The following is a 55,109-nucleotide window of genomic DNA, read 5'->3' on the forward strand; positions in this document are numbered from 1 at the left end:
GGCGACGCCAAGACCGCCCCTGCCAAGCACCCCGCTTGCGGCGCCTGTTCCGCCTTTTGCCTGGGCGCGCTGATGCCGCCCCCCTGCGCCCTGCCTGCCGCCGCCGCCAATGGCGCGGCACATGCCGCCGCCTCCGCTGCCGCCTTGCTGCCGGGATTCATTCCCGACGGCGTGCGCCGGCCGCCGCGACCGCTTTCCGCCTAAGCGCCGGCAGCAACGCCGGCACGTTTGCGCGCGCGCAAACCCAGAGCGGGCCACGCGGGTGGCCACGATTATCTTATTTATTTGAAAACAACACCATGATCAAACATTTCTTATTGCGCGGCGCCTTCGCCGGCATGCTGGGCCTGCCCACGTTCGCCATGGCGGCCTTGCCCGTCATTGAAGTCTACAAGAGCGCCTCGTGCGGCTGCTGTGCCGACTGGATCAAGCACCTGGAAGCGAACGGCTTCACGGTGCGCGCGAAAAATGTCGAGATGCCGGCGCAATACCGCAAGCTGTCCGGCATTCCCGACCAGCTCGGTTCATGCCACACGGGCCTCGTCAACGGCTACGCCATCGAGGGCCATGTGCCCGCCAGCGAGATCAAGCAGCTGCTGCGCGAAAAACCGAAGGCCAAGGGCCTGGCCGTGCCCGCCATGCCGATGGGCTCGCCAGGCATGGAAGGTCCGCGCAAGGATCCGTACGACGTCTTCCTCGTCAATAACAATGGCAGCACCACGGTCTACAAGCATTACAAATAAGGCTGAACGGCCATAAAAAAACGCCGCCGGGATCGCTCCCCGCGGCGTTTTTTGTCAGGCAGTAAAGAACTTACCGCCTGTCAAGATTGCATCAGATGCTGGCCAAGGCCGCGTTCAGCGTGGCGCTCGGACGCATGACGGCGTCCGTTTTCACCGGATCGGGCAAGTAGTAGCCGCCGATATCCATTTCCTTGCCTTGCACTTCTTTCAGCTCGGCAACGATCTTCTCTTCATTGGCGGCCAGGGTTTGCGCCAGCGGCGCGAAGTGTGCCGCCAGTTCCGCGTCATCCTTCTGCGCGGCCAGGGCTTGCGCCCAGTACAGGGCCAGGTAGAAATGGCTGCCGCGGTTGTCGAGTTCACCGGTGCGTGGCGATGGCGACTTGTTGTTGTCCAGCAACTTGCCGGTGGCTTCGTCCAGGGTTTTGGCGAGGATTTTGGCCTTCGCATTGCCCGTCTTGATGCCCATGTCTTCCAGCGACACGGCCAGGGCCAGGAATTCGCCCAGCGAATCCCAGCGCAGGTGGTTTTCTTCCACCAGCTGCTTGACATGTTTCGGCGCCGAACCGCCGGCGCCCGTTTCGTACATGCCGCCGCCGGCCATCAATGGCACGATGGACAGCATCTTGGCGGACGTGCCCAGTTCCAGGATCGGGAACAGGTCGGTCAGGTAGTCGCGCAGGATGTTGCCGGTCACGGAAATGGTGTCCAGGCCGCGGAAGGCGCGTTCCAGCGTGTAGCGCATGGCGCGCGTCTGCGACATGATCTGGATGTCCAGGCCCTTGGTGTCGTGTTCCTTCAGGTAAACCTGTACCTTCTTGATCACTTCGTTCTCGTGCGGACGGTAGGAATCGAGCCAGAACACGGCAGGCATGCCCGAGTTGCGCGCGCGCGTGACGGCCAGCTTGACCCAGTCGCGGATCGGCGCGTCCTTGACCTGGCACATGCGCCAGATATCGCCCTCTTCCACCGTCTGCGTCAGCAGCACTTCGCCCGTTTCCAGGTCGGTGATGTTGGCGGTGCCGCCTTCCGGCACTTCAAACGTCTTGTCGTGCGAACCGTATTCTTCCGCCTGCTGCGCCATCAGGCCCACGTTCGGCACGGTGCCCATGGTCTTCGGATCGAAGTTGCCATGCCATTTGCAGAAGCCGATCATTTCCTGATAGATGCGCGCGAAAGTCGATTCCGGCATGACTGCCTTGACATCCTTCGGACGGCCGTCGGCGCCCCACATCTTGCCGCCGATGCGGATCATGGCGGGCATCGACGCGTCGACGATGATGTCGTTCGGCGAATGGAAGTTGGTGATGCCCTTGGCCGAGTCGACCATGGCCAGTTCCGGACGGTTCGCGTGGCAGGCGTGCAGGTCCTTGAGGATTTCATCCTTTTGCGACGCTGGCAGGGTCTCGATCTTGTCGTACAGGTTGCTCATGCCGTTGTTGACATTGACGCCCAGCTTGTCGAACAGTTCGGCGTGCTTGGCGAACGCGTCCTTGTAGAAAATGCGCACGCAGTGACCGAAAACGATCGGGTGCGACACTTTCATCATGGTGGCCTTGACGTGCAGCGAGAACATCACGCCCGTCTTGAAGGCGTCGTCGATTTCCTTCTCGTAGAATTCCAGCAGCGCTTTCTTGCTCATGAACATGCTGTCGATGATTTCGCCCGCTTGCAGGGAAACCTTCGGTTTCAGCACGATGGTCTTGCCCGAGGCGGTGACCAGTTCCATCTTGACGTCGCGCGCCTTTTCCAGGGTCAGCGACTTTTCGCCATGGTAGAAGTCGCCATGGTGCATGTGCGACACGTGGGTCTGCGACGCCTGGCTCCACTCGCCCATCGAATGCGGGTGCTTGCGGGCGTACTCTTTGACAGCCTTCGGTGCGCGGCGGTCGGAGTTGCCTTCGCGCAGAACCGGATTGACCGAGCTGCCGATGCACTTGCCGTAGCGGGCCTTCAGGGCTTTTTCTTCTTCCGTCTTCGCCTCTTCCGGGTAGTCCGGCAGCTTGTAGCCGCGGGCTTGCAGTTCGCGCACGCAGGTGATCAGCTGGCCCTGGGAAGCACTGATGTTCGGCAATTTGATGATGTTGGTGTCCGGATTCTGGGTCAGCTTGCCCAGTTCAGCCAGGGTATTCGGGACTTTTTGCTCGTCCGTCAGGAATTCGGGGAATTCGGCCAGTACACGCGACGCCACCGAAATATCGCTGGAAACCACGTCCACGCCGGCCGGCGCGGTGAATTTTTTAATAATCGGCAACAGGGAATACGTCGCCAGCAGCGGCGCCTCGTCAGTCAGCGTGTAGATGATTTTGGATTTTTGTGTTGCCATGTTCATTCCCTTGTATGCGGTGATGCCTGGTGGTTAACTTTCTTCATTCCAAACACAGGACGGTTAGCCTTGCTTTGGACGGCTAGTGTGCCGGCGGTGACGCCGTGCTTGCCCACCACGTATTTTAGACTGTCCTGCCGCTGTTTGTGTATCAGATGCCGAGGAATCTTATATAAGACAGCAAATATCTGGCGGCGGCAGGCCGGAATGGCCATTTTCCGTCTTGAAATGCCGGCAGCACAGACGATGCGGCATGTATGCGACAATGGAAACAAATTAAATAAAAGCAATATCCAAACGAAAGCGGCATCGGTGCCGCCTCCTTGTCGACGATGCGGCGCAGTTTCTTCATGGCATGGCAAGCGCCCGCAGCACGACGCAATTGCGCCCCGCATCCTTGGCGCTGTACAGCGCGGCATCGGCCAGGCGCATCAGCGCATCCGGATCGGCGGCGCCCGGCACCGGCTGGATCGCGACGCCGACGCTGATCGTCACCTGTCCCGCATCCGCCCCCGCGTGGGCGATGCCCAGGTCTGCGATGGCGCGCCGCAGCGCTTCGCCGATCAGGCGCGCCTCGTCCGCGCCCGTATTTGGCAGCACGATCGAAAACTCTTCGCCGCCGTAGCGCGCCGTCAGGTCGCCTGCGCGGCGCATGCTGGCCAGCAGGGCGTGCGCGACGCGGATCAGGCACGCGTCGCCGGGCTGGTGGCCGTAATGGTCGTTGTACCGCTTGAAGTAATCGACGTCGAGCATGATGACGGCAAGCGGCTGGCCGACGCGGGTGGCGCGCGCGCATTCGGCGCGCAGCACGTCGTCGAAATGACGGCGGTTTGCCAGGCCCGTCAAGCCGTCGGTGATGGACAGCGTGGCCAGCTTGCGGTTGGCGTCTTCCAGCTGCTCGGTACGCTCCGCAACGCGCCGTTCCAGGCTGTCATGCAGCCTGGCGCTGGAGATCGAGATCATCGCCTGCGCGCCCAGCATGCGCAGGAAGGCCACGCGCTCCTCCGTGAACGAGGCGTCGGCAAGCCGGTTTTCGAAGTACAGGACGCCGTCGATCTGGCCGCCATGCCGGATCGGCAGGCACATGACGGCACGCGGCCGCTGCAAGCGCACGTAGGGGTCGCCGGCAAAGCGCGACACGTCGGCGATGCTGTCCTCGATGACCGCGGCGCCCGTGCGGATGACGTAGCGCAGCAGCGACAGCGGAAACTGCGGGTCGCTGGCGGCGTCGAGGTCGAGCCGGCGCGCCTGCAGCACGGTGACGGCGTCGCCATCGATGTCGGCCTCCAGCTGGTAGGCGCCATCGGACAGCAGCAGCAGGCGCGCCACCTGCCCGCCGGCGTTTTCGCACACGATGGAGATAAGGCGCGTCAACACGTTGCGCAGGCCGACTTCGTTCGACAGGATCTGGGCCGCTTTCAGCAGCGACACCAGGTCGAGCGCGGAACTGCCGTGCGTGAGGGAGGCAAAATGCGGCTGCAGGGCGCGTCCCGCCCCTGCGGGCAGCAGCGCAGCATGGCGCGCCCGCAGCTGCGCCACCTTGCCTTCCGCGCCCCACTGGCCGTAATGGGCGATGGCGTCCCGCAGGAACACGGCGGCCACGCGCGCTTGCCCCTGGTCCGACCAGCATTCGCCGCACAGCTCATTGCCCAGCGCCTGCACGTTGACGTAGCCGGCCAGGCCGGCGGCGTCGACGGCCTGCTGGTACAGGCGCGTGGCCAGCGGCAGGTCCTGCCGGTAGCGCGCCATCTCGGCCGTCACCAGCAGATGCTTGGCGGCGCTATTGTCCGAGCCTTGCCTGGCCCAGCCGGCCAGACTGGCTTGCAGCGTGCCGATCACGGCCAGCACGTCGGCGGCGTCCGGACGCGCGGGATCGCGCCGCAAGGCGCGCAGCAGGATCAGCGCGGCGTAGAAGCTGGACTCGGCAACCTTGGCCTGGCCGCGCATGATCTGGGTGACCATGCCCAGCTGGCCAGCCAGTATCTCGGCGTCGGCGCCGTCGAACAGGTAGGCGTTGCGTATCTTGCCTTGCAAGAAATAGGCGCGGTACAGCTGCGAATGGCCATATTGCTCAAGAAAGCGCGCTTCGCTGAACGTCGCATCGTCGTAGCTGTCGTGACGGGGAAGCAGGCCCATCAGGCACTTGATCGGCTGGATCGCGGCCGCCACGCAGCAGTCGGCCATCGCCTGCTGGCCGTTGGCGCGCATCAGCGCCAGGTCTTGCCCGATGTCGTGCATCAGGTGCGGCAGGTAATCGCCGAGGATGATGCGCTCCGTCGCGCGCACGGCCGCCACCACGCCGACCTGGACGAAATCGGCGATTTCCAGCGCCCAGCCGAACGCTTCCTCGTACAGGGCGTCGGAGCTGCGTAGCGGCCGCGTCCAGTGGTTGCTGAGTGCGCCGAACATCAGCGCCGTGAGGGTGCGCGTCTGCAGGTTGGCGCGGCGCCTGGCCAGCGCCATCGCCATGGCGCCGAAGTCGTAGCCGCGCGCGACGTCGCCGCCGTACAGCGCCAGCATCAGCGCGTAGCCGACATAGGCGACAGCGCTGAAGTCGCTATTCCCCTGCTGCATGGACAGGCGCGTCATCGACACCACCATCAGCGCACTGAGATCCTGCTGGCCCGCGTAATAGCTGGCCATCCACAAGCCCTGCATCATCTGCATCGCGGCCACGGCGCCCGGATCGTTCATTTCCCCGGCCGCCAGCAAGGCGTCGGGGGCGTGCGCGCCGGGCAGCCGCCCGATGTCGGCGAGAATATCGGCGAAGCGCGCCTTCATGTGCGCCACGTCGTGGGGAATGTCGATATCCAGCTGCGCCAGGCCGTCGCGCTGCACGGCGATGGCTTCGAGCAGGCGCCCCTGCAATTGGTACTGGTGCGCCTGGATGGCGATGCAGCGCAGCTGCTGCAGCGGACTCAAGGCGCGGGCGCGCAGCAGCGGATAGATGGCCTCGGCGGCGTCGAACTGGCCGCACAGATAGGCCGCTTCGGCCGCGCCCAGCTGCAGGTCGAGCCAGAGGTCCGCATGGCCGCGCCAGGCCTGCGCCGGCAGCAGCTCCAGGCCGGTGCGCATGTGCTCCAAGGTAGCCTGGAACGCGGCGGCGCGGCGCGCCTTGCCGCCGGCCTGCAGATTGAGCGCGGCCAGCCGCGCGCGTTCGCCCGCATCGCGCATCAGCGCGCGGCCGGCGTTGAGCTGCTCGACGATTTCAAACAGCGCGCCATCGAGGCACTGCTGCGTCGTATGCCGCAGCAGCAGGCGGCCGATGAGCAGATGGTTGGCCGCGCGCGCGCCGTCATCGGCGGCCAGGTAGGCCGCCTGCTGGACCCGGTCGTGCAGGAATCGGTAACTGACGCCGCTCTCGCCACGCCCGGTGCCGCCATTGACATATTTATAGCGTTCGTCGAGCGGCTGGATCAGCCCTGCCTTGAGCGCCGGCCACAGTTCCTGCTGCGTGCGCCAGGGTGCCCGGTCCACGGCCAGGGCGAGCGTATCGAGCGTGAAGCGGTTGCCGCTCGATGCCGCCAGTTGCAGCAGATGCTGCGTGACGCCGGGCAGGCGGCGGATTTTCTCAAGCAGCACCTCGACCACGTTGTCAGTGTATCTGGCCTGTTCGATCGCCGGCAAGTCCCACTCCCAGCAATCGCCGTCGGCCTGGTAGCGCAGGTGGCCCGCATCATTGAGCGCCGCGAGGAACTGATTGAGGAAGAAGGGATTGCCGGCCGTCTTCCGGTAGCAGATGCGGCTCAGCGGCGCGCAGTCGGGGACTGCCACGCGCACGGTGGCCGCCACCATTTGCGCAATCTGCGGCTCGGTCAGTGCGGCCAGCAACAGCGTGGACAGGCGCGCGCCGCGCGCCAGCAGCTTGTCGCGCAAGCCCGTGAGCGGATGCGCGGCGTCCACTTCGTTGTCGCGGTACGCGCCGATGAACAGCATGCAGCACGTGTCGCAGGAAACCATGAGCCGCTCAAGCATCCGCAGCGTGGCCATGTCGGCCCATTGCAGGTCGTCGAGGAACAGCACCAGCGGATGCCCGGCGGCGGCGAACACTTCGACGAAGCGGGGAAACAGGCGGTCCAGGCGCAGCTGGGCCTGTTCCGGCGCCGGCTCGGGCACGGCGTCGGTGGGACCGACGATCAGCGCCAGCTCGGGTATCAGTTCGACGATCACGCCCAGGCCGCTGCCCAGGGCGGCATGCAGTTTTCCGGACCACTGCCGCAGCGTTTCTTCTGGCTGGCCCAGCAACTGGCGCACCAGCCCCTGGAAGGCCTGGACCAGCGAGGCATAGGGCACGTCGCGCTGGAGCTGGTCAAACTTGCCAGACAAGAAGCAGCCGCGCCGGGCAACGATCGGTTTTTGCACTTCGTTCACCACCGCCGACTTGCCGATGCCGGAATGGCCGGCCACCAGCAGCAGCTCGCAGCGGCCTGCGGCACTGCGTTCAAACGCGGCCAGCAGCACGGCGATGGCGTCCTCGCGCCCGTGCAGCGTTTGTGGAATCAGGAAGCGGCCGTTGTGGCCGGACAAGGTGAGTGGCTGCGCCGGCTTTGCCGCACGGCATGCCTCAAGGTCGCTGCGCAAGCCTTGCAAGCTCTGGTAGCGTTGATCGGCATTCTTTTCCAGCAGCCGCTGAAGGATGGGCAGCAGCTGGCCAGGCAAGCCCGTGAGCGCCGGGTGCGACCAGTCCGGACTGCGCGCGATGTGACAATGCACGAGCTCCATCTCATCGCCTGCCTCGAATGGCGCCTGGCCGACCAGCAATTCGTACAAGGTGGCGCCGAGCGCATAGAAATCGGCGCGGTAGTCGACGCGCCGGTTCATGCGCCCCGTCTGCTCCGGCGCCATATAGCGCAGCGTGCCTTCCAGAACATGGAGATTGACGATGCCATGGCTTTCAAATGGCAGTTCGCAGGCGATGCCGAAATCGATCAGCTGCAACCGGCGCCGCTCGCCATTCCACGCCAGGTTCGATGGATTGATATCCTTGTGGATCACGCCCTGCCGGTGTACCTCGTCCAGCGCCGCGCACAGTTGCAGGGCGATGTCGAAAAAATCGTCCAGCGCCAGCGCGGGCTGCGATGGCGACGAGCGCGCCGCCGCCTGCGCGCGCACAAGCTGGTCGAGCGCCTGACCGCCGGCATCTTCCAGGAGCATCGTCCAGCGCCCCGCGTGCAGCTGCAGCGCAAGCGGATGCGCCACGCCCGGATGGCGGCAGCGGCGCGCGATCGCAAATTCACGCTTGAATTGTGCCACTTGCTGAAAGGAAGGAAACGGCTGGTTCGGCATCTTGACGATCAGCGCGGTGCCATCGGCGGCCCTGGCGCGGTAAACCCGCGAGCGGGCACCGCTGTGCAGCTGTTTGATGATCTCGTGGTCGAAAAGTGAGCTCATGGGCGAGTCTTGCGGTACACAGACGGTTGCGGAAGCCTCGGGGCGCAGATTTCGTGGCGTTAACTGATTGTAAGTATTATATCAGTTGAGATTCGTGGAGTGTATGCTCAGCGGCAATAGGCCCACTTGCACACATTGCCGCAGAGCTAGAGAGATTGTCTGCCGTGATGCAATTTTACAACGCAGATACCGTAGCGGCACCGGGATGCGGCCCGGACGGCGCCAGGAAAGTTCAGCGCCCCTGCCTGCCGATGCGCAGCCCGCCCCCCCCCCCCGGCGCCTGTCGAAGAATTTGACAGTCGAGCCCGCAAATCTCACTCTTCAAAAAATTTTACATATGAATCAGTAGCTTGCACCGCTGGCCCTGTTCTTGCTCTCGTCTCTGCCGCAGGCATGGCCTGCCCGCGTGCCAGCCATGTCCCTGGCCGCAGTACCCGAGGAGACGACATCATGACTGCTTTCCCTATAAACATCGCGGCAAGCGCCGCCCGCTGGTGCCGGCGCAGCTTCGCCATGGCCGCCTGCGCCGGCTTGCTGCTGGCGCCAGCGGCCATGGCGGCCAGCCAGCGCAGCGACCTGTTAAGCGGCGCGGGCCGTACCGACGGCAGCGGCTGGCAAGCGAGTCCCAACGGCGTCGACGGCTGGATTCCCGCCTACGGCCCCTACCCGAACCCGGTCACCATGCCCAATCCCCATATCAACCCGGAGGGCGTGCATGCCAACCTGATGTGGTACTGGCCCGGCCCCGGGCTGCCCGCACCAGGCAGCCCGCCGACCAGCGCCTACTTCCGCTACCAGCTCAACCTGGAACCGGGTCTGCTGCCGCAGATTGTCGCGCTGGTGGCGGCCGACGACCAGATGACGCTCACCGTCAATGGCGTCACGATCGGCAGCTACGAGCTGGCCGAGCACATGCCCGATGGCCAGCCTGAAGCGGTCGTCATGGATCTGACGCCGGGGCTGCAGCCTGGCGCGAACCTGATCGAGATCCGCGCCACCGATAACGGTAGCTATCACTGGGTATTTTTCGATAGCTACAACATTATGGCGTCGCCACAGCGCGTGCTGGTGAAGCTGGCGCCGGTCTTGACCAGCCTGATCGGCGACGTCGACAACTTCCACGGCGGCGATCCGGCCGACACCGCGCCCAGGTCGCAGCACGTGCTCGACATGCAGGACCATCTGGTGGCGGCACCCGCCATCAACCTGGACCAGCCCGCGGCGAAGCAGTCGGTCGGCCTGAGCCACGACGCCACGCTACCGGACGGTGCGCTGATCACCTCGGCGACCGTCAAGCTGCACGTCAGGATGACGGGCGATATCCCCGATAACGACGTCATTTTATTTAACGAAAGCAATGTTCCTGAGCAAGGACAGGCCAGCCGGGTGATTGCGCTGCATGACCTGCTGGGCTTTCCCCCGCAGTCAGGCGCCACATATGACCTCACCTGGAACCTGGCCAAGACGCCGCTGCGCAACTTCACCGCCGATGCGGTGACCGGCCAGCCGGACCAGGTGGTCAACCTGTTGCCCATGCTGAAGAACGCACAACATCTGGACGTGCTGCTGGCCGACGACACCATGCTGGATTTTTCGCAACTGAGCATCACCTACACCACTGTCGACGCCGCTTCTGGCGACCTGAACAATGACGGCGCCGTCGATCGCGACGACCTGAACATCCTGCTGCTGGGACTGAACACCGTGGCATCGGCGTCGAACGACCCACGCGACCTCGACCATGATGGACGCATCACCGTGCTCGACGTGCGCAAGCTGGTCGCCAGTTGCACCCGTGCGCTGTGCGGCAAGTAAGCCGATGCCGGTACGCCAATCTTTCACGCCGGCCGTGTGCGGCCGGCTTGCTCATATTGCGGGAGAGGTGATCATGAATAAGCTATTTCTTGCGGCACTGCTCTGGCTCGCCTGCCTGGGCTGTTCGCCGCTGGCGCAGGCGCTGCAGATGACCCTGGTGCCGCGCGGCGGCTACCAGATCGCCCCGGGCGGCACGGTGCTGGTGGACCTGAACATTGCCGGCCTGCAATCCGCAGGACTGAGCACGGAACTGGGCGCTTTCCATTTGGACCTGTACTACGACCCAGACCTGCTGTTCTATCTGCCCGGCGCGCCATCGGGCTGGGGCACGGCGCTGGGCCAGACGGCCGGCGGCGCCCAGGCGCTGGCGTTCGCCGACCACGGCACGCCCGGCCTGCTGCATCTGGACGAGGTGTCGCTGCTCGACGCACTGACGCTGGGCCAGCTGCAAGGCGATGGCTTCCGCCTCGCCACGCTGGCGTTCCAGGCGCGGATGCCCGGCGGCCCGGTGCCGGCCAATACCTTTCTGTTCGCCGACGATATCCTGCTGGGCGATGCGGCCGGCAACCGCATTCCCGTCGCGCTGGACGAGATTCCCGTGCTGATACTGCAGGTGGACGAGCCCGCAACCATCGCGCTCTTCGGCATGGGCGTCGCGGCGCTGGCCTGGCAGCGGCGCCGCGTCATCATGCGGCCGCGCCGTCGGCAGGCGGCCCATAGCGCTTGAGCAGCTCGCACCATGCCAGCGCCAGCAAGGGTACCAGGCAGCAGAGCGCCAGCGCCGCCATGCCCGGCACGGCAAAGGCGAACAGCTGCCTCGGCGGCAGTCGATCCGCTTCCCTGCGAAGGCGCCCGTGACATGACTATCGCTTGGCAGCAAGATTGACGGCATGTAGTTTTCACAATGCCAATATTGATGGCCGCATCCATCAGCGCCGCAGCAAGCAGCACGGCTCCAGAGGAGGCAGGTCACGTCGTGTTTCGATGCGGCTCGCATGCTGTGGCGCACCGCTGCAAGGCCTGGCGCACCTGTTCCACCAGCAACGCCAGCGCCTCGGCGCCGAAATCGGCGCCATTGGCGATCTCAATGACGTCAGCCGTTTCGCCGGGACGCAAGCCTTGCCCGGCGCAGCGCTCCATCTGGCCAGCGAGAACGGCCATGTCCGCATCGGAAGGGTCGGTGCCGGCGCGCGCCCGCGCAGCCAGGCGCGCCGCCAGCACGGGCAGCGGCGCATCGACGTGCAGCAGCAGGAACGGCACCTGGCTGCGGCGCGCCAGCGCGCGAAAGGCCAGGCGCCGGCGGCGCTCCAGGAAGGTGGCATCGACCACCATCACGAAACCGGCCGCCAGCCCTTGCCGGGCGAGCCGCGCCAGGCGCCGGTACGTCGCGCCATTGGCGGCCCGGTCATACATTCCCTGCGCTGGCAAGGCAGCGGCGCCGCTGGCGGCAGGGGCGCAAAACAGGCGCTTGCGCTCGACATCCGAGCGCAGCCGCACCGCCTCCAGCGGCTCGACCAGCGCGTTGCACAGCCATGACTTGCCGCTGCCAGCCAGTCCGAAGGCGATCAGCAGCGCCGGCGCGGCGGGGGCGATGCACGCATGGGCGAAGGCCAGATAGCGCTGCGCATGCAGCAATGCCGAAGAGCGTCCGCGGCTGCCTCCCAGGGAGCGCAGCAGGAACACCTTGCAACGCACCAGCGCCCGCTGTACCCGGTAATAAGGCAGCAGCGCCAGGCTGCCATAATCGCCGCAACGCTCCAGATAATCGTTCAGCAAGCGGGCGGCCAGGCCGCGCCGCCCCTGGCATTGCAGGTCCATCCAGGCAAAGGCCAGGTCCTGCGCCACGTCGATCCAGCGCAATGCGGCGTTGAATTCAATGCCGTCGAATACGCGCACCTGTCCGGCCACGGTCAGGATGTTGCCACAATGCAAATCGCCATGGCATTCGCGCACCCAGCCATCAGCCTTGCGCTTTGTCAATACCGGCGCCAGGGCTTGCTCCTGCCGTGTCAGCCAGGCCGCAATCTCGTCGAGCATGGCACGCTGGCGCGCGTCGTCGAGCACGGCGCCGATGCCGGCCACGTCCTCGTGGGTGCGGGCGACGATCAATGCGGCATTGCCCCAGGGCGACTGGGGTGCCGCCCGCGCGGCGCCGGCATGAAAATCCGCCAGCAACAGCGCCAGGGCGCTGACCTCATCCGCGCCAAGCAGGCCGGCATTCAAGCGCGCCTGCCACAGGGCGGACTGGTCAAAGCGGCGCATGCGCACGGCATACTCGAGTACCGGCCCGTCGCCGTCGATGGACGGACATGCCCGCGTGCCGGTGATGCTCGCCAGGCCCAGGTACAACTCGGGCGCCAGGCGTCGATTCAGGCGCAGTTCCTCCTCGCACGCATACCGCCGTGCCGACAGGGTGCTGTAATCGAGCACGTCGCGCTGCAGGGCCGTCTTGAACTTGTAGGCCAGGTCGCCCACCAGCAGGATGCGCGAAATATCGGTGACGATGAGCCGCACCCGCGCATCGGCGCTGTCGAGGCGATTTGCCAGGCGGTGCAATAGCCTGGTCTGCCGCCCGACCTCGTGCTTCCCGCTGCCTTGCTCGGCGGCAGGCCACCGGTGCCCGCCTTGCGGCGCAGGCATCGGCCCCTGGTCAAGCAGCGGCGACGCCCCCGGCTGCGCGGCCCCGTTCTGCCCGAGCGCCTGGACGCCGCCAAGGGCATGGGGAGGCAGCCGCCTTTTCCAGCGCATTTCACCGGCAGGGCCTGCCGGCGCCAGGGCAATGCGGTTCTCGACGCCGCGCACCCCGCGCAAGCCATACACCGCCTCCTCGGCCCGCTTGCGCTGATAGTTCCAGCCCAGCATCCCTTCCAGCCGCAGCACGCCGTCTTGCGCCGCCACCGTAACGGCATCGGCGGAGCTGGGCAATTGCGCCTTGACGATCGCCAGCGCCGCGCGCGCAAGGTCCGCATCCGAGCGCTCCTGTCCCCCGGGCACCACTTCGATCTTGTTGAGCACGCCAGCCACCCCGGCCACTTCCCCGGCGCATCGCCCGGCCTGTATCTTGCCGACGAAATCGGGCGCCAGCCCCGACAAGGTGACGACGCCATGACGCACGGACACCACGATGGCAGGTGGCCCTAGCCGGGCAACACAGCTCAGTTCATGCTCCACATTCCGCCTTACTTCGGCATCGTTCAACATGCTTTCCTCCGCAGGCCGGATGCCGCGCGCACAGCATCTTCTTGCCGTGCATCGCCGGCCCGGCAGTGATCCTAGCATGGCCACAGCGCCAGAAAATATGATCTGGATCAATGCTTGCCCTGCGCCAGTTCCCTGAGCTGAGAATTGCAGGCCGGCTTGACCTGGATCAGCTGGCCCTCCTTACAGGCGCGCCGGAAACAGGTATCGTGAATTTTTAACGGAGTCCAACATGTACAAGACCATCCTGATGTATGCCGACCAGTTTTCCGGCTTCGAACGGCGCCTGCAAGTGGCAGCGGCGCTCGCCAGCGAAGCTGATTCCCATCTGATAGGAACCGTCGCCAGCGGCGGGCCGCAACTCGATTACCTGGTCTACGGGGCGGTCACGCTGGCGCCGCCCCCGCCGATCGACTACGAACCCTTGCGGGAAGCGGCGCGGGAGCAGCTGGCGCGCTTCGACGAGCGTTGCCGCCAGCTGGGCGTCGCCTCGTATGAAACCCGCTTTCAGGACAGCAGCGCGGCCGATGCGCTGATACTGCAGTCGCTGTACTGCGATCTGGTCATCACGGGCCAGAGCGACCTGAGCGACCGGTCGCTGATCTGGTCGACCCGCCTGCCCGCCTATCTCGCCCTGCACAGCGCCCGCCCCTTGCTCGTCATCCCCGATGGCGATGGCCCCGTGACCATCCCCGGCCGCTCCGTCGTCATCGGCTGGAACGCCACTGCCGAGGCCAGCCGCGCGGTAGCTGGCGCGCTGCCGCTGCTGGTGCGGGCGCAGCGCGTGCAGATCATCGTGCTGAACCCGCGCCAGCATTACGGGCAGCATGGACAGGAGCCGGGCGCGGACCTGGCCACCTACCTGGCGCGCCATGGCGTGCGCGCGGAAGTGAGCCGCAGCGAAACGAGCGAAGAATGCGGTACGGCGCTGTGCCGCCTGGCCCAGGACAGCGGCGCGGACCTGATCGTGGCAGGGGCATTCGGCCGCAGCCGCTTCCAGGAATGGGTGCTCGGCGGCACCACGCACAGCCTGCTGAGCCAGTCGCGCCTGCCAGTATTGCTGGGCCACTGAGGGGCGCCGCCGACGCCGCGGCGCAGGCTGCAGGCGCTTTCTTGTCCGACTGGGAGCACGTTCATGATCACCGACAACGACATCAAGACGCAAGTCGAACAGGAATTGCTGTGGGATGTGAGCATCGATCCCAGCCATATTGGCGTCTCGGTCAACGACCGCGTCGTCGCGCTATCGGGCTTCGTGCACGCCTACAGCCACAAGCTGCACGCGGAGCGCGACGCGCAACGCCTCGCCGGCGTGCTGGGCGTGGCCAATGACATCGAGGTGCGCCCCCACTCGCGGCTGGACGCGGAAATTGCCCACGACGCCATTGCCGCCATCGCGCTGCAGCTGCCCGTATCGTCGAAAACGATCAAGGTCATCGTCGAGCACGGCCATGTCAGGCTGGAAGGCACGGTCGACTGGAACTACCAGCGCGAGCACGCCCAACTGGCACTGCGTCACATGCATGGCATACGCGGCATCGAGAACGCCATCGCGATCAGCCACAAGGCCATCCCGGCCGATATCAAGGCGCGCATCCAGGCGGCGCTGAAGCGCAGCGCCCTGATCGAGGCCAGCGGCATCAAGGTCGAGGCAGATGGCGACGCGGTCATCCTCAGTGGCAAGGTGCGTTCCTGGAGCGAACGCGACGAGGTCGAGCGCGCGGCCTGGATGGCGCCGGGCATTACCGCCGTCACGAACCAGCTTCAGGTGGGCAGCTGAATCGTCCGCGCGCATGGACGGGACGCAAACTGCGCCTCATCCCGCTGCCGTACCTCGACGAAGTCAGGGCAGCATGGCGGCGCTGCCTCCCGCCCACTGCCGCGCCGCCAGATAACCTTATCTGCCGGGCAATATCCATGCCCGCGCCACGACAGCGCCGGCATCCGCGACCTAGCTGCAGCAGCAACATCGCCTGCACATGATCTGGCGCATTGCCAGGCACGGCGCAATTTCCTACTATCGAAGTCCGGGCGCAGCGCGCCCACCGTGCATTGCGTCAAGGAGCCACCATGATGCCGCTGGACTCATCCCGCCGCCAGTTCATTTTCGACGTACTCGCTGCCACGCAGGACATGGCCCTGGCCACCGTGCGTCCGGATGGCTATCCGCAGACGACGGTGGTCAGTTACGTGCACGACGGCCTGACGCTGTATTCCTGCATCGGGCTGAACAGCCAGAAAGCGCACAATATCCGCCAGCACGACAAGGTCTCGCTGGCCATTACGCCCGCGTACCAGGACTGGCAGCATATCCGCGGCCTGTCCATGGCGGGCACGGCTGCCCTGGTCGACAACGCCGACGAAACCGAGCAGGTGGCCGACCTGATGCTGTTTCGCTTTCCCCAGATGCGCGACATCATGGGGGCCGGCACGGCCGCGCCGTGGCCGGGCCTCGTCTTCCTGCGCATCCGCCCAAGCGTCATTTCCTTGCTGAACTATGAACTGGGTTTCGGCCACACCGAATTGTTTGAAGTCAGCTGAAACAGGGTAAGTCACCATGCCTTGCCGATTATTGCTGCGCTTGATACATATCAATTCCCCGGCTTCCGCCGCGGATGCCGGCCGCTACACTGACCTGGTGGCTGCGTTTCCTGCAGCAGAACCTGCGTGCCGCGCCACGCCAACACCGGAGAGCCAACATGCCCGACATTCACCTCAAATTTGCCAACCTGCTCACTTCCGGCAGCAGTACCTTGCTCGACCGCTACAATGCGGTGGCCCGGCATGCGCTCGACAGTAGCGCCGATGCTGCGCGCCTGACCCTGCATTACCTGCAGGACCTGTCGCAGGCAAACATGAACGCGCTGCTGCAGCGGGTACAAGACAAGGGCGGTGCCAATCTGTATGAATTCGATCCGGGCAGCTTGAAAGCGCTATGCACCTTGAACGATGATTACCGCTCCAATCTCTTCGCCATCCTGCTGGACATGCAAAAATCCATGGTGGAAAGTAGCTACTCATCCGTCTACGACGGCTACAGGCAGTGGCAGAGAAGCGCTCCCTCCCAGTAAGGCGGCGCTCCTGGCGCACCTGGGGAGCGGGGATCGCACCCTGCCGGCGCAGCCCCTGCCATCCCGCTGCTCAGGAATAAGGCGATGGCGCGGCGGCCGCCAGCGGATAGCCCAGCGATTGCGCCAGCATCACATGGTGCCCATCCGCCAGGCCCATGGCTGCGGCCAGCTCCCGCTGGTCGAACCAGCCACGCGACACCACCGCCAGGCCCTCGGCGGCGCAAAACAGGTACACGTTCTGGCTGATGTGGCCGGCATCGAGGGCGGCAAACAGCAACTGCCTGGCCTGCTCCTCGGGCGGCATGCGCGACAAATTGGCGACGTACAGCAGGTTGACGGGCGCCGTCGCCACGAAATCCTGCTTCCCCGTCACGGCGCGGATATCCACGGCGCTCAGTTGGCGCAATGACGGTGCCAGCGGGTCATACAGGTACAGGCCGCTGGACATGGCGACGTAGATGTCGATTTCCTGCGCATTGCAGACGGAGGGCGCCGTTCGATGGCCCGTGCCGGGGCGGTTGCAGCCATCGGCGGCCCACAGCAGGCGCGACAGCCGGTACCAGGACAGCTCGCGCTCGCCAAATTCGCGCTGCGACTGGCGCAGCTTCAATACTTCGATGAGGGCCATGCCCAGGGCACTGATGTCGGCATCGAGTTCGAAGGTACCCGGCCCCATCAATGGCAAAGGCTCGCTTGTGAGTGCATTTTTCTTCACTTCCCCTCCGTTGCCTGAAACGGCCCGCCATGCTTCCCCTAACTGATCTGCAGGCGCTTTGCACTGCCGCCGAGCAGCTTGGGCAGCTCCATGTCGAGCACGCCGTCACGGTACCTGGCCACGGCCTTGTCGGCGTCGATGTCCTGTGCCAGCGAGAAACTGCGGAAATACTGTCCCGCATGGCGCTCGCGGCGCACGACTTTCTGACCGTTCGTCTCTTCGTGTTCCTGCCTGGATTCGGCCGAGATGGAGACGCGGTTGCCATCGATGTCCACCGAAATATCGTCCACCTTAAAGCCTGGCAACTCAGCCTTGATCTGGTAGGCTTGCTCGCTTTCCGTGACGTCGAGCCGGATCGGCGACGGTCGGCCAAAGTCCTTGAGCGCATCCTTGAAGCCCATGTCCTTCAAAAAATCGTCCATGCTGCGCATGGGGTCGAATCTTGCGATGTCGCTGAGCGGATCAAAATGCATCATATGCTGTGCCATCTCCTGCCTCCTGAACAAAAATCGATGCCGCAGGGAAGAACCGGGCTGCGGCAACCGGATACCCAAGTTCACTATAAAGGGCCAACTCCCGCTTGTCTGCCTGGAAAATGATCGATATCAAGAACGACGCTAATCGGCACGCATGCGCCTCCTGGCCGGACGACAGCCATCACCGGCGACTGAGCGGCTGCGCACCATTATTCGGGCCCGGTATTGATGCAGATCATGGCAAGCGATGCCTGCCTGACTGTAGTGTGAAAGGCCGTTGCCCCCATTTAAACAGGAGTATGGCCATGATTGCCTACATGAAACCGCTTGGCAGCCTGCTGTGCGGCGCGCTGCTCGCTTGCGCGCCAGCGCAAGCCCTGTCCCAGCCTAAGGATGGCCTTGCGTCCGACCAGGAGATGGCCAGAGTGCAGTTGCAGGCGACGGCAAATCAGCATGTCGACACCGCGCGCACGGCTGTGGCCGTGCTGGCGAAGGATCCGCTGATGACGGAAGCGCTGCGCTGGTCGAAGGGCGTCTTCATTCTGCCCGCCTACCGCCGTGCGGCGCTGGCCATCGGCGCCAGCGGCGGCACCGGAGTGCTGCTGGGCAAGCGGGGCGACGGCAGCTGGAGCGCTCCCGCATTTTTCAAGCTGGGAGCACTGGGCATCGGGCTGCAGGCCGGCGTCGAATCTGGCCCATTCGTCTTCGTATTGCTCAACGACAAGGCCATGCGGCAGTTCCAGCAGCGCAGCAGCTTTTCCGTCAGTGCCGATGCGGGACTGACGGTCCGCAACTGGAAAAAAGTGGCACGCGGAACCGTTGGCAAGGGGGACGTCATCGCCTGGTCCGGCACGAAAGGCCTTTTCGCCGATGCGGTGGCTGTCAGCGTGGACGATATCCGCTACGACGAGCAATTGACCGACGCCTATTACCACCGCACGCTGGCCGTCGGCGACGTGCTGGCCGATCGCGTCAGCAATGACCAGGCCCAAGGGCTGCAGCAGGCGCTTGCGGCAGCCAGTGCGCCGGACCGCTAAGTAATCCTCAGGAAATTATTGTGAATTTATGACGAACAGAAGCGGATGCCATGCAAGACGCCCGCTGCGCCGCAGTGCGAGCACTGTTAGCAGCGGGCAACGCCGCAGAGCGCCGGTTATGGAAGTCAGAAATCACAATCATTTATTGGGGGTTACTTAGCGGCGGCAGCGCGCGGCCCTGGCCCTGCTGGTCCCGCGTGCTGACGCGGAACAGCAATCCGCGCCGTGCCTGCACCACCTGCGTCCGCTATCGCCGGCTTCGCCTGCCCGGCCGCATCAATTTACATCAAGGCAACATCGCTGATCGGCAGGAGCCGTGCGCATCGCAAGCGGGCATGCCGGGCACCACCCGGCCTGGGCGGCGATGCCTGGCATCCATTTGCTGTCGTCACAATGATCTGGATCATGGTTTCTCTGCGGTATCAACGGCACACTGTACGCTCCACAACAAGTTCGAGGAGAGCACCATGTTCAAGCACATACTGGTTCCAACGGACGGGTCGCCCGCCTCGCGGACTGCGCTGCTGTCAGCCATCGCGCTGGCGCATTCGTGCGGCGCGCGCATTACCGCGCTGCACGTGGTGCCGGAATTTCACGTCCTCAGCCATGATACGGAGATGCTGGAGGCGACCCGCGCAACTTATCTGGAAGAAAGCATGGAGAACGGCAAGAAAGTGCTCGATGTCGTCCTGCGGCAGGCACGCGAAGCCGGCGTCGAATGCGCCACCTTCCTGACGCGCGCCGATTCCCCGAATGAAAAAATACTCGAGGCCGCCCAGGCAAACGGCTGCGACCTGATCGCCATGGCGACGCACGGCAAATTCGGCTTGAAAGGCGTGCTACTGGGAAGCGAAACACACAAGGTCCTCGTGCACAGCCCCGTGCCGGTACTGGTCTTTCGCGCCGCCTGAGCGCCGGCGGCAGCCTTATTCCGCGCCGGCCAGGCCGGCGCCTATCGCGGCGTCGCCGATCGTGACGAGATTATCCTGGGCCTGTGCATAGGCGAGCGCATACGCGAGTTCGCCGGGGGAACCCGCATGCAAGGTGAACAGCGGTTGCCCCACCGCCACCACCGTCCCCAGCGGCGCATGAAACACCATGCCTGCCGCCGGCGTCTTGGGCGCGCCGGCCAGCTTGGCCGTCCGGGCCAGCAGGCGGTTGTCGATGGCCAGGACCGTGCCAGCGTGCAATGCACACAATGGCTGCGTAAAGGCGGCGCGCGGCGGCTCGCGCATCCCGCCCTGGGCGGCGCAGATGGCCTGGAATTTGCGCCAGGCGGCGCCACTGTCCAGGGCCGCGGCGGCCATGGCCAGGCCGGCACCCTGGGACGCCTTGCCGGCCAGCTCCAGCAAGCCTGCGGCCAGCGCCAGGGCCCGCTGGCGCAAGTCATCCGGCGCGCCGCCGTGATTCTGCAACACGGCCAGCACGTCGAGCGCTTCGAGCGCCGGACCGATACCGCGGCCAACGGGCTGCGTACCGTCGCTCATCTGCACGCGCAGCGCCATGCCCAGGCTGCGCGCGACCTCCCCCAGGCGCGCGGCCAGGATAGCGGCGGCCTCGGGCGAGCGGACCTTGGCGGTGCGCCCCACGGGCATGTCGATCAGCACGTGCGTGGCGCCCGCCGACGCTTTCTTCGACAGGATGGACGCTACCAGCAAGCCATTGCTGTCGAGCCCCAGCGGCCGCTCCACGCGGATGAGCAAATCATCCACCGGGCTCAGCGCTACAGCCCCGCCCCAGGCGATGCAGCCGCCCTCCTGCTCCACCACGCCGTGCATCTGCTGCGCCGTCAATTCCACCGGCGCCAGGGTTCCCATGGTGTCCGCCGTCCCCGCCGGCGACGTGATGGCGCGCGAGGAAGTCTTGGGTATCAGCAAGCCGCAGGCGGCGACGATAGGCACCACCAGCAGCGTGGTGCGGTTGCCTGGCAAGCCGCCGACGCAATGCTTGTCCGCCACGACAGGGGCATCCCAGCGCAGGCGCTGCCCCGCATGGACCATGGCCATGGTCAATGCCGCCGTTTCGGCCAGGTCGAGCCGGCTTCCCGAGCACGCCGTGATCAGCGTCGCCAGCTCGATGTCCGAATACGCGCCGGCGGCGATGTCATTGATAATGGCCGTGATTGCTTCGTTGCCTAAGGGACGGCCATAGATCTTGCCGCGCACGGCCGAGAACGATTCCACCGCCGGTGCATGGCCAACTTGCACCACCTGCCCGTCGGCCTGCCCGAATGCCATCCAGGCGGCCTCCGACAGGCCGATTTCGTCCATGTCGATAAGGGGGAAATGCACGACATTCAGGGTCGCGACGATCCTGCGCTCGCCGCACCACAGCTCCAGCCGCGAACGCGCTTCGAAGCCCTCCGCCTTGCAGACGGGGCTATCGCTGCGGATATAGGCGATGGCTTCCTGATAAGTGTCGATGCCCAGGCGCCGCAAGCGCAATGCCGAGGCGGCGACGGCGGTGCGCGGCGGCGACGGTGCATGGCGCATCATGTCAACGTCACTTCGTCGCCATACGCCGGCACGCTGCATTCCCAGCCAAGCTGCTCGCCTATGCGCCGCCGCAGCGCTTCGGCGGCATCCGGCTCACCATGGGTGATGAAGGTGTTGCGCGGCGCCTGGCGCAACGGCGCCATCCAGGCCATCAATTCATCGCCATCGGCATGCGCGGACAGGTTGCTGATCTGTCGGACGGTGGCACGTACTGGCACATACGCGCCATGGATCTTGACGGCGTCAGCGCCAGCGACCAGCGAGGCGCCGCGCGTGCCGCCGGCCTGAAAACCCGCAAACAGGATGCTGTTGCGGCGATCCGGCGCGAACGCCTTCAGGTGGTGCAGCACGCGCCCGCCCGTCGCCATGCCGCTGGCGGCGATGATCACCATCGGCATGCGGCGCTGGTTCAGCTCGATCGACTCCTGTGCGCTGTTGACGATCGTGGCCGCGTGCGACATGGCCTCGCACTGCGCCGGCGTCAGGCGGTGATCGTGCGGATAGCGGCGGTACAGCATGGTGGCGTCGACCGCCATGGGGCTGTTCAGGTACACGGGCAGCGCCGGGATGGCGCCGCGCTGCTTGAGCAGATGCACGTCATAGAGTATCGTCTGCGCCCGTCCGACGGCAAAGGCGGGGATGATCGTCACGCCGCCGCGCGCGGCAGTCTCGCTGATGGTCTTGCCCAGCAGTTCGATGGCGTCGCTGGCTTCATGGCGCCGGTCGCCATACGTCGATTCCACGACCAGGTAGTCGGCGGGCGGCAAGGGTTCGGGCGGTGCCATGAGCACGTCGTTCGGACGCCCCAGGTCGCCGGAAAAGACGACGCGGATGCCCTCGCCCTGCAGCAGCACGCTGGCCGCGCCAAGGATATGCCCGGCACGCTGCAGCTCCACGCGCAATGACGAGCCAATGCCGAAGGGCTGGCCGAACGCCATGGGAGCGAGCTGTTCGAGCGCCAGGAGGGCATCGGCCTCGGTGTACAGGGGCAAGGCGGGATGATGCTTGCTGAAGCTGTGGCGATTCGCGTACTCGGCCTCCTCTTCCAGCAGGCGGCCGCTGTCGGGCAAAATGATGCGGCACAGGTCGCACGTCGCGGCACTCGCATAAATCTTGCCGCGAAAGCCGTCGCGCACCAGCAGCGGCAGGTAGCCGCTGTGGTCCAGGTGGGCATGCGTGAGCACGACGGCAGTGATCTCGGCCGGCGCCAGCGGCAAGCCGGCCCAGTTGCGCAAACGCAACTGCTTATAGCCCTGGAACAGGCCGCAATCGACCATAATCCGCTCATTGCCGCTGCTGACCAGGTATTTCGACCCGGTCACGGTCCCCGTCGCGCCCAAAAACGTCAGTTTCATCATCGCTCCCCAGTCACCAGCACGACGCTCGGTCGCTACCGAACGTCCGGTCCCATGGCGCGCGTGTCACGCGGGTTCTTTTCCCGACAGAGCCGTGGGCAGCCTACAGCATGCCAAGTTCCAGCGCATAGCGCGTCAACTCGGCGTTACATGCCATTTTCATCTTTTTCAGGATGCGCGCGCGATAGCTCGTGACGGTATTCGGGCGCAAATTCAGAGCGGCGCCGATCTGCACCAGCGACTGGCCAGCAGCGAGGCGCTGGAACACCTGCAGTTCGCGCTCGGACAGGTTCTCGTGCGTACCCAAGGGCCCCTGCGCAAGCACCATTGTCAACTGGTCCGCCATCGCCGGGCTGACATATTTCCCTCCCGATGCCACCTTGCGCACGGCCTGCACAAGAACGTCGGCCGAAACATCCTTGCTCAGGTAGCCAGATGCCCCCAGGCTGAATGCCCGCAAGCCATAGATTTCTTCCGAATAATGACTCAGGATCAGCAGCCCCATGCCTGGCCTGGCCAGGCGCAAGGCTTGCAGCAGTTGCAAGCCGCTTTTTCCCGGCATGGCAATGTCAATGAGGGCCACATCGAATTGCTCGGATGCAATACGATCAGTCGCGTCGTCAAAGGACGCCGCCTGGGCGCCAACGCAAATGTCAGCCGCCGTGCCAAGCATCAGCGACACGCCATTGCGCGCGATGGCATGGTCGTCAACCAACAGCACCCGGATGATTCCCGCTTCCATGGTCAAGGTCCCGAACATGCCTTGCCTAGCGTGATTCGCTGATTTTCATGCATTTGATTCTGCGCCGAACGGCTGGCGGCGTCAACGCCTCGCTGCACCCGCCACCGCTGCCGGGCAGACCCCGTCCATGCGTACTGGCGAAGAAGAAATGTAGGGGATTCCCTACGCAAAAGTTTGAGAAAATTACTACACAAGACCAAGGGTTAAGCTTATAGCCACTGTGCCTGGGTGCGCACATACTATCAGGCATGTAGTCAGAAACACAAAAACTTGATGCAAATCATAAACAGCAATAAGAGGAACCCATGAACGCCTTGCTCTCGACCGATCAGTCCTTGCCAGCGAAAAATTACAGCAGCGGCAATACCTGCGCGAAATGCAGTTCAAGGATGCGCTGCCTGCCCTACGGCCTGGATGAACGTAGCGTCGCTCAGGTCGACAGACTCATCGGCAAACGGCACTGGGTGGAGCGCAATGAGTTGCTCTTAAGGGTGGGTGAACCGTTTCATTGCCTGTACATTATTCACGGCGGCCAGTTCAAGACCTTCCGTGATAATGCACATGGCAAACAGCATGTGATGGGCTTTCACATGGCGGGCGAGATCCTGGGCATGAGCGCCATCAGTACCGGCATTCATGACAGCAATGCCATGGCGCTTGAAGACAGCGAGGTGTGCGAGGTCCCCTTTGCGCAGTTGCAGATGCTGTGCGCAAGCATTCCAGCGCTACAACAACACTTCCATCGCCTCTTGAGCGAGGAAATCAACCGGGATCAGCGCGTCATGCGCTTCCTGGGCAGTTCGGCCGAGCTGCGCTTTGCCACCTTCCTGCTGGATCTGTCGAGCCGTTTCGCGGCCCGCGGCTACTCGCGCCATGACTTCACGGTACTGATGTCGCGTGAAGACATCGGCAACTATATCGGCTTGACGATGGAAAGCGTCAGTCGCCTGATGTCAAAATTCCGCCGCCAGGGCTGGATCAGCACGGACGGCAAAGATCTGCATATCCTCAATTATCGCGCCATCGAGGCGCTGGCCAACGACCAGCCCATGAAAGCAATGGCAAGCATCAATTCGCTCACGCAACAGACCACGGCGATACTGGCCTCCATCGCGAAGACAGCAAGCCAGGCTTGACAAGCACGGCAGCCGGGGCGCGTCGCTTCCGTCGGCGCGGCGCGGTGGACCGAGCGCAGGCTAGTCGCTGCCGGAAATCGGTGGCCCGATGCCATGCTCGATGGCAAACCGGGTCAGCTGCACATTGTTCTTGGCCCGCGTCTTTTCCAGCAGGCGCGCCCGGTAAGTGCCCACGGTATTAATACTCAAATGCAATATTTGCGCGATATCCGCCAGGTCTTCCCCATTGGCAAGCAGCCGCAGGACCTCCAGTTCCCGATCCGACAGTTGCTCGTGCCAGGCCATCCTGCTGCCGCTGATCATGTCGGCCAGATTTTCCGTCACCGCCGAGCTAATGTATTTCCCTCCGCAGGCAGCCTTGTGTACTGCGCCAAGCAGGACGGAGGCATTGCAGTTCTTGGTCAGGTAGCCAGCGGCGCCGTATTGCAGCGCCCGTACGGCGTACACCGTCTCGGCATACATGGACAGCATCAGGACGGCCATGCGTGGCCACTCGCGGCGTAATTTCCTTAACAATTGCAAGCCATTCTGATCGGGCAGGCCGATGTCGACAATGGCAACATCAAACGCCTGTGCCTGCAGCAGATACAATGCCGCGCGTGCAGTCTCGGCCTCGGCAACGACTTCGATGCCGTCGTCCGTACCGAGCATCAAGCGAATGCCGTTGCGGGCAACGACATGGTCGTCCACCAGCAGCACCCTGATCTTCCCGCATCTCATGCGCCCCCCCGTACCGGCAATTGCACGACCAACAAGGTTCCATGCGCGATGGCCATGAAACGGATATCGCCGCCAAAATGCCGGGCGCGCTCACGCATGCCCGCCAGCCCCCACGAATTGGCCGTCAGCAGGCTCTCGCAATCGATGCCCTTGCCGTCATCTTCCACCTCCATCCGGATCGACGAAGCGTCGTGGGTGACGCGCACATCGACCCGCGTTGCCCCGGCATGGCGAACGACATTGGTTAACGCTTCCTGCAATATGCGGAACAAGGCAGTGCTGCGCTCGGGATCGAGCTCCAGCAGGACAGTCTCAGGCGGAATATGGGTCCGGCAGACGAGCCCCGCCCTGGCACAGACCTCTTCCGCGTGCCACTCCAGCGCCGCCCATACGCCAAGCTGGTCGAGCACGCTGGGCCGCAGTTCGGTGATCACCCTGCGTACGGCTGCGGTAGCCGTATCGAGCAAGGCACAGGCATCCTCTAGCCGAGTCTGCAACATACCGCCGTTGCGCTGGTCATGTATCAGGGCCACGGAAAGGTGGGCCTTGACTCCAGTTAAGACACTGCCTAGTTCGTCGTGCATCTCCCTTGCGATCCGAATGCGCTCCCCCTCCTTCACGCGCTCCTGATGGGCAATGAACTGGCGCAGTTGCTCGTGCGACTTTTCCAGCGTTTCCAATGCCAGCTTGCGCACGCTGATGTCCTCCACCATGCCCACGTATTGCCGGGAAAGTCCGGTGGCGCCGCACACCGTCGTGGCACTGAGGATGGCCCATATGGCATGGCCATCCTTGTGCAGGTAGCGCTTTTCGATGCGATAGCTGCTGATCTCGCCGCTGCACAGGCGCCGCCCGAATTGCACGCTGTTGGCAACGTCGTCGGGATGCGTCAGTTTCAGGTATCCAATCGCCAGCAGTTCCGGCGCCGTATAGCCCAGCATCTCGGACAGCGCCCGGTTCACCGTCACCCAGCGGCCCTCCATGTCCGCCATGATCATGCCCAAGGACGAATTTTCAAATGCCCCGCGAAATCGCTCCTCGCTGGCATGCAGCTGCGCCGCCGCCACAGTGCGCTCGGTAATATCGTTGAGTACCAACAACACGACCCCGGGTCCGAAATGCTCCTGGCTCAGCTTGGCCTCCAGCATGGCGGAAAATACGTCGCCTTCCCCCTTTTTCATGCGCAGTACGGCCGAATGCGATGCATCGCGGTCCAGCAGGCGCTGGCGCAGGAAGTAAAAAATATCCTGGTCGTCAGGCACAATGAAACGCGTGAGCGGCTGCCCGGGCAGCATTTCGGGCGCCGTGCCCAGCAAGGCCGATGCGGTGAGATTGGACTGGATGATGATGCCGCGGGCATCCATGCTGATGTAGCCGACTGGCGCCTGGTCGTACAGGCGGTTATACAGTTCGCCGGTATTTTTCAGCGTTGCCTGGGCGGTGCGCAGCTCATCGTTCTGCATTTCCAGCTCGATCTCGCGCACGCTCATCTCGCGATGCGTGGCTTGCAGCGACGCGGGATAGCGCTCGTGGGAGCGGCGCCTGGACGATTCCAGTCTCTGCTTAAGCCGCAGTTCCGCATGCTGACGCAATGATTTCCAATATTGTTCAGTCTGGAAAGGAACGGCAAAGTACTTTCTTCGCTTCGCGCACATATTAACCATGCCCATCGTTAGCAGTTGCCCCTGCAGCATCACATCTTGCAAGGTTCGTGGATGGAGATGTACTAAACAACAATCATAGTTTATATTAGCGCAATAGCGAGCTCAGTAACAGGCATGAAAAAATCCCACTTTTTGCACAACGCGCAGCCGGCATGCGTGCCGTGGATCAAGGTGAGCGCCCGGCGCCGTGACGCGCCTGGCCGCCGTCCGTCACCAGGTGCCGGGCAGTTTCTCGCCCAAGGCCTTGACTGTTGTCCGTTGGACACAAAGTGGTGACAGCGCATTGCCTGATTCGACCTGAAGACAGCCCGATACGCGTGTGATCTTGACGACGCCCTCATGCGCCACCTCGACGAAGGCGGCGCCAGCCCCGTTCAAGGTGGAATGCAGGCGCATATGGCCATGCAACAAGAAATAATCACTGCCGTTCCGAACTATCCAGATATCTGCATGCATGGGTGATCTCCTGTCGTCGTGCGTTTGCCCGGTGTGCATGGCAGTACCTGAATAGCCCCACGCGCTTGCCGCCGAGGGCGAAATGTGCTGCCTGCTGATACTGACTGTATCGCTTCAAGCATGGCCGGTCACGCGCCAGTAATGATCTACATCAATGCGGTGGATAAACATTGACCCTCCAGGCAACACAGTTATCAAAAAATACTCGGCATGGAGGATGCATGCTCCGCACTGACGGACGAGCCGGCGCCGACACCCCGTGCGCATCGGCCTGGCGGCCATCGTCAGCCCTGCGAAGCTGCCATGCCGGCCTGCCCCAGGTACTCCTGGCACCAGTTTTCATTGATTTCCACGGCATCTATGCGGGAGAACTTCTTTTCGCGAGAATCGCAGGTGCAGACGTTGTTGCGGCCCGATGCCTTGGCCTTGTACAGGGCATGGTCGGCGGCATTGAGCAGGGTGGTGGCTAGCATTTCCATTTTAATCAGGGGAAACACCGCCACGCCGATACTGACCGTTACCTTGCACAGGGGACTGCCAGTATGGGCAATGCCCGCGTTCTCGATGCCGCGACGGAGGCTTTCCGCAAGCGATACGGCGCCGTCGATATCCGCCCCCGGCAAGAGCAGCACCATTTCCTCGCCGCCATAGCGTGCGGCCATATCGCCCGCCCTGCGCATGCCCGTGGCGACCACGCTGGCGATTTTCTTCAGGCATTCATCGCCAGCCACATGGCCATAAATGTCGTTATACTGTTTGAAAAAATCCACATCGACCATCATCAGGCCCAGGGAATTTCCTGCCCGCTGGGCGCGGCTGAACTCGACAGTCAATGCCTCGTCGAAACTCCGTCGGTTTGCCAGGCCCGTCAAGCCATCGTGCAGGGCGAGGTTGGTCAGGCGCTGGTTCGATACTTTCAATTCATCGCTCGACGCCTTGAACCGCTCCTCGATGATGAGGCGCGAGTTCAGCTGGCTGAGCAAGCGGCGGCCAAAAAATCCGATGAGCAAGATCAAGGCGCTCAACGCCGCAAGGTGCAGGTAGGCATCGTTGCGCCAGCCACGCAGGACTTCATCCTGCGACAAGACCGTCAAGACCAGCAGCGGATATGCGCTGATCTTGCGATAGCTGATGATCATTGCTCTACCGCCCAAGCCCCGACTGTACAGCCTGAATGGCATTTCCGCCGCTTCCGCTCCCCCGCCAGCATAGGGAATTTTCAAGACGAGCCTGGCATCATCATGTGTCATCAGAATCGTACCTTGCTCGCCTATGGAAAAGTCTTCATAGAATTTCCTGAAATAGTCGAGGCGGATAGTGGCGAGCACAACGCCGCCGAAACTCCCGTCGGGAAGATTAATTCTGCGCGACACCGCCATGATCCACTCGCTATGCGCCAACCGCCCCGCGCCCGTCCCCAGATAAGGCTGCAGGTCATTATGCAAACGATGATAATGAAGATATGCATTGTCCGGGTTGTCGAGATTGACTGGCATCGTCGTCCCGGAATTGAGCAATGGCCTGCCATCATCGGCAAAGACAATGATGGCCTGCAATTGAGGAAGTTCTGCGACACGGCTCCTCAACAGCGCTTGCATGCGGGATGGGTCGAAGCCTGACGCTCCCGGCAAGGCGCCGCGCTCGACCAGTCCCAGCAACAGCGTATCGACCTCCTTGAGCGTATCGTAGGCATGCTGTGCGACAGCCTGGCTGACATTCGCAGCCGCGTCGCGCGCATCGTGCAGGCGCACTTCACGCGCGCGCCATAGCGTCGACAGCTGGATCGTCAGGATGGCCAGGCATGCCAGCACGACACATCCTGTCGCCAGCGTGGCCAGGGAAAAATGCCGGAAAAAAATCCCGCGCGGGTAGTGAGCAAACCGCCCTGTAGCAGACATAGACGCGCCTTTTCCCTCAGTATGCTGATGCGGCGACACGGTGGCGATACGCGGTGCAGGCCAGGCCTGGCGTCATCCGCAGCGCCCGGTGGCCAGCGGCAGCCACGCAGGCCACAGGCATGCGCGCTCGCATCCACGCCGGACAGCCCTGCGCCAGCCGCGCAACGGCGCTAGCTGATGGGGATATGCTTGCTTGCCTTGCCGCTCTTTTTCGGCAAACTGAGCGTCAGCACGCCTTCGGCATAACTGGCGACCACCTTGGCATCGTCGATATCATGCGCCAGCGTAAAACTGCGGCGCTGTTCGCCAAACGTACGCTCCGTACGCAGTAACTTGCCGGTTTTCACTTCGCTCTCGCGTTTCAGTTCGGCCGTGATCGAAACCACACCGCCCTCGACGTCCACCTTGATGTCCTCCTTTTTCACGCCGGGAATCTCCGCCTTCACGGTATACGCCACATCCGTTTCCGCCACATCGATCTTGATGCGCGGCTCCATATTCCAGTCGCGCAGGGCGGGCCGCAGCTGAAAATCGCGAAACCAGTCCTCGATGCCATTCAAGGATTCGAAGCGCGCGATGTCGGAAAATGGATCGAATCGAGTCAGATGGTTAGCCATGGTAATGTTCCCTCCCTGATTGCCGGCACCCGGATAGATGCTTGAACTGATGATATTGATTTGCTACAGGAAAATGAATGATGCACATCAAACGGCACGTGGATCCCTGGACCGGCAGGCGCGGCGCAGCCAGGCATGTCACGACACGGGGCCGCTACCCTGGCGCGTGCCCTGCTGCCAACACAGCCTATGCCTGGTGCAAGATGCGCACCAGCCGGGTGATGACCATCGGGGACTGGCTGCGGTCCACCTCCACGCTGAAGCTGCACAGCTCGCCCGTCGGGGTGATGACGGCAAGGTCGTGCATATCGGCGGCCGACAGCATCCGGTGCCGCGCGAACGCCGGACCATACTTGCGTGCAGGCAACTGTGTATCGATCAGCGCCTGGATCGCGCTGGCGCCGTGCATGTCGCCGAATAGCGACGCCGTCGACCACGACGCATCGGGATGCAGCAGGGCCGCAGCCTGCGCGCCATCGCGCCGGTCCACGCAATCGAGAAATTGCATCAGCAGCAGGCGCGTGGAATTGCGCGCGGCATAGCTCGTGTGCAGCAGCGCGCGTGCCTGGGCGGCACGCGGTTGCTGCAGTTCAGCGGCATACCAGGTTTGCACGGCCCGGTTTTCATGCGCGCCGCGCCGCGCCGCATGCTTGTCGAGTTCGTAGATCGCCCGCATGCGCTTGTCCAGCACCAGGGGATCCAGCGATTTGGGTTCGCCACCGCCGCCCAGGCAGCCCCCCACGCAGGCCATGACTTCGATGGCGACGAATTGCTCGCGCCAGTCCGGCGTCTGCAGCAGCTGCTGCGCCGCAGCGATGCCATTGCAGATGGCGACCGTGCCCAAGCCGGCGATCTGCGCGGTCTTGATCCCCGGCCCGATACCGCGCAGGGGCTGCCATTCCAGCGCCGGCGCGTCCGGCCTGCCGAGGAAATGAACGGCGCTGCGCAACATGGCCTCCATCACGCCCCCCGACGCGGCGAAGATCTGCGCCGCGCCCGTGCTTTCCCCCAGGGGATCATCGAATGCGCCATCATCGGCCAGCGCAGGGAAGGCGATGCCGCGCGACTTGATCATGCGGGCCAGCTCCCGCGTCGTCAGGACATGGTCGACGTCGCCGGACAGGCCGGGCCTGGCCGCCTCGTCCTTCTTGGCCGTGCAGGGCATGACGCTGACCACGCAGGGCTCCGCCCTGCCCTCGGCAAAGGCGGGGCCAAGCCCGCGCGCAAAGGCGCTGCGCTTCGTCAGCGCGCCATGCATTTGCTGCGGCGACCGGGTCGTGCTCAGGTGCGGCAGCAGGTCGGGCCGGTTGATTTCCACCCAGTTCACCCATCCCGGACAGCAGGACGTCAGCAGGGGCAATGGCGGCGTGCTTGCTTCCCGCCCATTGATGCGGTCCAGCAACTCGCTCGCCTCTTCCATGACCGTCAGGTCGGCACCGAAATTGGTGTCGAACACATAGTCGAAACCAAGTTGCCGCAAGGCATTGATCATTTTTCCCGTACTGACCGTGCCGGCCTCCATGCCGAACTCTTCGCTGATCGCCACGCGCGTGGCCGGCGCCACTTGCACCACGCAGACGCGCTCGTGCGCATCCAGTACCTGCAGCACCGCGTGCCAGTGCGGCGTCTCGACAAGCGCGCCAACGGGACAGACCAGCGTACATTGACCGCAGGAAATACATTGGGTATTCGCGAGCGTATGGTCGAACACCGTGACAGGCAAGCGCCCCGAGCCGCGTTCGGCGAAGCCGATCACGTATTGCTGCTGCCCCGACGCGCCGCACGCTTCCACGCACAGCCCGCATTCGATGCACTTGGACAAGTCGCGCCAGATACTCGGCGAGGTATGGTCGATCAGGCGGTGCTCCGGATGCGCCACCGAGCCGCGCGGCGACTTTTCCCAGCGCGCCAGCCATTGGTTTTCGCTGACCAGGCTTTGCAAGCGGCAAGACCCATTGACTTCGCAGCGCGGGCAGTCGTCCGGATGGCGCGCCAGCAGCCATTGCGCATCCATTGCACGAAAGGCCAGCAGATCGCTCGATCCCGTCTCGACAACGTCGCCCGCCCTTGCCGGCGTGATGCAGGCCGGCAGCGGGCGCGGCTGGCCGGCCACATGCACGAGGCACATGCGGCACACGGCATGGGTGGGCAGCCGCGGATAATAGCAAAGCGTGGGAACATGCACGCCGGCCTCCCTGGCGGCATCGAGGCAGGTCGCGCCTTCCTGGACCACGACGGACCGGCCGTTGACCGTCAGCGTGATCATGCAAGCCACTCCCGGCGCAACGCGGGGACGCCGCGGCGCCTGCCGCTAGCCCATGTACTGGCCGCCATTGACATCAAAGGTTGCCCCCGTGATGAAGCCGCTGGCGTCGTCGGCCAGGAACGCCACCAGGCGCGCGATGTCCGCAGGCGTGCCGAGCCGGCCAACGGGGATGCCGGAAATGATTTCTTGCAAGACATCGGCGGCAACCTCGGCGACCATGTCGGTATCACAATAGCCGGGGGCCACCGCGTTCACCGTGATCTGCTTGCGCGCCCCCTCCAGCGCCAGCGCCCTGCTAAAGCCGAGAATGCCGGCCTTGGCGGCGGCGTAGTTGGCCTGCCCAAGCTGGCCCTTCTCGCCATTGACGGAGCTGATATTGACGATGCGGCCGAACTCGCGCGCCCGCATGCCTTGCATGACATGGCGGCACATATTGAACATCGAGCCAAGATTGGTATTGATGACCTGCCACCACTGATCCGGCCCCATGCGGTGCAATAGCGCATCGCTGGTGATGCCGGCATTGTTGACCAGGATGTCGATGGGGCCCAGCTGCTGTTCCACAGCGGCAATGCCGTCGCGGCAGGCGTCGAAATCGCTGACATCCCAGCGGAATACGGGAATCGCTGTTTCCTCGGAAAATGCGCTGGCAGCATCCGCATTGCAGTGGTACACGGCGGCGACACGGTGGCCGCCCGCCTGCAATGCGAGGGAGATGGCTTTGCCCAGGCCTCGGGTGCCACCAGTGACGAGTGCGGTTCGTTGCATGAAGTTACTCCCATGGCGGCAATCCGGCCAATGCTGCGGCAGCGACGGTCGACACGCCCATTGCGGCAAGCGGGACGGCCAGTCACCAATGTACGCGACAGCAAGCAGTCAGGTCACTGGCTCTCCATGACATAGATCAAATCCTGTGAGACTAAATTGACACATTGCGGCAGCACGGCACAGGCGGTGCGCGCCAGCATCCGGTTCACGCAGCAGCGGAGAATTCCTCGAATGCCGCCAGCGCATAGGCGCAGTACATGGCCGACGGCCCGCCGCCCATGTAGATGGCCATGCCCAGGGTCTCTTCGAATTCCGCCCGGGTGGCACCGAGCTTGACCAGGGCCTGGACATGAAAGCCTATGCAGGCATCGCAATGGGCCGCGATGCCCAGGGCCAGCGCAATGAACTCCTTGGTTTTCTTGTCCAGCGCACCGTCACGCGTTGCCGCGCGCGCCAGATCGCCGAAGCCTTTCATGACATCGGGCATATCCGTGCGCAGGGCCGCCAGTTGTTGCGATACCGACTGCGTCAATGCGCGGTAGCCGCCAGATTGCATGCTCATGTTTGCGCCGCCCTTCCCTGTTTCATTTTTTCACCGCACAGGTGCGGATGCCAAACGGCAAATATGCGGGACAGAAGCGGAAAATGCCCGTCGCCAGGGGAATGACGCCCAGCCAGCCCCAGGCGCCGATGGCACCGGCCAGGGCGGCGGCAATCAGGCCCAGCCCCAGCAGTATCCGGATGGCACGATCGATATTGCCGACGTTCGCGTTCATGGTCTTGCTCCTCAATGGTGAATCGTTGCGATGACAACAGGGAGACGCGCGTCCAGGCTCCCGGCACGCGTCATGCTTTATCCACGCATATTTCATGCCAGCGTTACATCAGATGAAGAGTGGCTATAAAACAGGGACTTGGGGGCGCTGCGGCAGGCGCCAACGCGCTGCCAGTCAGCCGGCGGCACTGCCACGCCGGCAGCCTGGCAGTGCCGCCGGCCAAGCGACTGCTAGGCGATGCCCAGCGATTTCAGGCGGCGGTACAAGGTGCGCTCGCTGATGCCCAGTTGCGCCGCCAGCGCCTTGCGCGTGCCGCCGAAGGTGGCATGCAGCTCGGCCAACGGGGCGCCGGTACCGCGCGCGGGCATGCATGGCGCGGCACCCTGCTCCACCGGCGCCGCCAGCACTTGCTCGACGCGGATCACGCCGTCATCGGCGAACAGGCTGGCCCTTTCCAGCACGTTGCGCAGTTCGCGGATGTTGCCCGGCCACGGGCGCCGCTGCAGCTGCGCCATGGCTTCGGCGCCTATCGTCAGCGTGCGCTGGCCCGCGCCCGCGCGGCGCAGGAATGACTGCACCAGCAATGCGATGTCGTCGGGCCGCTCGCGCAGCGGCGGCAAGACGATGGGGAAAGCACTGATGCGGTAATACAGATCCTGCCTGAACTCGCCCCGCGCCATCATGTTTTCCAGCGGCTTGTGGGTCGCGGCGACGAGGCGGAAATTGGCGTGCCGGGTCTCGACGCTGCCTACGCGCCGGTAGGTGCCCGACTCGATCAGGCGCAGCAGCTTGACTTGCATGGACAGGGGCACGTCGCCTATTTCGTCGAGAAACAAGGTACCGCCTTGCGCCGTATCGACCAATCCCGGCTTGCGCGAGGTCGCGCCCGTGAAGGCGCCCTTTTCATGTCCGAACAATTCGCTTTCAAACAGCGTTTCGGTCAGCCCGGAGCAATCGACCACGACGAACGGTCCCGCGGCCCGCGCGCTGTTTTCGTGCACGGCACGCGCAAACAGTTCCTTGCCCGTGCCTGACTCGCCCAGCAGCAGCACGGGCAGCATCGAGGGCGCTACCCGCTGCAATGCCGCCAGCACCCGGTTAAATGGGGCGGAACGCCCAACGAGTCCTTCCCCGCTCGGCCTGGCCGAAGCGCTGCGCACCACGTCCAGCCGCTCGACATAGGCGGTAATGCTGCCGCCGGCATCGAAGATCGGGCGCAGTTCGACGGCGACATGTTCGGGGCCGCGCGGCGTATGGTGAATGTGCAGCACGCGGTCAGGCCCGCGCAGTTCCTGCGCTTTCTTCATGGGGCAATGTTCACCGGCCTGGTCGCACGGGGCATCGTAGTGATGCGAAATGCGGTAGCACTTGTGGCCGGTCACCGGCTGGCCGATGGTGCCAAATTGGCGCCGGTAGGCGGCATTCGCGGCCAGGATGGTGTAGTTGGCGTCGAGCACGATCATCGGCTGGACGTCGTGCTCGAGAAACGAGATCAATGACTGCACCATGGGCTCGGTGGCGTCTGGCTTGATGCTGGTGACCGGTGGCGTCGGCATGCTGGCTCCTCTTTGTGCAGCCATACTGTCGCAGCACTGCCAATGCGTCAAGTGGCACTGCCGCTGCCTGGCACGAGCGGGAACAGTGATGTAGATCATGGTCAATGGCGGGCAAGCGGCGCTAGCATGAGGCACGGTCGCATCGCGAGCATAAACCAGTACCCTTACGGAAGGAATAGCCATGTCTATCGAAAATCGCTGTCGCCAGGCCGCCGCTGCCTGCTGCTTCATGCTGCTGGCGTCGGGGCCAGCCATGGCGCAAAGCGACAGCCTCCAGAGCAGCGCACCCGATCTTGCCGCCAAGTCGATGGAAAGCGCCAACAAGCGCGTGGAAGCCGCCATTCCAGTGGTGCACGCACTGCAGGCCGATGCGCGCATGCAGCCGTTGCTGCAACAAGCCAAAGGCATGTTGATCATTCCCTCGTACGGCCGCGCGGCGCTGGGGATAGGCGCTCAAGGGGGCGGCGGGCTGTTGCTTGTCAGGCGTCCCGATGGCAGCTGGAGCGGACCAGCCTTCTACAACCTGGGCGGCTTGACGCTGGGTTTGCAGGCCGGCGCCGAAGGCGGCCCTGTCGTGATGGTCTTGAACAATGACAAGGCCGTCAACGCGGTCATGAAGAAAAACAACTTTTCCCTCAACGCCGCAGCGGGGTTGACCGTGGTCAACTGGCGGAAAATGGCGCAAGGCACGGTGGGCATAGGCGACGTCGTGGCCTGGAGCGCAACAAAAGGCCTGTTCGGCGATGTCGTGGCCGTGGGACTGAGCGACATCCGCTTCAACCAGCATTTGACGGATGCCTTTTACGGACGCACCTTGTCGCCCAAGGATTTTGCAACAGGAGACATCGACGATGCCCGCGCCGCGCCCTTGCAGCAAGCGCTGAGCGACGCTTCGGCAATGCCGAAATAGTTCCGCAATGCCTGACATTGACGGAGGGAGCTGCCATGCGGGCAATGGTTCTGGAACACGGCGGGCTTGGCGCGCGACTGCATGCACTGGAACGTCCTGTGCCGGTACCAACGGCACAGGACGTGCTCCTGCGGGTGCTGGCCTGCGGCGTATGCCGCACCGATCTGCACCAGCTCGATGGCGAACTGCCGGCGCACCGCATGCCGGTCGTGCCTGGACATGAAATTGTCGGCACGGTGGTTGCCATCGGCGCCCAGGTAAGCAATCTGCAGATCGGTTGCCGCGTGGGCGTGCCCTGGCTGGCCGGCAGTTGCGGCGCCTGCGCGTATTGTTGTTCTGGCCGGGAAAATCTGTGCGATGCCGCGCGCTTTACCGGCTACGACCGCGATGGCGGCTATGCCGAGTACACATTGGCCGACGCCCGCTACTGCCTGCCGCTGCCCGCTGGCCATGACGACGCGCACGCAGCCCCGCTGCTGTGTGCAGGACTCATCGGCTACCGCGCCTATGCCATGACGGGCGCGGCGCGCAGGCTCGGCATCTACGGCTTCGGTGCTGCCGGACATATCGTGGCGCAACTGGCGGTAGCCCAAGGGCGCGAGGTCTACGCATTCACGCGTGACGGCGACTTGCGCACGCAACATTTCGCCCGCTCGCTGGGGGCCACATGGGCGGGGGCGTCGACGGGGCCGGCCCCGGTAGCGCTGGACGCGGCCATTCTGTTCGCGCCGGATGGCGCTTTGGTGCCCCTGGCACTGGCCGCCTGCGCCAAAGGGGCCACGGTGGTCTGCGCCGGCATCCACATGAGCGACTTGCCCGCCATGCCCTATTGCCTGCTGTGGGGAGAACGCAGCGTGCGCTCGGTAGCCAACCTGACCCGCGCCGACGGCGTGGCCTTCATGGCGCTCGCGGAGCGTTTCAATCTCAAGACGGCGCCATCGGTCTATCCGCTGCTGCAAGCGAACGAGGCGCTGGCGGACTTGCGCGCCGGGCGCTTTGACGGCGCCGCCGTGCTGCTGCCCAAGCGCATGCCCTGAAGGAATGTGCAACAAGGTAGGCCGCAAAGCCCGCTGCGATGGCGCCCTCAGGGTCAGGTTTGGGCGGGCCCGGGCGCTGCCGGCTACAAATTCCTGATGCGTTTCTGAAGCGTGCAGGTGTTCCCCTACATTGAATGCCTTGAAATTACTACACGAAGCGGAGAGTTTATCCCGTGCCTAACGAGCGCATCCGGGCTCATACTGTGTCCTAATGGAAACAAATACAGGAGCCACGCATCTCCGCGGCGCGCAGGTGTCCGGATTGTGAATTTTCTTCTGCACGGAGGTTCCTTGATGAACAAAAACGTTCCCGACGTCCGCCTCGCCTTCCCGCCAGACGAAAATCCGCACTATATTCGCGCCGTCACGCAAGTGGGCGATGTGCAGGAAGTGATCGCCCATGTGGACATCTTCGAAAGCAATGGCATGAAGCTGCTTGCCAAGGGTGCGCGCATTGACGGCCGTCAATTCAAGCGCCTGACCCAGCACCGCCTCACTGCACCGCTGGACAGCATGCTCACGGCAGAATTCCCCGTCAATGCGCCCAGCCTTGCGGTGGAGCTGGACAAGATTATCCAGCATGAAACTGTTTATCGGCGCATCTTGGCGCGCACGGGCGACCCGCATGCCATTAAACAAGCCATCGCCTGCGCGCAGCTGGCGCCAGAGGTCATGTTACGTTTGACGGTCATGCGCAAATGCCGTCCCGAGCTGTTCATGCATTCGATACATACCGCACTGATCGCCTTCGCCTTGGCGCAGAGCCTCGGTCTGCCAGAGGGGCAACGGGACTCGATACTGCTGGGAGCACTTTGCCATGATTTCGGCGAGATGCATACCGACCCCGAAATACTTGCTGCGGAGCACGACATCACACCCGAAGAACGCCGCTACATTCATGTTCATCCCATCACCGGCCATGTCCTCGTTCAAGGCTTGCCCGGTTTTTCTAGCGATGCGACGCAAGCCATTCTGCAGCATCATGAACGACTCGACGGCAGCGGCTATCCGCATGCCCTGCAGGGCAACAGCATTGCGGTGCATGCAAGAGTACTGGCTGTCGCCGATGTTGCGGAGGCTGCAATCCGGCGCTTTGATCTCCTGCGTGTCGAGATGCTGTTCAGGCTAGGTCAGAAGCGCTTTGACGCCCACATCGTCAATGCCTTGCGCGACCTGCTGCACATCACCACGAACGACGCACAGGATATGCGCCTGGCCCGCAACGCGACTGCCCAGGTGCAGCATATGGCTGCAGTACTGGAAACGTGGACTACCTTGCGCGCCATCCTCAAGCAGGAAGCTGCCCCGGCAAAGGCCGATAGCACTGCATGGACATTCCTGTTCGAACGCATGGCCACCATGCGCTCGTTGATCCTGCAGGCAGGTTTCGATCCGGAAAGCATGGCAAGCATGCTGGTCCTTGCCCAGGATGACCCCGACATGTTACGGGAATTGCGCCGCATGCTCGACGAGCTGGAGTGGCTGGCATCCGACCTGGCCCATGAAATCGACCGGCGCTCGCCGCAACTGAGTCCCCTGGCGCAAGCTGCGCTAACTGCATTGCTGGCGCAGTTACACCAGATGAAGTAGCGGCACATGCCCGGGAGATCGCACAAGATCTGCCTGCCAAGTGAGCAATGCAGTGAAGATTACCCTGTCATGTCAATCCGCATCATTTAAATGCGCACCGAGGTGGCGCATGACAAATGCACGGAAAGATAGCGTGATGACCCGGTTTGCGCCCGGACCGATCGATTGCACGAATGGGGCCAGTTCAACATATCGTCCCTGCCCAACGCATGGGTCACGGCCTTCATGGCCACGCCATCGGCCCGTTCTTCCGTACGTTAAAATACCGTCAACTGCTTCGCGACATAGTCGGCATGCTGGCCCGCCAGGCGCGGAAATGCCGCCATGCCCTCCCCTTTGGCGCCGTGGCAGGCAGCACGGGCCGGCACGCCAGCAGCGCCGATGCCGTCGGCATAAATGGCCTGCCATGGGTTGCCAGCGAAGGATAGTTGTTCAATGTGAGGCCGAGGATCAGGTCGCGATTCACGTCGATCAGGCGATCCGCATAGCGCAGCTCGAAATTATCGGAGGCCCATTTGCCGTGCCAGCCTACCGTGTCGGGCTTCTGATTGTCGTGGTTGTATAGGTTGCCTGGGCAAACACGCCAATATTGCCAGTCACTTTTCCTGCCAGGAACACGCTTCCCGTCTGGAACAAGACTGCGGCGTCCTCGGCGAATGGCGTATCCGCTGTAGGAGACGAGCTTTTGGTCAAGCTCACGAGCCCCATCGCCGACTGCGGGATGGCCCGCGCGCCTATCGTATTGCCGCTCAACTTGAACAGACGGCCGTAGCTGCTCAGTTCCGGGAACTGGCCACCCGTGCTGTTTGTCCTGCGTCATGGCGCCTGGCTCGAAGAAATTCTGATTATCGACGGCAAGATGGTCTGATCCGCATTGCCGTGTATCAATGCGCGGCCAAGCCGCGCGGCCGTCGCCATTTCGACAAGCCCCACTTGACGCACTCGAACCAGATGATGGCGAGCACGGCGACGAATGTGCACTGCATCAGCAATGGCAGGTCCGGGAGCGCGAAGGCAAACAGCGCGCGGATGGCCGCCACGCCCAGTACCAGCAACAGCAACAGCGAGGCTGATATGCTGATCCAGGCGAACGCCCGGTTCGACGTCACCCCCCTCTTCCATGACGGCTGGGCCCATTGGCGGTTGACATAGATCAATCCCAGGTTCGACAGCACGAGGCTGAGGAAGGTCGTCGCGCGCGCCACCTCATCGGCGTTTCCCATCCACCGCACGCACACATGGAAGCCGACCAGCATGGCCAACAGCCCAGCCCCCTGCAGCAAGCCGCGCAGCAGTATTTCACGGTCGAACAAATGCATGCCCGGCCTCCTGGGCTTGCTTACCATGGCATCGGCTTCGATCGGCTCGGCCTCGAATACGATCGAGCACGCCGGATCGATCACCATTTGCAAAAACAGTATGTGCACAGGCATCAGGAGCAAGGGCCAGCCCAGCAGCACCGGCAGGATGGACAGGCCAACGATGGGTACATGCACCGCGACGATGAAGACGATGGCCTTGCGCAGATTGGCAAACAGGCGGCGGCCATGTTGCACCGCAAGCAGCAGGGACGAAAAGTCATCCTTGAGCAATACCAGCGCTGCCGCTTCGCGCGCGACGTCGGTGCCACGGGCGCCCATGGCCACGCCGATATTGGCCGCCTTCAATGCGGGCGCGTCGTTGACGCCGTCGCCGGTCATGGCGACGATATCGCCACGGCTGCGGAAAGCTTGCACCAGGCGTAACTTCTGCTCTGGTGCGATGCGGCAGAAGACGTCGGTCTCCGCCAGACGCGCCTGTAGCGCCGTGTCGTCCAGCGCGGCCAGGTCCATGCCGGACATCAAACCGCTGGCCATGCCGGCGATACCGGCCTGCCGCGCGATCGCCATTGCCGTGGCGGGATGGTCGCCCGTGATCATCACCACGCGTATCCCCGCCGCGTGACAATGCGCCACCGCATCAGGCACTTCCGGGCGTACCGGGTCGTGCAAGCCAAGCAGGCCCAGGAATTCAAAATCAAAGACATGCTGGTTGTCAGGCAGGGGCGGCGCGGCAAAAGTGGCGCTGGCGACGCCGATCACGCGCAAGCCATCGTTCGCCATGGCCAGCACCTGCGCCGCGATGGCGGCGGCGCGTGCCGGCGCCAAATGGCACAAGTCGATGATCGCCTCGGGCGCACCCTTCGCCGCCACCAGGAACTCGGAATGGTCAGGCGATCGCCATACCCGCGACATGGCCAGCATGTGCCGCGACAGCGGATAATCGTCGATCAGCCGCCAGTCTGCATGCAGGTGCTCCGTATTTGCCAGCAAGCGGGCGCCGGTCTGGCCGATGGCCCACTCCATCGGGTCAAACGCCCGACGATGGCTTGCCAGGACGGCATACTCGAGCAATCCATGCAGCTCCTCCTGCAAGGCCCCGGCGTGACTGCTTTGACAAGCATAGGCGGACTGCTCCGACCACAACTGGGCCACGTCCATGCGGTTCGCCGTCAGCGTACCCGTCTTGTCCACGCACAGCACCGTCGTCGCCCCCAGCAATTCGATCGCGGGTATGCTACGCGCCAGAATGCTTTCCCGCCCCAGGCGCCAGGCGCCCAAGCCCAGGAACAGCGTCAGTATCACCGGCAATTCTTCAGGCAGGATCGCCATGGCCAGCGTGAGACCGGCCAGCAGGCCTTGCAGGGCGTCACCGCGCAGCCACCAGTAAACCAATGCCAGGCCTGCGGCGAGACACAAGCCGCCGATGGCGACATTCCTGACCACGCGGCGCGTTTCCGATTGAATCGGGGTCAGCTCGCTCCCCATGCTGACAAGCGAAGCGCCGATCCGACCGAGCGCACTATGGGGTCCGGTAGCGACTACCAGGCCGCTTGCCGTGCCTTGCGTGATCAAGGTGCCGGAATAGACCAGGCAGGCCGGACTGCCGTCAGTCTCGGCGGAACTATGCTTGACTACCGGCACGGACTCGCCCGTGAGCATGGACTCATCGGCCGTCAAATTCGATGTACTGAGCAGTTCGATATCGGCGGGCACGCGGTCGCCCTCGGCAAGTAGCACCAGGTCTCCGGGCACCAGGTCCCTGCCGGCGATGCGCCCCTGTTTCCCGTCGCGTATCACCAGGGCGCGCGGACAGGAGAGGTCGCTTAGCGCATGCAGCGAGCGCTCCGTACGCCTGCGCTGAAAAAAAGTGATGCCCATGACGATGCAAACAAAGCCCAGCAGCATCAGCGCTTCATTGCGGTCGCCAAGCAGCAGATAGATGACGCCGCAGGCGACCAGCAGCAGGAACATCGGTTCGGCGACGACATCGAGCAGCAAGCGCCCCGCACTCAAGGGACGCGAGGCGGGCAAGGCATTGGGCCCATTTTCCAGCAACCGCTGTGCGGCCTGTGCGGCTGTCAGCCCGTCACTGCTCTGCGGCTCCGTCATGGCATCGAACCTTTCCCTGCATGGCAGATCGTTGTGGTTAGTCGTGGCCAAGCTGCGTGTGGTCGCAGTCTTAAGCGTAGCACAATTGCAACACAAAGAGCCACGAGTTCATGCTCTGCTGCATTATGGCCGCCAGGCGAGATCAAAGGGTCTCTCGGGCGCTGCTCTCCTGCCATGTGACTTTGCCGGCTTCCTTCGAGCGTGCCACGGCGTCACTCAAAATTTCCAGTACGGCATTACCGGGAGCTTCGTCAACACGTTTAAACGGGACTATGCCAGCTTGAAGGACCGCAACAGCGCAGAAATCTTTCTGGCTCAGCTGCCAGACGCTATGATGCACTTCAACGAGGTCCATCCACATTCGGCCCTGAAACGGAAATTGCCTCGCCTGTTTAGGAGGGAGCTAGCGCGCCGGGCTCAGGAAAGCGGCGCGAGCTAAACGGTTGGCGGTGTCTGTTTATGCAGGGGCAAAATCAGTATGGATTACCGATTATTTTTTGTATGAAAAATACGGTTGGGGCAAGGACTGGAGCCGGCACGACATGGGCATGCAAAGCGAGTGGAAGGAAAAGCCCAGCACGACCTTTCCTGGCAAACTCAACGAAGCGACCCGGCTCAATCCATTGTTCGCCCTGAAAAGCGCATGACACAGGGATTGATGGCGTGTGGAAAGTGCAAAGGGGCGACCCGCACAATGGCGGCAAGCCGTATGCAATCGTGGAATCGAAGGCGTCGAAGGTGGGAACGGCACCGAAGAATGCCTCCTGCAAGCCCGGCGTGAAAAATAAGCTGATGGATAACGCGCGGCGGATCAAGGACGCGGCGCTGCCGAAATCTGAAGATTTGCTCGAACCGGATACCAGCGAAGGTGAGCCAAATGGACCGCCAGTTCCGACTGGGGGGACGCCCTGGCAGACCGGGAGGTGCCGGAGTAAAACCAAAGGAAAACACGCCAGCAACAAAAGCGCCGGCAGCATCGAACACAGGAACATCGAGCGAAATTATTGTACAGATGAGTCGCGCTTGGATTGTGAAGAACATCAAGAGCGCCGTTGGACATGAATTATGCAAGCTCAATTCGTTGAAGCTGCCGCAGGCCTTCGAGGCCATGGAGGACTTTTTGGACAAACCAGAGGGATTTCGACGTACTAGCGCAAGACGGAGGCGGGATTGCCTGGAATGAGGATGCAACTGACCACGGGCGTGGAAGTCATCTCGAAACGAGATTGGTTCGATTTCTTCGGATTCCGCCTGATGATAGTGAGATTCCCTTGCCGACTCATAGTGTAGCGGTCAACCCATCCCGGACACTACGTTAAGTTTTTCTTCGGCGACGGCCGGTACCAGTCCCTGGTTGAACAGATGTGGCCGTATCCAGTTATACCGGTGCATCAGCTAGTGGCTGATGTCCCGTTGTGCTTCTTGTGCCGTCACGTAACCGGTTGACGGCAGCCATTCCGTTTTGACGCTGCGGAACAGCCGTTCCATCGGGGAGTTATCCCAACAATTCCCCCGCCGGCTCATGCTCTGTCGTATCCGATAGCGCCACAAGCGCTGATGGAATTTCCGACTGGCGTACTGGCTACCCTGATCCGAATGAAACAGCAGCCCCTGCGGTCGACCTCGCTGCTCGTAAGCCATTTCCGGCGCTTGCACAACAAGGTCCGCGTCGGGTCGTAGCGAGAATGCCCAGCCCACCGCTCGGCGAGCGAACAAATCCAACACCACTGCCAAGTAATACCATCGGCCTTGCGCCAAGACATAGGTGATGTCCCCGCACCAGACCTGATTTGGCGCCTCTACTGTGAATGCACGATTGAGGTTTCGGAATATCGACCCGCTCCACCGTAGCCTGCTTGTAGGCATGGCTGCCAGGCTGTTCGCAGACCAGCCCCAGCTCTTCCATCAAACGACTGACTTTGAAGCGGCCAATTGCCGTGCCTTCCTCGCGCATCATGCCCATGATGCTGCGGCTTCCCGCCGAACTGCGACTCTCGACAAACAGCTCGTGCACGCGGCTACGCAATGCCATGCGCTCCACATCAATGTGCCGGGCGCGCTCCCGATACGCATACAGGCATAACCGCGCTACGTCGAACACCGCGCAGATCAACTCGATGGATTCGTCACTACAAATCTGATCGATTTCCTCGTACGTTCTATCCCTTCCGACATCAAGAGCGCGGTAGCCTTTTTTTAAAATGGATTTCTCCCGCTCGAGACGCGCAATGCGTGCTTCGGGTCCCTGTATTCGCTGCTGGTCCGGCGTCATTGCCTTGCCCTGAGGCGTGATACCTTGTCGCTCCAACTGAAGCTGCTGCACCCAGCGGCGCAGCACTGATTCGCCGATGCCGACCGACCGGCTGGCCTCCACGTGGCTGTATCCCTGATCCAGTACCAAGCATGCTGCCTGCTGCTTGAACTCAGGGGAAAATGTACGTCTTTGCTTGCTCATCAAACACCTCTCCATGGCGAGCATTCTCGCCTAAATCAGTGTCCGGGTACATCAAACCACTACACTTGTACCTCACTGATCCCACGACGACATCTAGTCTAGCTAGTCGGTCCCCTTCCCTTCAGAGACTTCTGCCCCGCACGTGCACGAGCTGGTTGAGCTTCGGCGGTTTTCTGTGTGAACTCCCCATGGCTACACGCTTTGCGACGTTAATCTCGGGTTTCGCGGCGCGCGGCGCAATCGATTCGAGTTCTCTTTCGCATCATTTCCGCTCTGCAACGATGCATTTAAATTAAGTGTTGCGTTGAGCGATTGAATCAGCAACCCAAAGCAGCCTTTCAAAGGCTGCGTTTTGCTTACGTCAAGTGTGTATAACGAACATTGATGCGTTACATTCGAAGGGCATTGGCGGGACGGACCTTCATCGCGATCCACGCTTGTCGACTGGCTGCCGCCAATGCAACGACGCTGGTCACGACGAACGCGAGCAGTAAGGTCAAGTATCCGACAGGTGCCGTTTCGACCCAAGTAGACAGATAACGTGCGATGGCCACTGCTGCTACCGGCAATCCAATTGATGCGGCTACCAACAGCATAGTTCCGACGCCGCGCAAGACCAGCAGTCCGATAGCAACGTCACCTGCACCATGCAGCTTGCGCAAGACGATTTCGCGAGCGCGGCGCTGCACCGTATCGGCCGACAGAACGTAGCTTCCAAATGCTGCAAGGGTTAGGGCGAGACCTGTTGCCAATGCGAGTAGGCTGGCCATGCGCGCATCGTCAGCATAATTGGCGGCGAGGACGCTCGACGCTGGCTGGATAGACGCAATGGCCGAGGGAAAATAACTTGGCCATAGGGACCTGATGACATTCACCACCTTTGCCGGGTCGCCATCCGTGCGCACGCTCAAGGCACTACCGCCTGTGCTCAATTGGAACGCCATCGGCGCCGGTGCTTCGCGCAATGACTGGAACCGCAGTGGTGGCGCGATCCCGATGACACGACCTGGGACCGGCTTGTTATCAAAACTTGTCGTGATGACGATTTGACCAAGTGCTGCGCGTGCGTCGGCAAAGCCGAGCTGGCGTGCTGCAAGTGCATTGAGGACCAGCGGCACGGGGTCGTCGTCACGGTCCAGGATTTGATCGAATAAGCGCCCGGCTTCCGGCTTGATGGCGTAAAGCATAAAAAAATTGCGGCTAACTTGCTTGATTTCCATCGTGGCACTGGTGCCATCCGGACGTTTCAGGTCGCGGCGCCACATGTCGTTATGACGGCCGATCGCGTCATCCGACACAGCCACGTCTTGTACCCCGTGCGCAGCCGCCAAAGCCGTCATCAGGCCGCGCGCTGGCGCGCTGTATTTGACCTGTTCAGGCATATCGACGATGAGTATGGAGGCCGGGTCGAATCCAGGCGACGCACGCATGGCGTAACTTGTCTGCCAGGCGATGGCTAAGGTCACACTGGCAAATCCAATCGCTGCGGTGAGCTGCGCCACGGTCATGCCGCGCCGCAGTCGCGCAGTCGCACGCGATTCAGTTGCCGTGCGCCCGGCCAATGATTTTGCCGAAGGGACAGACCAGGCGATCCACGCCGGCCAGGCCGCCGTCAACAGCCCGAGCCCGACGACAAGAGTACCGACCCAACCCAGGTCGCCAACCGTGAACGCGTCGTTGAGTTGGCGATCGACCAGGGTCGAAAACAGCGGCAGTGCCAGCCATGCCAGGAGTAACCCGACAGAAGCCGCTAAGAACGTGATCAGCCATGCCTCCGCCAGCAATTCCAGCGCAATGCTCCACCCTGAGGCGCCGAGCACTTTACGCATGGCCAGTTCACGCTGGCGCCGCACTACCCGCACGGTCGCCAGGTTCACGAAATTGATCGAAGCCAGAACAAGGATGAGCACGGCGACGGCGGCAAGGCCGGCAACGACCACTGGATCGCCCCGCTGGCCGGCGCCGGCGATGAAATTACCCTTGATGCCCGTATCGAAATACGCTGCGTCTAGCCGCGCTAGCGCGATGTCCATGACTGGCCGCCGGCCCAGGCGCGCCTTGACATCGGGGGCCTGCTGATGCAATGCTGGTGCGCCATCGACCGCGTCCTGCAACTGCCGGACAAGCATCGGCACGGACGCGCCGGTTTTCACACGCACCAGGAGCTTGCCTGGCCAACCTTTGAGGCCGGTTCGCATTTCATCGCGGACATCGGCCGCAAGCGTTGAATCGGTGCCGAGTAGTGCTTCAAATGGCATGGTGGTATTCGCAGCCGGCGTACGCAGCACCGCGCCAACGCGTAACAATTTACCTTCCGCAAACAGACTGCGGCCCAGGGCTTGCTTGGTGCCAAACAAACGCATTGCGGTCAATTCGGTGACCGCGATCTGATCCGGCGCTCCCAATGCGGTGGCAAGATCGCCCCGCACTGCCCTCAGGCCCAACATCTCGACAAAACCAGGCAAGACAGTCAGGCTTTTCAGGGCATGCAGCTTGCCGTCGACGTTCACCGTCAAGCCTGCTGTCTCGGGGCGTGATGGCAGGTAGCCGGTGGCCGCAGCCACACCGGGCGCTGCCGCTGCAACAGAGCGCAGCAGCAGCGGCGCCTGGTCGTACCAGGGACCCGTGGGATCGACGTTGTCGCGTTGTTTCACGACGTAGACATGTTCCACATCGGGCACTTCGGCATTATATTGCCAGCAGTAACGCACTAAGCCGAGAATCAGTATGGCTGAAGCGATGCCGATAGCCAGGGTGACTATGGCAATGGCAGCGTAGGCGGGTTCCCGCCGCAGTGCGCGTGCGCTGTGGCGCATCGTGGTCAATAACATGTTCGCTCTCCGGTCAGGCAGGCTGCAGGGCGTCGATCAGGATACGGCCGTCCAGCAGCCGTACCGTACGAGAAGCTTGCGCGGCGTGCGTCGGCGAGTGCGTCACCATGACGATGGTCGTGCCATCTGCATTGATCTGACGCAGAATGCGCATCACCTCGTCGCCGTGTGCCGTATCAAGATTACCCGTCGGCTCATCAGCAAGCAGCAGCGCTGGATTGGCCACGAGCGCGCGCGCGATGGCTACACGCTGTTGCTGTCCGCCGGAAAGTTGCGACGGACGGTGACCGGCGCGGTGCGCCACGCCTAGTTGATCAAGCATCGCGGCGACGCGAACCTTTCGTTGCGTCGCAGGCACATCCAGGTAATCAAGTGCCAATGCCACATTTTCGGCAACCGTCAATTCTTCGATCAGATTGAAATTCTGAAAAATAAAGCCGATACGTCCGCGCCGTATTCGGTTGAGCTGTGCCTCGCTCCAGCCCGCCACATTGCGACCGTCGAACCAGCATTCGCCACCATCGGGCGTGTCCAGCAGTCCCAGCATAGCCAGCAGTGTAGACTTGCCACAGCCGGACGGCCCGGTGATCGCCACATATTCACCCGCGGCGATGGTGAGGTCAATCCGGTCAAGCGCCGTTGTCTGCACCTCGCCGCCACGATATGTTTTCGTCATGTTGACGAGCCTGAACATGCTTTCCTGTTGTGTGCGATTCAATTGCATGATTTTGTCATTTCCGTGAGAGACCTATTAGTGGGTAAGCTGAAGATGCAGCGCCGTTGCATACGGCGTGTATGACGACACGATAACGCGCTCGCCGGCGACCAAGCCGTCGAGTACTTCGATCTGCGTGCTGTTTCGCCGGCCAAAACGCACGGCCCGGCGCTCCGCTTGTACGCCGTCAGCGCGCACGACGAATACCCAGCCGCCGCCGGTGTCATTGCTGAACGCATCATTTGGAAGAAGCAAGCTAGTCCGCGCAGCACCCAGCGTGATCAGGACGTCGACGCTCTGGCCTGGGCTGAGGGTGGCCGGCTGGCCATCAACGAACGTCAACTCAACAGTGAATTTGCCGTCGCTCACTTGCGGATATATGCGGCTGACAACCACGTGCGTGGTCTGGCCATCGATCACGGCTGTCGCCGGTCGGCCGGTGGCAAGGCGACGCAAATAGTATTCGTCGAGCTGGGCCGCCAAACAAAATTGCGCGACGTCGTCGATACGTCCAAGGCGCTGTCCTGATCGGACCGTTTCCCCTACCTGCAATTTGAAATCTGCAAGGCGGCCAGCAACGGGCGCGCGCACGGCCAGTGCATCGACGCCGGCATTGACCAACTTCAGGCCATCTTCCAGCCTGGATACCGCCTGGGCAATCTGTCCGATGGCGTCGCGCCGGGCTGCCTCTTCGCTTTTTCCAGCGGCGTCTTCGCTGGCGAGCGCGTGGCGCTGCCGCGTCAGCTGGTCGGCTACTTCTTCCAGTGCAGAACCCGACACGAAACCCTGCTTGGCCAGTGCCGCGCTCCTCGCGAATTGCTTCTCAGCCTGAGCGACCGCAAACGCGAGGTCGGCGCTGCGCCGCGCACTTTCCGCCCGGCTGGTTTCACCCGCGAGGCGCAGGTTCAACAGGTTTGAAATCTGCTGCGCATGCTCAGCTTCGCGTGCGAGCACCTCAAGCCGGCGCTGTGGATTCGACAGCCGGAACAGCAATTCGCCTTGGCGTACCAGCGCGCCATCGCGCACCATCACCTCTTCGGCCCGGCCATTTTCCACCACATCCAGCACGACCGAGTGCAGCGGCTGGGCCGTTGCACGCGCGGCCACGTCGTCGCGCAGGATGCCGCGCTCGACGACAGCGATGCGCACGCTGGCAGCGGGCACCTGCAGTCCGCTGGGCCAGAGCCACCACGCCAGTGCAGCCAGTCCAATCAAGATGAGCAAAATCGCTATTGCCATGCCCCAATGCCGGCCGCGCTGTCGTAGAACCGGTTGGTCCATAGCCGCCCCCGTAGGGCGTGATGCATTTGTGCTGTGGTCTTTTATCATGTTTTTTATTGTAGCAACATCCGTGCCACGCGATTTCGGAGCAATCGACCGACATTTTTTTTCACTTTCCCGCTCATTCGTCCGCAAACGCACATGCAAACTGTCCACTTCCGGACACTTTGGGCAAAGTGATATCGCGCTGTGGAATCATGCAAAGCATGCTGATAAACTCGAGTTTTGTTAATTCTTTTATTTCCAATGTCCGGCAAGCACGCAAATGTACTGATCCTCGACGACGATGCAGACGTGGCGCTGGCAGCGCGCATGCTGCTGCGCCGGCACGTCGCGCAGGTCGCGACACTTGACCATCCTGCACAGTTACCCACATGGCTCGCATGCAATCGTCCTGACGTTGTTCTCCTCGATTTGAATTTTTCGGCGGGACGGACGGATGGTGGCGAAGGTATGCAAGTTTTGGCGCAATTGAGGGCGCTGCCCAACCCACCCGATATCATCGCGATGACCGCGTACGCTGATGTTCCTCTAGCCGTTGCGGCGATGCAGGGCGGAGTAAGCGATTTTCTGACAAAGCCGTGGGATAACGTGCGCCTAGTGCATGCTGTCGAGGCAGCCTTTGCGCGACAGGCCTTGCGTCAGCCTATTCATGCTAAAGCATCTGACGCGGCGCCAGCCGACGCCGATGGATTGCTCGGAAACTCGGCTGCGATGACTGCCTTGCGTGACATGATCGCCAGTGTGGGGCCCACCGAGGCAAACGTCATGATCCTGGGAGAAAACGGCGTTGGCAAGGAACTGGTGGCGCGCGCTGTTCACCGGGCTTCACACCGGGCATCCCGGCAGTTTTTGGCAGTGGATATGGGGAGCCTGCCAGAGGCAACGCTGGAAAGCGAATTGTTCGGACACCGGCGCGGCGCGTTCACCGATGCACGCAATGACCGCGCGGGACGCTTCCAGGCAGCGTGCGGCGGCACATTGTTTCTTGACGAAGTCAGCAATATGCCCTTGACAGCACAAGCAAAGCTGCTAACAGCGCTCGAACGACGCCAGGTGACGCCCTTGGGCGCGGACACTCCCGAGGGCGTTGACGTGCGCGTCATTAGTGCCACCAATCTCGAAGAAGACCGGCTGCACGACGTTGCGCTTTTTCGCACAGACCTTCTGTTTCGCCTAAATACTATCGTCCTGCGCGTCCCGCCCTTACGCGAGCGCGCTGGCGACATTCCGGACTTGCTGCGCCATTATTTGGCCCACTACGAGCAGCAATATCGCAAACCCGCGCGCGCCATAGCAGCGACCGCATTCGATGTACTGTGCTCGAATGCATGGCCAGGCAATGTTCGCTCCCTGCGCCATGCCTGTGAACGCGCTGTCATCCTAGGTCGGGAAAATGTCTATACCATCGCTGACTTTGGTATTTCAGCGAAGACAGCTGTGCCTGCGTTATCGTCCCCGCTCACCATCGATGTCCCACGTGAACTGGGTACACTCGAACGTGCCGCCATCGCCGCGGCGCTGCTGGAAGTTAAGGGAAATATCAGCAAGGCTGCCAAGACGCTGGGCGTAAGCCGGGCAGCGCTGTATCGCAAGCTGGACAAACATGGGTTATAGGCGGGCTCGCGTCGCCCTCGGCGGGACACTGCTTGTTGCGGCTGGGKGGGTAGGTGGTGCGCTAAATGAGAGCGTTGATGGCCTGGGAGCTCGCGCCGCCGTTTTGCTCATCCTGACAGTGCTGCTCGCCGCAGCGCTGATTTGGCATTCAATCGTACACGTTACGGCAATGACGCCAGAGAGACCGTTTCAACTCACGACTTTGCACGCGCCTGAGCCTCTCCGTCTGCTATTGCTTGAAGCACGGCTTGAACATGCGCCGGTCCCTCTGTTCAACATGATGCCGACCAGGATGGAACCATTGAATGCAAGCGCGCGGCGCCTACTGGCGCCTGGACGTGTCACTGACACGGTTTCCCTGAATACGGCTTTAGCCGGCCTTCCCGTTGGCACGCGGACGCTGGTTCAGTTCGACAGTGAGCATGGCACTGAACGTGCCCTGGCCGTCCGCAATGCTTTGACCGTCAATGGTGCGCCGCAATCCCTCGTTGCACTGCTGCCGCTGGAGGACGAACTTTCCGCTGAAGCCATGCAAGCCTGGCGCAAGCTCGTGCATGTATTGACCCATGAGATCATGAATTCACTGACCCCAGTGGCGTCCCTTTCGCAAACGTCGCGCACGCTGCTCGCTGAGGCAGCAGGCTCTCTTGCTCCCGACGTGGCCGCAGACCTTGACGTCGCGCTAGACGCAATAAGCCGTCGCGCTGAAAGTCTGAGTCATTTCGTCAGCCATTACCGCGTGTTGGCCAGCCTGCCTACGCCACTGCCTCAACAATTCCAAATCAAGGACTTGTTTGCACGTTTATCGGCTTTGGTGGCACCGAGCTGGCAGGCCCGCGGAGGAAGCGCGACGTTCGTCGTCGCATCAAGCACGCTGGCATTACGGGCGGACTCTGGCCAGATCGAACAAGCTCTGGTTAACCTGCTGCAGAATGCGTTGGAAGCAACCACCGCGAGTCTGGTGCCGCAAGTGGCCGTCAATGCGCGCCTCACGACAGGTGGCCGGTTGCGCATCGATGTGCGTGACAATGGACATGGCATTGCCGATGGGGTAGCGGCGGAAATGTTTACGCCATTTTTCTCGACCAAAAAACAGGGAAGCGGTATCGGCCTTGCAATGGTGCGGCAGCTAATTCAGTTGAACGGCGGAACTGTGCGCTACGCCCGCCCGGTCAACGATGGCGCTCACTTCATCATCACATTCTAGGTCACGGCATCTTGAATCGCCACCTGTAGCTTAGATCCATAGTTTTGAAAGATGAAAAGCCGATGGATCGTGTGAGTGGCCTGAGTGTCTTGCCAAGCGCTTGGTGTACGATCTCATAGCTGCCTGATCCAACGACGAGATCGGATCTGTCCTACCCCTGGCGATCCCTTGGCACGTTGCAAGACAGTGCCGCCAATCCATAAGCGAGAAAGATAATCATGTTGGATAAGCAATGGTGGCATAACGCCGTCGTGTATCAGATCTACCCACGTAGTTTTCAAGACAGCAATCACGATGGGGTCGGTGATCTGGCCGGCATCATCGGCAGACTGGACTACCTGCAACATCTGGGAATCAACCTGATCTGGCTGTCGCCGGTGTACAGGTCGCCGATGGACGATAACGGCTATGACATCTCCGACTATCAGGATATCGCCGCTGAATTCGGCACATTGGCCGAGATGGAGCAGTTGATCGCAGGAGCGGCCAAGCGCGACATCCGTATCCTGATGGATCTTGTGGTCAACCACACCTCTGACGAGCATGCTTGGTTCGTCGAGGCGAAGAAATCCAAGGATAGCCCCTACCGTGACTACTACATCTGGCGCAATGCAGGCGCCGATGGCTCACCGCCCGACCAGCAACGTTCGTATTTTGGCGGGAGTGCATGGGAATACGATGCCGCCAGCGGTGAATATTACTTCCATCTGTTCTCGAAACGACAGCCGGACCTGAACTGGGAAAATCCCCAGGTGCAGGAAGAGGTGCATCGCATGATGAACTGGTGGTTGGACAAGGGCATCGGCGGCTTCCGCATGGATGTGATTGATCTCATCGGCAAACAGGTCGACCAGCAGATTATCGCCAACGGCGCACAACTGCACCCGCTGCTGCAGCAAATGCACCAAGCGACCCTGGCCGCACGCGATGTAGTGACGGTGGGCGAGACGTGGAGCGCCACCCCGGAGATCGCCAAGCTGTATTCCGACCCGGCGCGTCAGGAGCTGTCGATGGTCTTCCAGTTTGAGCACATCACCATGACCCACGATGCCAAGGAGGGGAAATGGAAGCCGCGGCCGTTCGATCTAATCGAATTCAAGCAGATCATCAGTAAGTGGCAGACCGAGCTGGCCGATGCCGGCTGGAATTCACTGTTCTGGAATAACCACGACCTGCCGCGCGCCGTATCCAAATACGGCGATCCCGGCCGCTATCGGGTCGAGTCGGCCAAGATGCTGGCCACCGCGCTACATTTTCTCAAGGGCACCCCTTACGTCTATCAAGGCGAGGAAATAGGCATGACCAATGTCCGTTTCGATTCCATCGACGACTATCGCGACATCGAATCGCTCAACCTCTACCACGAACGCATGGCCGCCGGCGTGTCACCGGAGACGATGATGGCCGGCATCCACGCCAACGGACGGGACAATGCACGCACCCCCATGCAGTGGAACAGCACACACAACGCCGGCTTCAGTACTGGCACGCCATGGCTAAAGCTGAATCCAAACTACCCCGAGATCAACGTCGCGGCCGCGCTGGAACAACCCGATTCGGTCTTCTTCCACTACCAGAAGCTGATCGAACTGCGTAAGGACTGGGACGTCATGGTTTACGGAAAATACCAGCCGTTGCTGGAGCAGCACCCGCAGGTATTCGCCTACCGGCGCAGCTTGGGAAGCCAACAGGTCGTTGTCGTCAACAACTTCTCCAGCGAACACGTCGAACTGGATCTGCCGGCGATGCTGCACGGCATTGCCGGGCAAGGCTTGATCAGCAACTATGCCCAGCGTGACAGCTTGACCGGCCACCTCAGCCTGCAGCCATACGAATCGTTTGCGATCGCGTATGAGTGTGAGGCGGGGCGCGGGTAAAACGTTGCTGTGCAATCACATCGAGTCGCGCGATCGCCTGGGTAAATGGCGCTGGGTGGTCGAACGCACACTGGGCTGGCTGCACCACTTCCGCCGATTACGCATCCGCTACGAACGCCGTGCCAATATCCACCGGGCGTTTCTCTCGCTTGCTGGCATACTCATCTGCTGGCGATATATTCGAAGATGTTCTTAGGCCTTGTTAGTCTATCTTGTCTTGGCATCGATATTGGTTAATGAGACTGAACCGAGTAAAGTATGGTATACAGCGGTGAGCCACATTCCAATTTTTTTATTTGGTAACTTGCCATCGTCGTAGTTTGGAGCAATATGAAGCATCCATATCCACCGTATTCTGCCATTGAGCTTGCGCTGAACGAAGTTATTCTAGCTGCTCGCTTGAAAGGGGTGAGCTTCAGGAATACTGAATTGATTACTACGTCAGAGGAATGGGATAGAGAACTGGTGGTTTTATTTTTTTATCAAAATGACACTGATGTGCAATGGAATCAAGAAAACGGCATTAATGAATGGTTGCAGCGAAAATTCGTTCATGAACTGAATGCCACCAAAGTCCGCTATGGTTTTTCTGAATTTCCAGAGATCATTTTCATGTTTGACTCCGAAGAGAATGTTAAGACTAATTTTCAAGGGGATTATTTTTTACGGCTAAGGTAGTGTCTCGTTACCACCGTTTAATTCGCAATCCAGTTGCTGACACTCATTTTGGAAGGGGTGAATTGCCACCCGTCGCTTAAACTCTCCTGATCCATAGTTCCCAGAAGATGAAAGTGTAGTGGTCAACCCATCCCGGACACTACGTTAAGTTTTTCTTCGGCGACGGCCGGTGCCAGTCCCTGGTTGAACTGATGTGGCCGTATCCAGTTATACCGGTGCATCAGGTAATGGCTAATGTCCCGTTGTGCTTCCTGTGCCGTCA

43 protein-coding genes and 4 pseudogenes are annotated in these 55,109 nt (G+C 62.4%); 22 read left to right on the top strand and 25 right to left on the bottom strand.

Annotated elements, in window-relative coordinates:
- Positions 1-204, top strand: a pseudogene (locus CBW50_RS29445) (hypothetical protein); the annotation flags it as partial.
- A 95-nt stretch (positions 205-299) separates the two neighbouring features.
- Positions 300-743 (top strand): DUF411 domain-containing protein, encoded by a 444-nt coding sequence (locus CBW50_RS18655; protein WP_086146942.1) that lies wholly within the window; start codon positions 300-302, stop codon positions 741-743.
- Positions 744-834: 91 nt separating this feature from the next.
- Here CBW50_RS18655 and CBW50_RS18660 read toward each other — a convergent pair whose 3' ends face one another.
- Both CBW50_RS18660 and CBW50_RS18665 read right to left on the bottom strand, forming a co-directional pair.
- Positions 835-3,066, bottom strand: a complete 2,232-nt coding sequence (locus tag CBW50_RS18660; protein WP_086146974.1) for an NADP-dependent isocitrate dehydrogenase — start codon at positions 3,064-3,066, stop codon at positions 835-837.
- A gap of 348 nt (positions 3,067-3,414) precedes the next feature.
- A complete protein-coding gene (locus CBW50_RS18665) occupies positions 3,415-8,457 on the bottom strand; it encodes a diguanylate cyclase (protein ID WP_086146943.1) in 5,043 nt (1,680 codons plus the stop codon).
- Positions 8,458-8,907: 450 nt separating this feature from the next.
- Here CBW50_RS18665 and CBW50_RS18670 point away from each other — a divergent pair, with 450 nt between their 5' ends.
- Entirely contained in the window at positions 8,908-10,272 is a 1,365-nt protein-coding gene (locus CBW50_RS18670; protein ID WP_139842564.1) for a hypothetical protein, read from the top strand.
- A 73-nt stretch (positions 10,273-10,345) separates the two neighbouring features.
- Complete coding sequence (locus CBW50_RS18675; RefSeq protein ID WP_172404810.1) at positions 10,346-10,999, top strand: PEP-CTERM sorting domain-containing protein; 654 nt, start codon at positions 10,346-10,348, stop codon at positions 10,997-10,999.
- A 242-nt stretch (positions 11,000-11,241) separates the two neighbouring features.
- Here the strand turns inward: CBW50_RS18675 and CBW50_RS18680 are convergent, their stop codons facing one another.
- Positions 11,242-13,473 (bottom strand): AAA family ATPase, encoded by a 2,232-nt coding sequence (locus tag CBW50_RS18680; RefSeq protein WP_172404811.1) that lies wholly within the window; start codon positions 13,471-13,473, stop codon positions 11,242-11,244.
- A 229-nt stretch (positions 13,474-13,702) separates the two neighbouring features.
- Here CBW50_RS18680 and CBW50_RS18685 point away from each other — a divergent pair, with 229 nt between their 5' ends.
- The 4 genes from CBW50_RS18685 (at position 13,703) to CBW50_RS18700 (ending at position 16,541) form a co-directional block, all read left to right on the top strand.
- On the top strand, positions 13,703-14,542 hold the full coding sequence (locus tag CBW50_RS18685; protein WP_086146947.1) for a universal stress protein: 840 nt from the start codon (positions 13,703-13,705) through the stop codon (positions 14,540-14,542).
- A 63-nt stretch (positions 14,543-14,605) separates the two neighbouring features.
- Positions 14,606-15,250 (top strand): BON domain-containing protein, encoded by a 645-nt coding sequence (locus tag CBW50_RS18690; protein WP_086146948.1) that lies wholly within the window; start codon positions 14,606-14,608, stop codon positions 15,248-15,250.
- 290 nt (positions 15,251-15,540) lie between these two features.
- Positions 15,541-16,011 (top strand): pyridoxamine 5'-phosphate oxidase family protein, encoded by a 471-nt coding sequence (locus CBW50_RS18695; RefSeq protein ID WP_086146949.1) that lies wholly within the window; start codon positions 15,541-15,543, stop codon positions 16,009-16,011.
- Positions 16,012-16,169: 158 nt separating this feature from the next.
- Positions 16,170-16,541: a hypothetical protein gene (locus CBW50_RS18700; RefSeq protein WP_139842566.1), complete on the top strand. Its 372-nt coding sequence runs from the start codon at positions 16,170-16,172 to the stop codon at positions 16,539-16,541.
- A gap of 70 nt (positions 16,542-16,611) precedes the next feature.
- On the opposite strand, the gene CBW50_RS18705 is transcribed toward CBW50_RS18700, so the two are convergent.
- Together CBW50_RS18705 and CBW50_RS18710 are read right to left on the bottom strand one after the other, a co-directional pair.
- Positions 16,612-17,256: a SagB/ThcOx family dehydrogenase gene (locus CBW50_RS18705; RefSeq protein WP_216356375.1), complete on the bottom strand. Its 645-nt coding sequence runs from the start codon at positions 17,254-17,256 to the stop codon at positions 16,612-16,614.
- Positions 17,257-17,294: 38 nt separating this feature from the next.
- A complete protein-coding gene (locus tag CBW50_RS18710; RefSeq protein ID WP_226935707.1) occupies positions 17,295-17,744 on the bottom strand; it encodes an Hsp20/alpha crystallin family protein in 450 nt (149 codons plus the stop codon).
- 293 nt (positions 17,745-18,037) lie between these two features.
- On the opposite strand from CBW50_RS18710, the gene CBW50_RS18715 reads away from it, so the two are divergent.
- Together CBW50_RS18715 and CBW50_RS30020 are read left to right on the top strand one after the other, a co-directional pair.
- On the top strand, positions 18,038-18,769 hold the full coding sequence (locus CBW50_RS18715; RefSeq protein WP_172404812.1) for a lipid-binding SYLF domain-containing protein: 732 nt from the start codon (positions 18,038-18,040) through the stop codon (positions 18,767-18,769).
- 50 nt (positions 18,770-18,819) lie between these two features.
- On the top strand, positions 18,820-19,680 hold the full coding sequence (locus CBW50_RS30020) for a universal stress protein (RefSeq protein WP_226935709.1): 861 nt from the start codon (positions 18,820-18,822) through the stop codon (positions 19,678-19,680).
- A gap of 15 nt (positions 19,681-19,695) precedes the next feature.
- On the opposite strand, the gene CBW50_RS18725 is transcribed toward CBW50_RS30020, so the two are convergent.
- From CBW50_RS18725 to CBW50_RS18735, 3 genes are all read right to left on the bottom strand, one after another.
- A complete protein-coding gene (locus CBW50_RS18725) occupies positions 19,696-21,264 on the bottom strand; it encodes a thymidine phosphorylase family protein (RefSeq protein WP_086146953.1) in 1,569 nt (522 codons plus the stop codon).
- Entirely contained in the window at positions 21,261-22,619 is a 1,359-nt protein-coding gene (locus CBW50_RS18730; RefSeq protein WP_086146977.1) for an MBL fold metallo-hydrolase RNA specificity domain-containing protein, read from the bottom strand. The genes CBW50_RS18725 and CBW50_RS18730 overlap by 4 nt, the downstream gene beginning before the upstream one ends.
- A 103-nt stretch (positions 22,620-22,722) precedes the next feature.
- Positions 22,723-23,361 (bottom strand): response regulator transcription factor, encoded by a 639-nt coding sequence (locus tag CBW50_RS18735; RefSeq protein WP_086146978.1) that lies wholly within the window; start codon positions 23,359-23,361, stop codon positions 22,723-22,725.
- Between the two features lie 305 nt (positions 23,362-23,666).
- On the opposite strand from CBW50_RS18735, the gene CBW50_RS18740 reads away from it, so the two are divergent.
- Positions 23,667-24,497 carry a helix-turn-helix domain-containing protein gene (locus CBW50_RS18740; RefSeq protein ID WP_086146954.1) on the top strand — a complete coding sequence of 277 codons (831 nt, stop codon included), beginning with the start codon at positions 23,667-23,669 and terminating at the stop codon, positions 24,495-24,497.
- 60 nt (positions 24,498-24,557) lie between these two features.
- On the opposite strand, the gene CBW50_RS18745 is transcribed toward CBW50_RS18740, so the two are convergent.
- The 10 genes from CBW50_RS18745 to CBW50_RS18790 form a co-directional block, all read right to left on the bottom strand.
- Positions 24,558-25,196, bottom strand: a complete 639-nt coding sequence (locus CBW50_RS18745) for a response regulator transcription factor (RefSeq protein WP_253251960.1) — start codon at positions 25,194-25,196, stop codon at positions 24,558-24,560.
- 17 nt (positions 25,197-25,213) lie between these two features.
- Positions 25,214-26,911 (bottom strand): PAS domain S-box protein, encoded by a 1,698-nt coding sequence (locus CBW50_RS18750; protein WP_086146956.1) that lies wholly within the window; start codon positions 26,909-26,911, stop codon positions 25,214-25,216.
- A 180-nt stretch (positions 26,912-27,091) separates the two neighbouring features.
- Positions 27,092-27,337: a hypothetical protein gene (locus CBW50_RS18755; protein WP_086146957.1), complete on the bottom strand. Its 246-nt coding sequence runs from the start codon at positions 27,335-27,337 to the stop codon at positions 27,092-27,094.
- 284 nt (positions 27,338-27,621) lie between these two features.
- Positions 27,622-29,235 (bottom strand): sensor domain-containing diguanylate cyclase, encoded by a 1,614-nt coding sequence (locus tag CBW50_RS18760; protein ID WP_086146958.1) that lies wholly within the window; start codon positions 29,233-29,235, stop codon positions 27,622-27,624.
- A gap of 170 nt (positions 29,236-29,405) precedes the next feature.
- Positions 29,406-29,852 (bottom strand): Hsp20/alpha crystallin family protein, encoded by a 447-nt coding sequence (locus tag CBW50_RS18765; RefSeq protein ID WP_086146959.1) that lies wholly within the window; start codon positions 29,850-29,852, stop codon positions 29,406-29,408.
- Positions 29,853-30,039: 187 nt separating this feature from the next.
- Positions 30,040-32,118: a [FeFe] hydrogenase, group A gene (locus tag CBW50_RS18770; protein ID WP_086146960.1), complete on the bottom strand. Its 2,079-nt coding sequence runs from the start codon at positions 32,116-32,118 to the stop codon at positions 30,040-30,042.
- A 45-nt stretch (positions 32,119-32,163) separates the two neighbouring features.
- A complete protein-coding gene (phbB, locus tag CBW50_RS18775; RefSeq protein ID WP_086146961.1) occupies positions 32,164-32,886 on the bottom strand; it encodes an acetoacetyl-CoA reductase in 723 nt (240 codons plus the stop codon).
- Between the two features lie 205 nt (positions 32,887-33,091).
- On the bottom strand, positions 33,092-33,442 hold the full coding sequence (locus tag CBW50_RS18780) for a carboxymuconolactone decarboxylase family protein (RefSeq protein ID WP_216356376.1): 351 nt from the start codon (positions 33,440-33,442) through the stop codon (positions 33,092-33,094).
- A gap of 28 nt (positions 33,443-33,470) precedes the next feature.
- Positions 33,471-33,662: a DUF2892 domain-containing protein gene (locus tag CBW50_RS18785; protein ID WP_086146963.1), complete on the bottom strand. Its 192-nt coding sequence runs from the start codon at positions 33,660-33,662 to the stop codon at positions 33,471-33,473.
- A 230-nt stretch (positions 33,663-33,892) separates the two neighbouring features.
- The gene (locus CBW50_RS18790) at positions 33,893-35,218 is read right to left on the bottom strand and encodes a sigma-54-dependent Fis family transcriptional regulator (RefSeq protein WP_086146964.1); all 1,326 of its coding nucleotides are present in this window, start codon (positions 35,216-35,218) and stop codon (positions 33,893-33,895) included.
- A 181-nt stretch (positions 35,219-35,399) separates the two neighbouring features.
- Between CBW50_RS18790 and CBW50_RS18795 the strand changes: the two genes are divergently transcribed.
- The 3 genes from CBW50_RS18795 (at position 35,400) to CBW50_RS18805 (ending at position 38,755) form a co-directional block, all read left to right on the top strand.
- Positions 35,400-36,128, top strand: coding sequence for a lipid-binding SYLF domain-containing protein (locus CBW50_RS18795; protein ID WP_086146965.1), 729 nt, complete (start codon positions 35,400-35,402; stop codon positions 36,126-36,128).
- A 35-nt stretch (positions 36,129-36,163) separates the two neighbouring features.
- Positions 36,164-37,165 (top strand): zinc-dependent alcohol dehydrogenase family protein, encoded by a 1,002-nt coding sequence (locus CBW50_RS18800; RefSeq protein ID WP_086146966.1) that lies wholly within the window; start codon positions 36,164-36,166, stop codon positions 37,163-37,165.
- 294 nt (positions 37,166-37,459) lie between these two features.
- Positions 37,460-38,755 carry an HD-GYP domain-containing protein gene (locus CBW50_RS18805; RefSeq protein WP_086146967.1) on the top strand — a complete coding sequence of 432 codons (1,296 nt, stop codon included), beginning with the start codon at positions 37,460-37,462 and terminating at the stop codon, positions 38,753-38,755.
- Between the two features lie 268 nt (positions 38,756-39,023).
- On the opposite strand, the gene CBW50_RS29000 is transcribed toward CBW50_RS18805, so the two are convergent.
- On the bottom strand, positions 39,024-39,575 hold the full coding sequence (locus CBW50_RS29000) for a hypothetical protein (RefSeq protein ID WP_139842568.1): 552 nt from the start codon (positions 39,573-39,575) through the stop codon (positions 39,024-39,026).
- 64 nt (positions 39,576-39,639) lie between these two features.
- Positions 39,640-42,237, bottom strand: a complete 2,598-nt coding sequence (locus CBW50_RS18810) for a cation-translocating P-type ATPase (RefSeq protein WP_319017160.1) — start codon at positions 42,235-42,237, stop codon at positions 39,640-39,642.
- Between CBW50_RS18810 and CBW50_RS30340 the strand changes: the two genes are divergently transcribed.
- Genes CBW50_RS30340 through CBW50_RS29005 form a run of 3 tightly spaced genes read left to right on the top strand, consistent with a single transcriptional unit; the run spans position 42,185 to position 43,248 of the window.
- The gene (locus tag CBW50_RS30340; RefSeq protein WP_367301830.1) at positions 42,185-42,625 is read left to right on the top strand and encodes an integrase core domain-containing protein; all 441 of its coding nucleotides are present in this window, start codon (positions 42,185-42,187) and stop codon (positions 42,623-42,625) included. The genes CBW50_RS18810 and CBW50_RS30340 overlap by 53 nt on opposite strands.
- Before the next feature lie 4 nt (positions 42,626-42,629).
- Positions 42,630-42,833 carry a hypothetical protein gene (locus CBW50_RS29450; protein WP_172404813.1) on the top strand — a complete coding sequence of 68 codons (204 nt, stop codon included), beginning with the start codon at positions 42,630-42,632 and terminating at the stop codon, positions 42,831-42,833.
- 16 nt (positions 42,834-42,849) lie between these two features.
- Positions 42,850-43,248 carry a hypothetical protein gene (locus CBW50_RS29005; RefSeq protein WP_139842569.1) on the top strand — a complete coding sequence of 133 codons (399 nt, stop codon included), beginning with the start codon at positions 42,850-42,852 and terminating at the stop codon, positions 43,246-43,248.
- Positions 43,249-43,479: 231 nt separating this feature from the next.
- Here the strand turns inward: CBW50_RS29005 and CBW50_RS18820 are convergent.
- The 4 genes and pseudogenes from CBW50_RS18820 to CBW50_RS18835 form a co-directional block, all read right to left on the bottom strand.
- Positions 43,480-44,641: pseudogene (locus CBW50_RS18820) on the bottom strand (IS3 family transposase).
- A 389-nt stretch (positions 44,642-45,030) separates the two neighbouring features.
- Positions 45,031-47,472, bottom strand: a complete 2,442-nt coding sequence (locus tag CBW50_RS18825) for an ABC transporter permease (protein WP_086146970.1) — start codon at positions 47,470-47,472, stop codon at positions 45,031-45,033.
- Between the two features lie 13 nt (positions 47,473-47,485).
- A complete protein-coding gene (locus CBW50_RS18830; RefSeq protein ID WP_086146979.1) occupies positions 47,486-48,166 on the bottom strand; it encodes an ABC transporter ATP-binding protein in 681 nt (226 codons plus the stop codon).
- 57 nt (positions 48,167-48,223) lie between these two features.
- Positions 48,224-49,426 (bottom strand): HlyD family efflux transporter periplasmic adaptor subunit, encoded by a 1,203-nt coding sequence (locus tag CBW50_RS18835; RefSeq protein WP_226935715.1) that lies wholly within the window; start codon positions 49,424-49,426, stop codon positions 48,224-48,226.
- Positions 49,427-49,714: 288 nt separating this feature from the next.
- Between CBW50_RS18835 and CBW50_RS18840 the strand changes: the two genes are divergently transcribed.
- The 5 genes and pseudogenes from CBW50_RS18840 (at position 49,715) to CBW50_RS29010 (ending at position 54,847) form a co-directional block, all read left to right on the top strand.
- Positions 49,715-51,085: a sigma-54 dependent transcriptional regulator gene (locus CBW50_RS18840; RefSeq protein ID WP_086146980.1), complete on the top strand. Its 1,371-nt coding sequence runs from the start codon at positions 49,715-49,717 to the stop codon at positions 51,083-51,085.
- A 103-nt stretch (positions 51,086-51,188) separates the two neighbouring features.
- Complete coding sequence (locus CBW50_RS18845) at positions 51,189-52,292, top strand: PAS domain-containing sensor histidine kinase (RefSeq protein ID WP_226935717.1); 1,104 nt, start codon at positions 51,189-51,191, stop codon at positions 52,290-52,292.
- 218 nt (positions 52,293-52,510) lie between these two features.
- Complete coding sequence (locus CBW50_RS18850) at positions 52,511-54,169, top strand: alpha-glucosidase (protein ID WP_172404814.1); 1,659 nt, start codon at positions 52,511-52,513, stop codon at positions 54,167-54,169.
- Between the two features lie 37 nt (positions 54,170-54,206).
- Positions 54,207-54,365, top strand: a pseudogene (locus tag CBW50_RS18855) (transposase); the annotation flags it as partial.
- Between the two features lie 134 nt (positions 54,366-54,499).
- Positions 54,500-54,847, top strand: coding sequence for a hypothetical protein (locus CBW50_RS29010; RefSeq protein ID WP_139842570.1), 348 nt, complete (start codon positions 54,500-54,502; stop codon positions 54,845-54,847).
- Positions 54,848-54,969: 122 nt separating this feature from the next.
- Here the strand turns inward: CBW50_RS29010 and CBW50_RS29015 are convergent.
- Positions 54,970-55,109: pseudogene (locus CBW50_RS29015) on the bottom strand (IS3 family transposase); the annotation flags it as partial.

The sequence above is a fragment of the Janthinobacterium sp. GW458P genome (genome assembly GCF_002127585.1).
In the GTDB taxonomy this organism is placed as follows: Bacteria; Pseudomonadota; Gammaproteobacteria; order Burkholderiales; family Burkholderiaceae_D; genus Janthinobacterium.

Excerpts from the sequence above, each read along its gene's own strand:
- CBW50_RS18690 (WP_086146948.1), top strand. The coding sequence starts at position 14,606 with ATGATCACCGACAACGACATCAAGACGCAAGTCGAACAGGAATTGCTG.
- CBW50_RS18715 (WP_172404812.1), top strand. The coding sequence starts at position 18,038 with ATGATTGCCTACATGAAACCGCTTGGCAGCCTGCTGTGCGGCGCGCTG.
- CBW50_RS18665 (WP_086146943.1), bottom strand. The coding sequence starts at position 8,457 with ATGAGCTCACTTTTCGACCACGAGATCATCAAACAGCTGCACAGCGGT.
- CBW50_RS18735 (WP_086146978.1), bottom strand. The coding sequence starts at position 23,361 with ATGGAAGCGGGAATCATCCGGGTGCTGTTGGTTGACGACCATGCCATC.
- CBW50_RS18660 (WP_086146974.1), bottom strand. The coding sequence starts at position 3,066 with ATGGCAACACAAAAATCCAAAATCATCTACACGCTGACTGACGAGGCG.
- CBW50_RS18670 (WP_139842564.1), top strand. The coding sequence starts at position 8,908 with ATGACTGCTTTCCCTATAAACATCGCGGCAAGCGCCGCCCGCTGGTGC.
- CBW50_RS18765 (WP_086146959.1), bottom strand. The coding sequence starts at position 29,852 with ATGGCTAACCATCTGACTCGATTCGATCCATTTTCCGACATCGCGCGC.
- CBW50_RS29000 (WP_139842568.1), bottom strand. The coding sequence starts at position 39,575 with ATGACGCAGGACAAACAGCACGGGTGGCCAGTTCCCGGAACTGAGCAG.
- CBW50_RS18760 (WP_086146958.1), bottom strand. The coding sequence starts at position 29,235 with ATGTCTGCTACAGGGCGGTTTGCTCACTACCCGCGCGGGATTTTTTTC.
- CBW50_RS18695 (WP_086146949.1), top strand. The coding sequence starts at position 15,541 with ATGATGCCGCTGGACTCATCCCGCCGCCAGTTCATTTTCGACGTACTC.
- CBW50_RS18730 (WP_086146977.1), bottom strand. The coding sequence starts at position 22,619 with ATGAAACTGACGTTTTTGGGCGCGACGGGGACCGTGACCGGGTCGAAA.
- CBW50_RS18755 (WP_086146957.1), bottom strand. The coding sequence starts at position 27,337 with ATGCATGCAGATATCTGGATAGTTCGGAACGGCAGTGATTATTTCTTG.
- phbB (WP_086146961.1), bottom strand. The coding sequence starts at position 32,886 with ATGCAACGAACCGCACTCGTCACTGGTGGCACCCGAGGCCTGGGCAAA.
- CBW50_RS18725 (WP_086146953.1), bottom strand. The coding sequence starts at position 21,264 with ATGATGCGCCATGCACCGTCGCCGCCGCGCACCGCCGTCGCCGCCTCG.
- CBW50_RS18835 (WP_226935715.1), bottom strand. The coding sequence starts at position 49,426 with ATGGCAATAGCGATTTTGCTCATCTTGATTGGACTGGCTGCACTGGCG.
- CBW50_RS18750 (WP_086146956.1), bottom strand. The coding sequence starts at position 26,911 with ATGCTGCAGGGGCAACTGCTAACGATGGGCATGGTTAATATGTGCGCG.
- CBW50_RS18675 (WP_172404810.1), top strand. The coding sequence starts at position 10,346 with ATGAATAAGCTATTTCTTGCGGCACTGCTCTGGCTCGCCTGCCTGGGC.
- CBW50_RS18800 (WP_086146966.1), top strand. The coding sequence starts at position 36,164 with ATGCGGGCAATGGTTCTGGAACACGGCGGGCTTGGCGCGCGACTGCAT.
- CBW50_RS18685 (WP_086146947.1), top strand. The coding sequence starts at position 13,703 with ATGTACAAGACCATCCTGATGTATGCCGACCAGTTTTCCGGCTTCGAA.
- CBW50_RS18790 (WP_086146964.1), bottom strand. The coding sequence starts at position 35,218 with ATGCCGACGCCACCGGTCACCAGCATCAAGCCAGACGCCACCGAGCCC.
- CBW50_RS18850 (WP_172404814.1), top strand. The coding sequence starts at position 52,511 with ATGTTGGATAAGCAATGGTGGCATAACGCCGTCGTGTATCAGATCTAC.
- CBW50_RS18795 (WP_086146965.1), top strand. The coding sequence starts at position 35,400 with ATGTCTATCGAAAATCGCTGTCGCCAGGCCGCCGCTGCCTGCTGCTTC.
- CBW50_RS18655 (WP_086146942.1), top strand. The coding sequence starts at position 300 with ATGATCAAACATTTCTTATTGCGCGGCGCCTTCGCCGGCATGCTGGGC.
- CBW50_RS18770 (WP_086146960.1), bottom strand. The coding sequence starts at position 32,118 with ATGATCACGCTGACGGTCAACGGCCGGTCCGTCGTGGTCCAGGAAGGC.
- CBW50_RS29010 (WP_139842570.1), top strand. The coding sequence starts at position 54,500 with ATGAAGCATCCATATCCACCGTATTCTGCCATTGAGCTTGCGCTGAAC.
- CBW50_RS18840 (WP_086146980.1), top strand. The coding sequence starts at position 49,715 with ATGTCCGGCAAGCACGCAAATGTACTGATCCTCGACGACGATGCAGAC.
- CBW50_RS18830 (WP_086146979.1), bottom strand. The coding sequence starts at position 48,166 with ATGTTCAGGCTCGTCAACATGACGAAAACATATCGTGGCGGCGAGGTG.
- CBW50_RS18700 (WP_139842566.1), top strand. The coding sequence starts at position 16,170 with ATGCCCGACATTCACCTCAAATTTGCCAACCTGCTCACTTCCGGCAGC.
- CBW50_RS30340 (WP_367301830.1), top strand. The coding sequence starts at position 42,185 with ATGGCATCGAACCTTTCCCTGCATGGCAGATCGTTGTGGTTAGTCGTG.
- CBW50_RS18680 (WP_172404811.1), bottom strand. The coding sequence starts at position 13,473 with ATGTTGAACGATGCCGAAGTAAGGCGGAATGTGGAGCATGAACTGAGC.
- CBW50_RS18710 (WP_226935707.1), bottom strand. The coding sequence starts at position 17,744 with ATGGCACAGCATATGATGCATTTTGATCCGCTCAGCGACATCGCAAGA.
- CBW50_RS18825 (WP_086146970.1), bottom strand. The coding sequence starts at position 47,472 with ATGTTATTGACCACGATGCGCCACAGCGCACGCGCACTGCGGCGGGAA.
- CBW50_RS30020 (WP_226935709.1), top strand. The coding sequence starts at position 18,820 with ATGCAAGACGCCCGCTGCGCCGCAGTGCGAGCACTGTTAGCAGCGGGC.
- CBW50_RS18780 (WP_216356376.1), bottom strand. The coding sequence starts at position 33,442 with ATGCAATCTGGCGGCTACCGCGCATTGACGCAGTCGGTATCGCAACAA.
- CBW50_RS18805 (WP_086146967.1), top strand. The coding sequence starts at position 37,460 with ATGAACAAAAACGTTCCCGACGTCCGCCTCGCCTTCCCGCCAGACGAA.
- CBW50_RS18785 (WP_086146963.1), bottom strand. The coding sequence starts at position 33,662 with ATGAACGCGAACGTCGGCAATATCGATCGTGCCATCCGGATACTGCTG.
- CBW50_RS18740 (WP_086146954.1), top strand. The coding sequence starts at position 23,667 with ATGAACGCCTTGCTCTCGACCGATCAGTCCTTGCCAGCGAAAAATTAC.